General features: G+C 74.8%; 53 protein-coding genes and 1 tRNA gene. 34 read left to right on the top strand and 20 right to left on the bottom strand.

Annotation, left to right across the window (positions count from 1 at the left end):
- Window positions 1-132: 132 nt before the first annotated feature.
- Window positions 133-504 (bottom strand): DUF6401 family natural product biosynthesis protein, encoded by a 372-nt coding sequence (locus ACFWIC_RS17600; RefSeq protein WP_329951143.1) that lies wholly within the window; start codon window positions 502-504, stop codon window positions 133-135.
- A 264-nt stretch (window positions 505-768) separates the two neighbouring features.
- On the opposite strand from ACFWIC_RS17600, the gene ACFWIC_RS17605 reads away from it, so the two are divergent.
- The 5 genes from ACFWIC_RS17605 (at window position 769) to ACFWIC_RS17625 (ending at window position 5,735) form a co-directional block, all read left to right on the top strand.
- A complete protein-coding gene (locus ACFWIC_RS17605) occupies window positions 769-1,695 on the top strand; it encodes an LLM class F420-dependent oxidoreductase (protein ID WP_329881770.1) in 927 nt (308 codons plus the stop codon).
- 533 nt (window positions 1,696-2,228) lie between these two features.
- A complete protein-coding gene (locus ACFWIC_RS17610) occupies window positions 2,229-2,840 on the top strand; it encodes an AAA family ATPase (protein ID WP_380519271.1) in 612 nt (203 codons plus the stop codon).
- A gap of 264 nt (window positions 2,841-3,104) precedes the next feature.
- A complete protein-coding gene (locus ACFWIC_RS17615) occupies window positions 3,105-4,118 on the top strand; it encodes a zinc metalloprotease (RefSeq protein WP_380359578.1) in 1,014 nt (337 codons plus the stop codon).
- Between the two features lie 282 nt (window positions 4,119-4,400).
- The gene (locus tag ACFWIC_RS17620) at window positions 4,401-4,865 is read left to right on the top strand and encodes a universal stress protein (RefSeq protein WP_329951140.1); all 465 of its coding nucleotides are present in this window, start codon (window positions 4,401-4,403) and stop codon (window positions 4,863-4,865) included.
- Window positions 4,866-4,907: 42 nt separating this feature from the next.
- Complete coding sequence (locus ACFWIC_RS17625) at window positions 4,908-5,735, top strand: DNA-formamidopyrimidine glycosylase family protein (RefSeq protein ID WP_329881774.1); 828 nt, start codon at window positions 4,908-4,910, stop codon at window positions 5,733-5,735.
- Window positions 5,736-5,750: 15 nt separating this feature from the next.
- Here ACFWIC_RS17625 and ACFWIC_RS17630 read toward each other — a convergent pair whose 3' ends face one another.
- From ACFWIC_RS17630 to ACFWIC_RS17640, 3 genes are all read right to left on the bottom strand, one after another.
- Window positions 5,751-6,386: a uridine kinase gene (locus tag ACFWIC_RS17630; RefSeq protein ID WP_355404213.1), complete on the bottom strand. Its 636-nt coding sequence runs from the start codon at window positions 6,384-6,386 to the stop codon at window positions 5,751-5,753.
- Window positions 6,387-6,462: 76 nt separating this feature from the next.
- Window positions 6,463-7,773 (bottom strand): PQQ-binding-like beta-propeller repeat protein, encoded by a 1,311-nt coding sequence (locus ACFWIC_RS17635; RefSeq protein ID WP_380359582.1) that lies wholly within the window; start codon window positions 7,771-7,773, stop codon window positions 6,463-6,465.
- 100 nt (window positions 7,774-7,873) lie between these two features.
- The gene (locus ACFWIC_RS17640; protein ID WP_329881776.1) at window positions 7,874-8,215 is read right to left on the bottom strand and encodes a DUF4326 domain-containing protein; all 342 of its coding nucleotides are present in this window, start codon (window positions 8,213-8,215) and stop codon (window positions 7,874-7,876) included.
- A gap of 248 nt (window positions 8,216-8,463) precedes the next feature.
- Here ACFWIC_RS17640 and ACFWIC_RS17645 point away from each other — a divergent pair, with 248 nt between their 5' ends.
- The 6 genes from ACFWIC_RS17645 (at window position 8,464) to ACFWIC_RS17670 (ending at window position 17,039) form a co-directional block, all read left to right on the top strand.
- A complete protein-coding gene (locus ACFWIC_RS17645; protein ID WP_380519274.1) occupies window positions 8,464-10,917 on the top strand; it encodes a SpoIIE family protein phosphatase in 2,454 nt (817 codons plus the stop codon).
- Between the two features lie 104 nt (window positions 10,918-11,021).
- The gene (locus ACFWIC_RS17650) at window positions 11,022-12,734 is read left to right on the top strand and encodes a sensor histidine kinase (RefSeq protein WP_380519276.1); all 1,713 of its coding nucleotides are present in this window, start codon (window positions 11,022-11,024) and stop codon (window positions 12,732-12,734) included.
- A gap of 196 nt (window positions 12,735-12,930) precedes the next feature.
- Window positions 12,931-13,599 carry a response regulator transcription factor gene (locus tag ACFWIC_RS17655; RefSeq protein WP_329881779.1) on the top strand — a complete coding sequence of 223 codons (669 nt, stop codon included), beginning with the start codon at window positions 12,931-12,933 and terminating at the stop codon, window positions 13,597-13,599.
- 670 nt (window positions 13,600-14,269) lie between these two features.
- Window positions 14,270-15,034 (top strand): transglycosylase family protein, encoded by a 765-nt coding sequence (locus ACFWIC_RS17660; protein WP_380519278.1) that lies wholly within the window; start codon window positions 14,270-14,272, stop codon window positions 15,032-15,034.
- A gap of 498 nt (window positions 15,035-15,532) precedes the next feature.
- Complete coding sequence (locus ACFWIC_RS17665) at window positions 15,533-16,288, top strand: SDR family oxidoreductase (protein WP_329951135.1); 756 nt, start codon at window positions 15,533-15,535, stop codon at window positions 16,286-16,288.
- A gap of 151 nt (window positions 16,289-16,439) precedes the next feature.
- On the top strand, window positions 16,440-17,039 hold the full coding sequence (locus ACFWIC_RS17670) for a TIGR03086 family metal-binding protein (protein ID WP_355404196.1): 600 nt from the start codon (window positions 16,440-16,442) through the stop codon (window positions 17,037-17,039).
- 91 nt (window positions 17,040-17,130) lie between these two features.
- Here the strand turns inward: ACFWIC_RS17670 and ACFWIC_RS17675 are convergent, their stop codons facing one another.
- The 3 genes from ACFWIC_RS17675 to ACFWIC_RS17685 form a co-directional block, all read right to left on the bottom strand.
- Entirely contained in the window at window positions 17,131-18,321 is a 1,191-nt protein-coding gene (locus tag ACFWIC_RS17675; protein WP_380359589.1) for an alpha/beta hydrolase family protein, read from the bottom strand.
- A gap of 118 nt (window positions 18,322-18,439) precedes the next feature.
- Complete coding sequence (locus ACFWIC_RS17680; protein WP_380519281.1) at window positions 18,440-18,907, bottom strand: (2Fe-2S)-binding protein; 468 nt, start codon at window positions 18,905-18,907, stop codon at window positions 18,440-18,442.
- Window positions 18,908-19,020: 113 nt separating this feature from the next.
- A complete protein-coding gene (locus ACFWIC_RS17685; protein WP_380519283.1) occupies window positions 19,021-21,489 on the bottom strand; it encodes a molybdopterin cofactor-binding domain-containing protein in 2,469 nt (822 codons plus the stop codon).
- Between the two features lie 401 nt (window positions 21,490-21,890).
- Between ACFWIC_RS17685 and ACFWIC_RS17690 the strand changes: the two genes are divergently transcribed.
- From ACFWIC_RS17690 to ACFWIC_RS17715, 6 genes are all read left to right on the top strand, one after another.
- Window positions 21,891-23,180 (top strand): MFS transporter, encoded by a 1,290-nt coding sequence (locus tag ACFWIC_RS17690; protein WP_380519285.1) that lies wholly within the window; start codon window positions 21,891-21,893, stop codon window positions 23,178-23,180.
- 438 nt (window positions 23,181-23,618) lie between these two features.
- Window positions 23,619-23,747: a hypothetical protein gene (locus tag ACFWIC_RS17695; RefSeq protein WP_380519286.1), complete on the top strand. Its 129-nt coding sequence runs from the start codon at window positions 23,619-23,621 to the stop codon at window positions 23,745-23,747.
- Window positions 23,748-23,969: 222 nt separating this feature from the next.
- Window positions 23,970-25,583 carry an alpha/beta hydrolase gene (locus ACFWIC_RS17700; RefSeq protein ID WP_380519288.1) on the top strand — a complete coding sequence of 538 codons (1,614 nt, stop codon included), beginning with the start codon at window positions 23,970-23,972 and terminating at the stop codon, window positions 25,581-25,583.
- 154 nt (window positions 25,584-25,737) lie between these two features.
- A tRNA-Pro gene (locus tag ACFWIC_RS17705) sits at window positions 25,738-25,809 on the top strand.
- A gap of 33 nt (window positions 25,810-25,842) precedes the next feature.
- Window positions 25,843-26,067 (top strand): hypothetical protein, encoded by a 225-nt coding sequence (locus ACFWIC_RS17710; protein WP_380519290.1) that lies wholly within the window; start codon window positions 25,843-25,845, stop codon window positions 26,065-26,067.
- A gap of 61 nt (window positions 26,068-26,128) precedes the next feature.
- Window positions 26,129-26,329, top strand: coding sequence for a hypothetical protein (locus tag ACFWIC_RS17715; RefSeq protein ID WP_380519291.1), 201 nt, complete (start codon window positions 26,129-26,131; stop codon window positions 26,327-26,329).
- Between the two features lie 18 nt (window positions 26,330-26,347).
- Here the strand turns inward: ACFWIC_RS17715 and ACFWIC_RS17720 are convergent, their stop codons facing one another.
- Together ACFWIC_RS17720 and ACFWIC_RS17725 are read right to left on the bottom strand one after the other, a co-directional pair.
- On the bottom strand, window positions 26,348-27,082 hold the full coding sequence (locus ACFWIC_RS17720) for an XRE family transcriptional regulator (RefSeq protein WP_380519350.1): 735 nt from the start codon (window positions 27,080-27,082) through the stop codon (window positions 26,348-26,350).
- A gap of 227 nt (window positions 27,083-27,309) precedes the next feature.
- Window positions 27,310-28,284, bottom strand: a complete 975-nt coding sequence (locus tag ACFWIC_RS17725; RefSeq protein ID WP_380519293.1) for a hypothetical protein — start codon at window positions 28,282-28,284, stop codon at window positions 27,310-27,312.
- A 132-nt stretch (window positions 28,285-28,416) separates the two neighbouring features.
- On the opposite strand from ACFWIC_RS17725, the gene ACFWIC_RS17730 reads away from it, so the two are divergent.
- The 4 genes from ACFWIC_RS17730 to ACFWIC_RS17745 all read left to right on the top strand — a co-directional run bounded on the left by ACFWIC_RS17730 (window position 28,417) and on the right by ACFWIC_RS17745 (window position 29,487).
- Window positions 28,417-28,635, top strand: coding sequence for a hypothetical protein (locus tag ACFWIC_RS17730; RefSeq protein WP_380519294.1), 219 nt, complete (start codon window positions 28,417-28,419; stop codon window positions 28,633-28,635).
- Between the two features lie 158 nt (window positions 28,636-28,793).
- Window positions 28,794-29,030 (top strand): hypothetical protein, encoded by a 237-nt coding sequence (locus ACFWIC_RS17735; RefSeq protein WP_329881792.1) that lies wholly within the window; start codon window positions 28,794-28,796, stop codon window positions 29,028-29,030.
- On the top strand, window positions 29,027-29,182 hold the full coding sequence (locus ACFWIC_RS17740; protein WP_329881793.1) for a hypothetical protein: 156 nt from the start codon (window positions 29,027-29,029) through the stop codon (window positions 29,180-29,182). The genes ACFWIC_RS17735 and ACFWIC_RS17740 overlap by 4 nt, the downstream gene beginning before the upstream one ends.
- A 134-nt stretch (window positions 29,183-29,316) precedes the next feature.
- The gene (locus ACFWIC_RS17745) at window positions 29,317-29,487 is read left to right on the top strand and encodes a hypothetical protein (RefSeq protein WP_329951125.1); all 171 of its coding nucleotides are present in this window, start codon (window positions 29,317-29,319) and stop codon (window positions 29,485-29,487) included.
- Window positions 29,488-29,914: 427 nt separating this feature from the next.
- Here the strand turns inward: ACFWIC_RS17745 and ACFWIC_RS17750 are convergent, their stop codons facing one another.
- The 4 genes from ACFWIC_RS17750 to ACFWIC_RS17765 form a co-directional block, all read right to left on the bottom strand.
- The gene (locus ACFWIC_RS17750) at window positions 29,915-31,201 is read right to left on the bottom strand and encodes an FAD-dependent oxidoreductase (protein ID WP_329951124.1); all 1,287 of its coding nucleotides are present in this window, start codon (window positions 31,199-31,201) and stop codon (window positions 29,915-29,917) included.
- 188 nt (window positions 31,202-31,389) lie between these two features.
- Complete coding sequence (locus ACFWIC_RS17755) at window positions 31,390-31,821, bottom strand: nuclear transport factor 2 family protein (RefSeq protein ID WP_329951123.1); 432 nt, start codon at window positions 31,819-31,821, stop codon at window positions 31,390-31,392.
- Between the two features lie 6 nt (window positions 31,822-31,827).
- Entirely contained in the window at window positions 31,828-32,631 is an 804-nt protein-coding gene (locus ACFWIC_RS17760; RefSeq protein ID WP_380519297.1) for an MBL fold metallo-hydrolase, read from the bottom strand.
- A gap of 175 nt (window positions 32,632-32,806) precedes the next feature.
- Window positions 32,807-34,183, bottom strand: a complete 1,377-nt coding sequence (locus tag ACFWIC_RS17765; protein WP_380519299.1) for an MFS transporter — start codon at window positions 34,181-34,183, stop codon at window positions 32,807-32,809.
- Between the two features lie 100 nt (window positions 34,184-34,283).
- On the opposite strand from ACFWIC_RS17765, the gene ACFWIC_RS17770 reads away from it, so the two are divergent.
- Entirely contained in the window at window positions 34,284-35,381 is a 1,098-nt protein-coding gene (locus tag ACFWIC_RS17770) for a DUF5937 family protein (protein WP_329951120.1), read from the top strand.
- Window positions 35,382-35,548: 167 nt separating this feature from the next.
- Window positions 35,549-36,484, top strand: coding sequence for a PhzF family phenazine biosynthesis protein (locus ACFWIC_RS17775; protein ID WP_380519301.1), 936 nt, complete (start codon window positions 35,549-35,551; stop codon window positions 36,482-36,484).
- A 118-nt stretch (window positions 36,485-36,602) separates the two neighbouring features.
- Here ACFWIC_RS17775 and ACFWIC_RS17780 read toward each other — a convergent pair whose 3' ends face one another.
- Entirely contained in the window at window positions 36,603-37,163 is a 561-nt protein-coding gene (locus tag ACFWIC_RS17780; protein WP_355405252.1) for a hypothetical protein, read from the bottom strand.
- 132 nt (window positions 37,164-37,295) lie between these two features.
- Between ACFWIC_RS17780 and ACFWIC_RS17785 the strand changes: the two genes are divergently transcribed.
- Window positions 37,296-38,525, top strand: a complete 1,230-nt coding sequence (locus tag ACFWIC_RS17785; RefSeq protein WP_380519302.1) for a phosphotransferase family protein — start codon at window positions 37,296-37,298, stop codon at window positions 38,523-38,525.
- Window positions 38,526-38,613: 88 nt separating this feature from the next.
- On the opposite strand, the gene ACFWIC_RS17790 is transcribed toward ACFWIC_RS17785, so the two are convergent.
- Window positions 38,614-39,072, bottom strand: a complete 459-nt coding sequence (locus tag ACFWIC_RS17790; RefSeq protein WP_380519304.1) for a ferredoxin — start codon at window positions 39,070-39,072, stop codon at window positions 38,614-38,616.
- On the bottom strand, window positions 39,069-40,310 hold the full coding sequence (locus tag ACFWIC_RS17795; RefSeq protein ID WP_329951115.1) for a cytochrome P450: 1,242 nt from the start codon (window positions 40,308-40,310) through the stop codon (window positions 39,069-39,071). The genes ACFWIC_RS17790 and ACFWIC_RS17795 overlap by 4 nt, the downstream gene beginning before the upstream one ends.
- A gap of 446 nt (window positions 40,311-40,756) precedes the next feature.
- Here ACFWIC_RS17795 and ACFWIC_RS17800 point away from each other — a divergent pair, with 446 nt between their 5' ends.
- The 6 genes from ACFWIC_RS17800 to ACFWIC_RS17825 all read left to right on the top strand — a co-directional run bounded on the left by ACFWIC_RS17800 (window position 40,757) and on the right by ACFWIC_RS17825 (window position 45,006).
- The gene (locus ACFWIC_RS17800; protein ID WP_329881805.1) at window positions 40,757-41,842 is read left to right on the top strand and encodes an S-(hydroxymethyl)mycothiol dehydrogenase; all 1,086 of its coding nucleotides are present in this window, start codon (window positions 40,757-40,759) and stop codon (window positions 41,840-41,842) included.
- Complete coding sequence (locus ACFWIC_RS17805; RefSeq protein WP_329881806.1) at window positions 41,839-42,474, top strand: MBL fold metallo-hydrolase; 636 nt, start codon at window positions 41,839-41,841, stop codon at window positions 42,472-42,474. Before ACFWIC_RS17800 ends, ACFWIC_RS17805 begins: the two co-directional genes overlap by 4 nt.
- Before the next feature lie 206 nt (window positions 42,475-42,680).
- Complete coding sequence (locus tag ACFWIC_RS17810) at window positions 42,681-43,082, top strand: TIGR03618 family F420-dependent PPOX class oxidoreductase (protein ID WP_329951114.1); 402 nt, start codon at window positions 42,681-42,683, stop codon at window positions 43,080-43,082.
- Window positions 43,083-43,315: 233 nt separating this feature from the next.
- Entirely contained in the window at window positions 43,316-44,578 is a 1,263-nt protein-coding gene (locus tag ACFWIC_RS17815) for a cytochrome P450 (RefSeq protein WP_380519306.1), read from the top strand.
- 82 nt (window positions 44,579-44,660) lie between these two features.
- Window positions 44,661-44,825 carry a hypothetical protein gene (locus tag ACFWIC_RS17820; protein ID WP_329951112.1) on the top strand — a complete coding sequence of 55 codons (165 nt, stop codon included), beginning with the start codon at window positions 44,661-44,663 and terminating at the stop codon, window positions 44,823-44,825.
- Window positions 44,818-45,006: a hypothetical protein gene (locus ACFWIC_RS17825; protein ID WP_329951111.1), complete on the top strand. Its 189-nt coding sequence runs from the start codon at window positions 44,818-44,820 to the stop codon at window positions 45,004-45,006. The genes ACFWIC_RS17820 and ACFWIC_RS17825 overlap by 8 nt, the downstream gene beginning before the upstream one ends.
- Here the strand turns inward: ACFWIC_RS17825 and ACFWIC_RS17830 are convergent.
- Window positions 44,979-46,163 carry an alpha/beta hydrolase family protein gene (locus ACFWIC_RS17830; protein WP_380519308.1) on the bottom strand — a complete coding sequence of 395 codons (1,185 nt, stop codon included), beginning with the start codon at window positions 46,161-46,163 and terminating at the stop codon, window positions 44,979-44,981. The genes ACFWIC_RS17825 and ACFWIC_RS17830 overlap by 28 nt on opposite strands.
- 160 nt (window positions 46,164-46,323) lie before the next feature.
- Complete coding sequence (locus ACFWIC_RS17835) at window positions 46,324-47,616, bottom strand: DUF5685 family protein (protein ID WP_380519309.1); 1,293 nt, start codon at window positions 47,614-47,616, stop codon at window positions 46,324-46,326.
- 221 nt (window positions 47,617-47,837) lie between these two features.
- On the opposite strand from ACFWIC_RS17835, the gene ACFWIC_RS17840 reads away from it, so the two are divergent.
- Genes ACFWIC_RS17840 through ACFWIC_RS17850 form a run of 3 tightly spaced genes read left to right on the top strand, consistent with a single transcriptional unit; the run spans window position 47,838 to window position 50,751 of the window.
- Entirely contained in the window at window positions 47,838-48,401 is a 564-nt protein-coding gene (locus ACFWIC_RS17840) for an XRE family transcriptional regulator (protein WP_329881813.1), read from the top strand.
- Window positions 48,398-49,996 carry an MFS transporter gene (locus ACFWIC_RS17845; RefSeq protein WP_329951108.1) on the top strand — a complete coding sequence of 533 codons (1,599 nt, stop codon included), beginning with the start codon at window positions 48,398-48,400 and terminating at the stop codon, window positions 49,994-49,996. Before ACFWIC_RS17840 ends, ACFWIC_RS17845 begins: the two co-directional genes overlap by 4 nt.
- Window positions 49,997-50,055: 59 nt before the next feature.
- Window positions 50,056-50,751 (top strand): alpha/beta fold hydrolase, encoded by a 696-nt coding sequence (locus ACFWIC_RS17850; RefSeq protein WP_380519310.1) that lies wholly within the window; start codon window positions 50,056-50,058, stop codon window positions 50,749-50,751.
- Between the two features lie 77 nt (window positions 50,752-50,828).
- On the opposite strand, the gene ACFWIC_RS17855 is transcribed toward ACFWIC_RS17850, so the two are convergent.
- Window positions 50,829-52,283, bottom strand: a complete 1,455-nt coding sequence (locus ACFWIC_RS17855) for a DUF2252 domain-containing protein (RefSeq protein WP_380519312.1) — start codon at window positions 52,281-52,283, stop codon at window positions 50,829-50,831.
- Window positions 52,284-52,578: 295 nt separating this feature from the next.
- On the opposite strand from ACFWIC_RS17855, the gene ACFWIC_RS17860 reads away from it, so the two are divergent.
- The gene (locus ACFWIC_RS17860; RefSeq protein WP_380519313.1) at window positions 52,579-52,986 is read left to right on the top strand and encodes a DUF2809 domain-containing protein; all 408 of its coding nucleotides are present in this window, start codon (window positions 52,579-52,581) and stop codon (window positions 52,984-52,986) included.
- A 115-nt stretch (window positions 52,987-53,101) separates the two neighbouring features.
- Here ACFWIC_RS17860 and ACFWIC_RS17865 read toward each other — a convergent pair whose 3' ends face one another.
- Window positions 53,102-53,884, bottom strand: a complete 783-nt coding sequence (locus ACFWIC_RS17865; protein ID WP_329951105.1) for an SGNH/GDSL hydrolase family protein — start codon at window positions 53,882-53,884, stop codon at window positions 53,102-53,104.
- Window positions 53,885-54,350: the final 466 nt, after the last annotated feature.

Genomic DNA, 54,350 nt, shown 5'->3' on the forward strand with positions numbered 1-54,350 from the left:
CCCGCCCGCACCGCGGGCTCGGGCCACCGCCCCGGGCCGGCGGGGCGGGCCGGGGGGCTGCGCGCGGGCCGGCGGGGCCCGGGCGCCGCGCGGGGCCGGGGCCCGGCGGGCGGGTCACCGCGCGTGCCGGACTCAGGCGGGCAGCAGACCCTGCTCCCGGACCAGCCAGCAGATCGCGGTCAGCCGGTACACGGCGAAGTCGTACCCGACCGGTTCGCGCCAGCCGATCTCGGTGAGCGCGTCGAGGAAGCCCAGCGCGTAGTCCGACAGCTCCTCGCGGTCGAGGGGCCGGGGCGAAAGCTCCGGCCCCTGCGCGTACAGCAGCTCGCGCAGCTCGGCGGTGTGCTGGTCGACCGCCGCCACGAAGCCCGGCTCGAAGGCGAACTCGGCGAGCCGGGGGGTGAAGGCGGCGACGATCCCGGGCAGCGGACAGCCGGCCGGCCGGTGGGAGGGGTCGGAGTCGTCGGGGGAACCCCGGTGGGATCCGTCGGGCGTGGCGAACATCCGTCCACGGTAGGCGAGCGGGGCGGCGGGAACGGCCCCTCGTTGCGGTTCCGTGTTGAGACCTTGGCCACCCCGCGGCCCGGCCGTCCGAGCCCGTCGGGGCCCCGGCCGGTCACCGCGCCCGTCGGCGCCCGGTCCCCGGGCCGGACCCCCGCCGTCCCGGCCCCGGCGCCGCTCCGGTCGCCGGCCGTTCACCGGCCCGACCGCCGCCGGAATCGGTGAAACGGGTATGAGCACGGGGTGGTCTGTACCAGAATGGCCGGTATGGATCTTCGAATCTTCACCGAACCCCAGCAGGGCGCCGACTACGACACCCTGCTCCGGGTGGCCCGGACCGCCGAGGAGCTGGGTGCCTTCAGCGCCTTCTTCCGCTCCGACCACTACCTGAAGATGGGCGACGTCAGCGGCCTGCCCGGCCCGACCGACGCCTGGATCACCCTGGCCGGCCTGGCCCGGGACACCAGCACCATCCGCCTCGGCACCCTGATGACCGCCGCCACCTTCCGGCTGCCCGGCGTGCTCGCCATTCAGGTCGCCCAGGTCGACGCGATGAGCGGCGGCCGGGTCGAGTTCGGCCTCGGCGCCGGCTGGTACGAGGAGGAGCACAGCGCGTACGGCATCCCCTTCCCGAAGGAGAAGTTCGGGCGGCTGGAGGAGCAGCTGGCGATCGTCACCGGGCTGTGGAACACCAAGCTCGGGGAGACCTTCGACTTCGCCGGGGAGTACTACCGGCTGACCGACTCGCCCGCGCTGCCGAAGCCGGTCCAGCAGAAGATCCCGGTCCTGGTCGGCGGCAAGGGCCCGACCCGCACGCCGGCGCTGGCCGCCCGCTTCGCGGACGAGTTCAACCTGCCGTTCGTCTCGGTCGAGGAGAGCGCCGCCCAGTTCGGCCGGGTCCGCGCGGCCGTCGAGCGGGCCGGGCGGCAGGCCGACGACCTGGTGTACTCCAACGCCCTGGTCGCCTGCGTCGGGCGGGACGACGCCGAGGTGGCCCGCCGGGCCGCGGCGATCGGCCGTGACGTGGACGAGCTGAAGGCCAACGGCCTGGCCGGCACGCCCGACGAGGTGGTGGAGCGGCTCGGCCGGTTCGCCGCCGTCGGCAGCCGGCGGGTCTACCTGCAGATCCTGGACCTGGACGACCTGGACCACCTGGAGCTGATCGCCTCCCGGATCGCCCCGCAGCTGGGCTGAGTCCGGCCGCGGCCCGGCGGCTCCACCGGACGCGCGCCCCGGCGCCGGGGGAGCCGCCGCCACGCGTCCCGGGGGGTCGCCGAGCCTCCCCGGGCCTCCGGCCCAGCCGTGCCCGGCCGGGGCGCTGTGACGTGCCCGGTGCGCTTCTGTGACGTTCCTGGAGCGGTAAAGGACTCGGCCCGGACCGGGGCTGACCACTAGTCTTTACTTTCTCTTGAAGGGGGAAGGCTCTTCGGGAGACGGAGCCGGGCAGCGTTCGGGCCGGCGGGGAGTCAGGGGGAGAGCCGATGGCGGACGTCAGGGTCTTGGGGATGCCGGACCTGTCCGGACCGGCCGATTCCGGGCCCGCGGCCGGGCCCGGGGCGGAGCCGGTGAGTCGGTCGGGGAACGGGACCGGCGGCGAGCCCGGGCCCGGGGCACCGGCGGGCGCGACCGCGGGGGCACCGGCCGGGCCCGTCGCCGCGGTCGCGCCGCCCGAGGCCGGGGGCGAGTCCGGCGCCAGGGTGCCGGCGCCGCGGACGGCCTGTCGAGGGGTGTCGCCGGAGCCCGCCGGGACGGTGCTGCGCCCCCGCGGGCTGCAGGACCTCCGGCAGAGCCGGGCCCGGCCGGCCGTGCTGCACTACCCGGCGGGGGACCTGCTGGTGGTCTCCGGGCTGCCCGGCAGCGGGAAGAGCACGCTGATGCGCCGCTGCGTCCGCACCCTGCTGGTCGACTCGCAGCAGGTCCGCGAGGAGTACGCGGCCCGGGTGCCCGGCTGGCTGCCCTACGCGGTCTACCGGCCGGTGGTCCGGGTGGCCCACTACCGTCGGCTGCGGCGCGCGGTGCTGGCGGGCGGCCCGCTCGCGGTGCACGACTGCGGGGCGGTACCGCACGTCCGGCAGTGGCTGGTCCGGGAGGCCGCGCGGCAGGGGAGGCGGGTGCACCTGATCCTGCTGGACGCCAGCGCAGAGGAGGCCCGCGAGGGACAGCAGGCCCGGGGCCAGGCGGTCTCCGCGTACGCCTTCGCGCGGCACCGGGAGGCCGGCCGGCGGCTGCGCCGACGGTTGGCGGGGACGGGGGAGCCGCCGGCCGGCTGCGCCTCGGCGGTGGTACTCGACCGGGCCGGTGCGCGCGCCCTCCGGGAGATCGTCTTCGTGGCGTCGTAGTCTCGGCGAGGGCCGTCGCCGCTCCACGGAGCCGACGGGGCGTCAACTTTCGGACAGACCGGGGCCGGTACTGTGCGCATGCGCGCGACGGGAAATGCTCGATGTGCGGCCGGGTCGGACCGCTCAAACTTCCGGATTATGTCTGATATGTCGTCAGAAGTTCCAGGCCGGAACGAGTCTGACGCGTACACGCGACTCTGCGTAGCCTGAGCTCGGCGGCCCCCCTCAACCGCCGTCCCCCACAACTCCCCCTCAGGAGCGCAGATGCGTCGTTCTGCTCGCGTGCCCTCGCGTGCCGCCGCAAGGTTCCTCGGTGCGGCCGCCCTCACCGCGGCCCTCGGACTCACCCAGTTCGCCGCCCCCTCCACGTTCTCCACCGCCACCGCGGCCCCCGGGGCCCCGGTCGCCGCCGCCGAGTGCACCGGTGACGCGAGCCAGGACGCCGCCGCGCGCAAGCCCGCCGGCGGTTCCGCCGGCCAGGAGCCCAACGCCGTCAGCGACGCCCAGGCCAAGGCCATGGACGCCGAACTCCAGGCCCGGGTCACCCAGCTGGCGCTCTCCCCGGGGGGCAACGCCCTGCTCGCCCCCGGCACGCTGGCGGCCACCACGACCGTCCCGGTGTACGTGCACGTCGTCCACTCCGGGACCACCGGCAAGCTGTCGGCCGCCACGATCACCAAGCAGATCGCCGTCCTGAACGCCGCGTACGGCGGTCAGGGTGCGGGCAACGCCCCCAGCCAGTTCCAGTTCCAACTGGCCGGCACGGACTACACCGACAACGCCACCTGGTACAACGGCATCACCCCGGGCTCCTCGGCCGAGCGGTCGATGAAGAGCGCGCTGCGCAAGGGCAAGGCGGGAGCCCTCAACCTCTACACCGCCAAGCTCGGCCAGTCGCTGCTCGGCTGGGCGACCTTCCCCAGCTCCTACCAGTCCAACCCGACCGACGACGGCGTGGTCGTCCTGGACACCTCGTTCCCCGGCGGCTCGGCCACCAACTACAACGAGGGCGACACCGCCACCCACGAGGTCGGCCACTGGCTCGGGCTCTACCACACCTTCCAGGGCGGCTGCAGCGGCCAGGGCGACTACGTCTCGGACACCCCGGCCGAGAAGAGCGCCGCGTACCAGTGCCCGGCCGGCCGTGACACCTGCACCACCACCGGGGTCGACCCGATCCACAACTTCATGGACTACACGTACGACTCCTGCATGACGCAGTTCACCGCCGGTCAGGTCGCCAGGATGGCCAGCTCCTGGGCCGCCTACCGGACCTGACGGTCCGCGGCGACCGCCGCCCGGAACGCCGGCGGGTGCACGGCCATCGGGCCGCGCACCCGCCGGTGCCGTTTCGGCCCGGCCGGCCGGCAGCCCGACGGGCGGTCCGGCGGTCCGGCTGCCCGGTCGTCCTGGACTTCCTCGGCGCCGGGCCCGGATCGCACAGGGTTCGAAAGCATTCTGGGCTCCCGGCGTGGCAAATGGCGACTGTTTGTCCGCTTTGATCTATGTTCGAGGGGACAGCAGTGCAGTCGGGAGAGCAGTCGAGCAAGGAGCAGCGGTATGGCCAACAGCGCGAACCCCCGGATCGTCGTCGGCGTGGACGGCTCGCCCGCCTCGGAGCAGGCCCTGCGCTGGGGCGTCGACTACGCCCGGCTGGTCGGCGGCACCGTCCAGGCCATCGCGGCCTGGGAGTACCCGGCCTTCTACGGCTGGATCGGGGCGGGCGTGCCGGCCCCCGACTTCAACCCCGAGGAACTCGCCGGGAAGACGCTCGCGGAGAGCGTCACCCGCGTCGTCGGTGACGACCCCGGCGTCCGGATCGCCGAGTCGGTCATGCCCGGCAACGCCGCGCAGACACTGCTGGAGGCCGCCGCAGGAGCTGCGCTGCTCGTCGTCGGCAGCCGCGGCCTCGGCGGGTTCTCGGGAGCGCTGCTCGGCTCGGTGAGCCGCCACCTCACCGAGCACGCGCCCTGCCCGGTGGTCGTCGTCCGCGAAGGGGCCGCCGGCGCGGGCACCGCCGCGTAGCCGGGCGTGCGGCGGGCCGCCGTACGGAGGCAGGATGGAGGCATGCCAGAAGGTGACTCCGTCTACCGCGCGGCGGCCCGCCTGCACGAGGCCCTCGCCGGACAGCTGCTGACCACCGCGGACCTGCGGGTGCCCGCGCACGCCACCGCCGACCTGACCGGCCGCCGGGTGCTGGAGGTCGCCCCGCGGGGCAAGCACCTGCTGACCCGCCTGGCGGGCGGCCTCACCCTCCACACCCACCTGCGGATGGACGGCCGCTGGGAGGTCTACCGCCCCGGCCAACGCTGGGCCGGCGGACCGGCCTGGCAGATCCGGGCCGTTCTGGGGACCGAACGCGGCACCGCCGTCGGCTACCGGCTGCCCGTCGTCGAGCTGCTCCGCACCCGGGACGAGGAGCGGGCCGTCGGCCACCTCGGACCCGACCTGCTCGGCTCCGGCTGGGACCCGGCGGAGGCGGTCCGCCGTCTGCTCGCCCACCCCGTCCGGCCGCTCGCCGAGGCCCTCCTCGACCAGCGCAACCTGGCCGGCATCGGCAACGTGTACGCCAACGAGCTGTGCTACCTGGCCGGTGTCACGCCGTGGACGCCGGTCGGCGAACTGACCCGCCCCGAGCGGCTGGTGGACCGGGCCCGGCAGCTCCTCGACGCCAACAAGCTGCGCTCCGGCCACGTCACCACCGGGGACACCCGGCGCGGCCACCAGCACTGGGTCTACGGCCGGGCCGACCGGCCGTGCGTGCGCTGCGGGACGAAGGTCCTGACGGCGAGCCAGGGCGTCCCGCCGCAGGAACGGGTGGCGTTCTGGTGCCCGTACTGCCAGCGCGGGCCGGCCCCGGCGGCCCGGCCGGTGGGCGCACGGCGCGGCCGGTGAACGGGCCGTCCGGCGTCAGGGGCGCTCGACCAGGGCCGGGTGGCGGGGGTCGTCGACACGGACGGTGAGGTCGGCCGCCTCGGTGGGGACGGTCTCCGCCTCGTAGCGGGCGAAGGCCGGCAGCGTCCACCGCTCCTCGGGCGGGGTGCGGCGGGCCAGCGCCGCCGGGGAGAGCGACAGGTGGACGGTCAGCTCCAGCGGCAGCCACCGGCCGAGCAGCAGCGCACCGTCCAGCAGTAGGACGCCGCCGGGCGGCAGGGTGACGTACGGCGCGCGGGTGGAACGGTCGGTCGACGGGTCGCGCAGGCTCGGCAGCACCCGGCCGGTGCCGCCGGGCTCCAACGGGTCCAGCACCTCGCGCGCCAGGGCGCCGTCGTCGAGCCAGAGGTCGTGGAAGGCGTCGGCGTCCTGCTTGCCGTACTCCAGCCGGACCGAGGCCGGGCGGAGGAAGTCGGCCGCCGAGACCCGCAGGGCCGGGCGGCCGCGCAGCCGCAGCGGCTCCACCAGGGCGTCGGCGAGCGCGCCGGGCCGGGCCGCCGCCGCCCCGTCGACGGCCACCCGCTGCCGGCGCCCGTCGGCCCCGGGTGCGGCGGCGATCCGTTCGGCGAGCAGCTCGACGAGGCGGTCGAACGAGATCGGGCGAATCTTCACGGAGTCGTCCACGAGGTCATCCTGCCGTGGGGGTGGGCGGGCGCCGGGCCGGCCGCCGTTCGTCCTCGGCGAACAGTCACGGGACGGGCAGCGGGCCCATGGCGTACAGGACGCTGTCGTGGCCGCCGTAGAGGTTCGCGCCGTCCGTGAAGACCGACCAGACGTCGACGCCGGGGCCGGAGTCGGTGAAGCTCCGGGACTCCCGGCCGGACACGGTCTCCAGGTGGTGGAGGCCGTCGGCGGCCGGGCCGGGGACGATCAGCTCGGCGCCGGCCAGCACGGGGCGGGTGCGGCGGTCGAGGCGGAACGGCAGCTCGTGCCGCCAGAGCTGCTCGCCCGTGGCCACGGCATGCGCGGTGACCAGCCCGTTGTCCCGCAGGACGTAGACCTGGGTGCCGTCGCTCACCGGAGGCAGGGCGCGCCACTCCTCGCCCTGGCCGGGGGCGATCGACCAGCGCGGGACGCCGTCGGCGTGGCGCAGGGCCCGCACACCGGCCGCCCCGTCGGGGAGGTACAGGTTCTCCAGGTCGATCGCGGACCACGCCGCGCTCCCCGCCGCCCCCCAGAGCCGGCGGCCGGTGGCGCCGTCCAGCAGGGAGACCCCGGCGGTCGGGTCCGAGTCCCGGGCCAGGAGGCGACCGGACCAGTCGAGGGCGGCGACCAGACCTTCGCCGCGTTCGGCGGCCGGGCGGGACCAGACCACGGTGTGCGTGGTGGCGTTCACCGCGAACAGCCTGCCGCCCGGGCCGAGCGGGCGGCTCTCGGCCCGGCCGTAGAGCAGGCTTCCGTCGCAGCCGAGCAGGGTGACCCGGTCGCCCAGCTCCTCGGGCAACGGCATGCTCCAGTCGGCGAACGGGCCGATCAGCGTGCGGGCGTCGATGTGGCCGGGCGAGGTGGTGAAGACGCGACCGGCGCCGACGATCACCGGGCTGTCGGCCGGCGCGCCCTTGGACACCGGGAACTCCATCGTGCGGGTCACGGCGCCGGTGTCCCGGTCGAGCACCCGCAGGGCGTCCCCGGAGAGGTGGACCGGAGCGTTCGGCCGGCCGTCGAGCCGCAGCGGCGTCATGGGCGCGGGTCCCCGGTACGTCCAGAGCGGCTCCGGCCCGTTGACCCGGGTCGGCAGCGGCAGCGGCTTCGGCGGCGCCGGTTCCGGCCCGCCCGACGACCGCGACACCCCCCAGACCGCGGCGCCCGCGGCCAGCACCCCGGCACCCAGCAGCAGCCGCCGCCGGTTCGGCCCCGGTCCGCGCTCCCCGCCGCCCCCGCCACTGAGCACGTCCGCCCGCCCGCCGTCGGTGCCGCCGCCCTCACCGTCCCACTGCCAGGACGCCTCGCCGGGCTCGCGCCCGGCACTCTCGGAACGTTCGGACGGTACGGACGGCATGGCTCGGTACTCGTTCCCCCCGGGGCAGCACTGCGCTGCACTGTCCACGGAGGATATCCAAACCGCACGGCCGGCCCCGCGTGCGGCGGCGCCGGCCCGCTCAGGCGGGGACGCCGTGGTCGGCGAGGTCGGCGATGACCTGGGCGTGGCAGGGGAGCGGCGCGCACCAGCAGCCCAGGCGGTGGCCGCGGAGGCCGGGGACGAGGGCGAGCAGGGCGGGACGGGCGAGCAGGTAGGCGCGGTAGTCGGCGAGCATCTGCTCCCTGGGCAGGTCCGGCCCCGGCCGCCACGGGCAGTGCAGCGGCGACGCGGCCAGGTGCCAGCCGCCGCGGTGCATCGCCCGGCCGACGTAGACGACGTCGGCGTAGGCGGGGTCGTCGCGGTGGCCCTTGAGGTTGACCACGGTGGTCGGGGACGTCGGGCCGGAGGTGCTGCGGGTCATGGTGCCGATGGTGACGCGGACGGGGTGCACGGGCACCCCGGGGGCCGTGTGACCGGTGCGTCCGGTGGGTTCGCCTTGACAGCCCCTGGGGCCCGGCGTAGCAAGAGAAGATGCGCCAGGGTGTGCCGGCGGACCCGCCCGGTCCGCGACCGAGCGGCGGTGGTGCCCGGGACGCGCGATCCGACCCGCACCGCCCCCGGGAGCACGCTGCCCCCGTCCGGGCGGATCCGGCCGGACCCGCGGGCCCGGTGGCGACCGGGCCGGGCGGGGCGGACGGCGCGGCCCAGGAACGCGACGCCCTGCTGGCGGTCGCCGTCCGGAGGGTGCTGGGCACCACCGACGCGTACGGCGCGACCGTCCACCTCCGCTCGCGCGACCGGCGCTCGCTGGTGCTCTGCGCCATCGCCGGCGTGCCGCTGTCGATCATCAGTCCGTTCCGGCGGGTCGCCGCCGCCGGGCCGCTGCCGGCAGCGGTCTCCTACCGCACCGGGCGGACGGTCACGCTGTCCGACACCGAGGACATGATGCGGCGCTTCCCCCAGCTGGCCGTCGGCATGCCCTACGACTTCGCCTCGGCCTGCGTCCCGATCCGCACCGGCGACGACACGTACGGGGTGCTCAGCGTGCTCTGGCCGGCCTCCGACGACGGGGTGCCGGAGGGCGCGCGGCGCCACCTGCGGACGGTCGCCAACCGCCTCGCCAACGGCCTGGCCGGCCTGGAGGCGGCCGGCGGCGCGGTCGAGCCCAACGGCGACACCACCGTGGTGGAACTGACCCCGCCGTCCGCGCCCACCACCCGGGTCGGACTGTTCGACTGGAACGTGGTCACCGGCGAGGTCTCCGCCGACGACCAGTTCTGCGAGATCTTCGGCCTCGCCCCCGGCGACTTCGACGGCCGCGCCGAAACCCTGGCCGGCCGGATCGCCGCGGGAGACCTGCCGGAGTTCCGGACCGCCGTGCGCGGCGCCCTCGACCGGGGCCGCGTGCTCGCCGCCCGCCTGCGCGTCCTGGACCGGGACGGGCACCCGTACCCCGTCGAGCTGTGGGCCCGGGTGCCCGGCAGCGGTGCGGACGGCCGCAGCCGCCTGGTCGGCGCCGTCCTCGACACCCGGACCGGGACGGCCGCCGCCGCCGCCGTGGAACGGCTGCGCGACGGCGTCTTCTCGCTCGACCCGGACGGCCGGATCACCTTCGCCAACCACAGCGTCGAGCTGCTGCTCCAGACCCGCCGCGAGGACCTGCTCGGCCACCACCCCTGGCACGTGCTGCCCTGGCTGTCCGACCCGGTGTACGAGAACCGCTACCGGGCCTCGCTGCTCTCGCAGCAGCCCACCGCCTTCCTCGCCCGGCGTCCGCCGGACCACTGGCTCGCCTTCTCGCTCTACCCGGACGCCCACGGCGTCACCGGCCGGGTGGTCGCCGCGGTGCCCCCGCCCGGCGCGGCCGAACCGCCCGCCGAGCCCGCGCCCGGCACCTGGACCGGCCTCGGCGTCATGTACCACCTGCTGCAGCTGGCCAGCGCGCTCAGCGAGGCCGTCACCGTCCGCGAGGTCTGCCGGGCGGTCGCCGACGAGATCCTGCCGGCCCTCGGCGGCCAGGAGCTCGCCATCTACGCCGTCCGGGACCGGCGCCTGCACCTCGTCTCGCAGAGCGGCTACCCGGACGGCTTCCTCGACCACTTCGAGGGCACCCCGATCGGAGCCCGGGTGCCCGGCGCCGAGACGCTCAGCACCGGCACCCCGATCTTCTTCGAGTCGGTCGGGCAGCTCGCCGCCGCCTACCCCGGCATCGAACTGGACGAGATGGGCGCCTGGGCCTTCCTGCCGCTGATCGCCTCCGGCCACCCGGTCGGCAGCTGCATCCTCGGCTTCGACCGGGCCCGCTCGTTCACGCTGGAGGAACGCGGCCTGCTCACGGCCCTCGGCGGCTTCATCGCCCAGGCCCTGGAACGCGCCCGCCTCTACGACGCCGAGTTCGCCCTGGCCCGCGGCCTCCAGCAGGCGCTGCTCCCGCACCGGCTGCCGCGCCTGGACGAGGTCCGGATCGCCGCCCGCTACCTGCCCGGCACCCAGGGCATGGAGATCGGCGGCGACTGGTACGACGCCATCGTCACCGGGCGTGACCTCACCCTGGTCATCGGCGACGTCGAGGGCCACAGCGTCGGCGCGGCCGCCACCATGGGCCAGCTGCGCAGCGCCGTCCGGGCCTTCGCCACCGTCGGCCACCCGCCGGACGAGGTGCTCGCCCGGACCAACCAGCTGCTGCTCGACCTCGACCCCGGGCTGCTCGCCAGCTGCTGCCTGATCCGGCTCACACCGGGCGACGGCCACGCGCTGGTGGCCCGGGCGGGACACCTCCCGCCGGTGCTGCGCCACCCGGACGGGCGTACGGAGGCGCTGTACGTGGCGGGCGGGCCGCTGCTCGGCGTCGACCACCGGGCCGAGTACCCGGTCAGTGAACTGCGGCTGGCCCCCGGCTCACTGCTCGTGCTGTACACGGACGGGCTGGTGGAGGACCCGGCCGCGGCGATCGACGAGGGCGTGGAACGGCTGCGCGCCGCGGTCGCGGGCCACGGCGCGGCGGCGGGGTCGGCCGGCGACGGCGTCGAGGTCCTGGACCGGCTGGCGGAGCGGCTGCTGCACGAGGTGGGCTCGACGCACCGGGTCGACGACGTGGCGCTGCTGCTCACCGCCTACCGGTGAGGCGGGGGCCCCGCCGAGCGTCCGCCGGGTGCGCGACTTTCGTCGGACCGGCAGGCGACGAAGGGTGGCGGCGGTCACGCCGTCCGGTTCGTTAGCCTCACTGGGTGGACGTCATAGCAAGAGCCTGGTCGAAGGCGGTACGAACCGCGCTGCCCGGTCCGTGGCGGCTCGGGCTGGTGCTGCGCGAGGGGATCGGCGCGATCCTGCTCGGCGGGCTCGCCCTGATGATCGAGGTGCTCAGCAGGAGCGGCCTGGCCGTCCCGGTCGCTCCCCTCGTCGCCGTCCTCTTCCTGCTGCGCCGGGGCCTGCCCGCGACCGTCCTGGTGGCGACCGCGGCGGCCAGCGGCTGGTGCGGGGGGCCGCTGCCGCTGCTCGTCTGCGCAGGCTGGTCGGCCGGTGCCCGGGTGACCAGGGTCGGTGTCCTGGCCGGCTCCTTCACGGTGGGTTTCGTCCTCATCACCGCGTCCAGCGTGGTGAAGGACATGGACCAGGCGCCGGTCAAGCTGGTGGTCGGCCTGTCGCTGGGCGGCTTCCTGCTGCTCGCCGTGCTGCCCGCGCTCTGGGGCCGGTACCGGGCGCAGCGCCGGGCGCTGATGGACGCGCTGAGCGAGCGCAACGAGCAGCTGCTGCGCGAGCGGGCGATGGTCGCCCACCAGGCGAGGCTGCGCGAGCGGCACCGGATAGCCCAGGACATGCACGACAGCCTGGGCCACCAGCTCGCCCTGATCTCCGTCCACTCCGGGGCCCTGGAGGTCGACCGGACCCTCAGCGACCGGCAGCGCGAGGCGGTGGGCGTGCTCCGGCTGGCCGCGGTCGCCGCGATGCGGGAGCTGCGGGAGGTGGTCGGCGTGCTGCACGACGAGTCGACCGCCGCGCCGGCCGTCGCGGGAGCGGGCGCCGGGCCGGGCGTCGGGCCGGGCGTCGGCGGCGCCGGTGGGGTGGACGGGATCGAGCAGCTGGTCGAGTCCTCGCGGGCGGCCGGCACGGTGGTCGCCTTCGTCCGGGACGGCGAGCGGCGCCCGCTCGCCGCGTCCGCAGGGCACGCGGCCTACCGGATCGTTCAGGAGGCGCTCACCAACGCGCACAAGCACGCGCCGGGCGCGCCGATCAACATCGCGCTCCGGTACGAGCCGGACGCGCTGGTGGTGGAGGTGGTGAATCCGGGAGCGCCCGAGCCCGTGGGCGTGCGCGCCGGGCGCGCCACCACGGTCGTCAGCGGCGGGCAGGGGCTGACCGGACTGCGCGAGCGGGCCCGGCTGGTCGGCGGCATGGTGCACGCCGGGCCGACGCCGGAGGCCGGGTTCCGGCTGGCCGCCGTGCTGCCGTACGAGGGGGCGGAAGGGGCCGGGGGCGTCGCCGGCGGTCCCGTCGGCGGAGGCACGGGTGCACCCGGGGAGGTGCCGGACTGGGCGCTGGACGGCGTTCCGCCGGTCGAGGCCGCACCGCCTCGGCGGCGGAGCCCGGCGATCGGCTGCGCGATCGGCGGGGCCGTGGTGCTGCTCGCCGTGCTCGGGCTGGTGGTGTGGGGCGTCGTCGCCTTCATCCGGGCCACCGACGACTCGACCGTGCGGCGGCCGCTGTACGACTCGGTGGAGGTGGGCACGGCGGAGGCGGACGTGAGGCGGATGCTCCCGCCGGGCAACAGCTTCTTCACCAAGGACCTGGAACGGGGCGGACCCACCCCGCCGGCCGACTCCTCCTGCCGTTACTTCCTCTCCGACACCGACGGCGACGGCTGGGAGGGCGACAACGTCGTCCGGTTCTGCTTCAAGGACGGTGTGCTGGTGGAGAAGAAGCACTACAACGTGTCGCCTTGACACCGCCCGCCACGCGGAGCCTCCACGCGGAGCCGTCGTGCGGAGCCGTCGTGCGGAACCCGCCGGGCCGGGAGGTCCGGCCGGTCCCGCGTCGGCCGGTCCCGCGTCGGTGCGCGGAGGTGTGAGGATGGTCCCCGGCAGCACCGGGGGGATCCTGTGCCACGCCGTCAGGACCAGCCCAAGGGGATGACCAGCAGTGATCCGAGTCCTCGTCGCCGACGACGAGCCGCTCATCCGGGCCGGAATCAGGATGATCCTGTCCTCGGCCGACGACATCGACGTGGTGGCCGAGGCCTCCGACGGCCGGCAGGCCCTGGAACTCGCCCGCGCGCACCGGGTGGACGTCGTCCTGCTGGACATCCAGATGCCGGTGATGGACGGGCTGACGGCGCTCGCCGAGCTGCCGAGGAGCGCCCCCGGCGCGCGGGCGCTGATCCTCACCACCTTCGGGGAGCGTGACAACGTGCTGCGCGCCGTGAGCGACGGCGGTGCCGGCTTCCTTCTGAAGGACACCGCGCCGGCCGAGCTGATCCAGGCGGTCCGTGCGGCCGCCACCGGACACGCCTTCCTCTCGCCCGCCGCCACCCGCCACATCGTGGACTCGCTGGCCGCCGGGCGGTCCGGCCCGGCCGCCGCGCGCGGGGCGGACGCCCGGCGGCGGCTGGAGGTGCTGACCGGGCGTGAGCTGGAGGTGCTGGCGCTGTTGGGGGAGGGGCTGTCCAACGCGGACGCGGGCGCCCGGATCCACATGAGCGAGGCGACGGTGAAGACGTACGTCAGCAGGATCCTCGCCAAGCTGGGGTGCGAGAACCGCGTCCAGGCGGCGCTGCTGGCCCGGGACGCGGGCCTGGACGGCGCGCGGTAGCGGGTTCCTGACGGGGCGCCGGCCGCCCCCGAAGGGCGGTCAGAACGCCTTCGGCCGTCCGCCGCACGGGTTCTGACGGCGCATGTCGTCCTGGTACGGACCGATCGCGTGCGGTGATCTGAGTGGCTTTTTGATGACGCTGGGTAGTGGGCGTGGTGAACGCCACGTCGACGGCCCGCGGAACCGGGAACTCCGATCACCGCGGTGACGGAGCGTCGGGCGGCGGTGGCTCCCTGTGGACGATGTGGGAACCCTCACATCCCGTTCGGTGTGAGCGAGGGCACGGAAATCGATCGTTTGGGCCTGAATATGCGGTCGAATCCGGTCGAATCGGGGACGCTTTCATGATCAATACCGCCGGTAACAGTCAACTGACCTGCGGCGTCCAAGAACTGCTTGAAGCGGCCCGGTAGCGCCCGTAGCTTCATTGGCGGTGCAACGAGCACCACCCGGGTTCACCCCCGACGCACGGCCCGCCGACTGACCACCGGCGCGAGGGCCGTGTCCGCCGAACCGGCCGGCTCGAAGAGGCCGTCGGCGAGCGGGGGTGGCCGGGGCGGCGCGCCACGTCGGACACGTGTGCGACCGCCCATCGAGTGAGGGAGCGACAACCGGCCCCGGCAGGGGCCTGGTTCCGCATGCCTGCCCGGGGCTTGTCGAGAGGACTTCCATGGATCCCCGTCACGAGACCGCCGCTGCCACCGCTGCCGACAACACCACTTCGGGTACCGGCGCCACCAAGCGCAACCGTGTCCGGATGGCTGTCGTGGCCGGAGCCGCCGTCGCGGCCCTGCCGGTGGCCGGCCTCGTCACGGCCACCTCGGCCTCCGCCGCACCCGCCTCCGCCTGGGACTCCGTCGCCAAGTGCGAGAGCGGCGGAAACTGGAGCATCAGCACCGGCAACGGTTTCTACGGCGGACTGCAGTTCACCCCCTCGACCTGGAAGGCGTTCGGCGGCACCGCGTACGCGGCCCAGGCCAACCAGGCGTCCAGGGCGCAGCAGATCGCCGTCGCCGAGAAGGTCCTCTCCTCGCAGGGCCCGGGCGCCTGGCCCGTCTGCTCGGCCAAGGCGGGCCTCGCCAGGGGCGGCGCCCCGGCCGCCGTCGACACCGCCGCTCCGGCGCCCAAGGCGCAGCAGCCGGCGAAGGAGCAGCCGGCCAAGCCTGCCGCGAAGCCCGCCGCCAAGCCGCAGCAGGCGCAGGACCAGAAGCCGCAGTCCCGGAAGGCGCCGGCCCAGGAGGCCGCGAAGCCGGCCAGGCCCGCCGCGTCCGAGAAGAACACCGGCGGCGGCAGCTACACCGTCAGGAGCGGTGACACGCTGAGCGGGATCGCGGCCAAGTTCGGCACCGACGCCACGAGCCTGCACGCCAAGAACGCCCGGGCGATCGGCGGCAACCCGAACCTGATCTTCCCGGGCCAGACCCTGACGGTCTGAGCCGGGTCGAGCGGTGCAGCCCTGACGACCCGTGCGCCGGGAGCCCGTGCGCCCGGTGTCCGTGCCCCGGGGGTCCGTGCCCCGGAGGCCCGCGTGTTGAAGGCCGCCGCTGAAGGCCGGCGCTCCGGGAGGATCGCGCCCTGACGAACGGTGCACCGGTGGCGCCGCGCCCCCCCCGGATCGTGCTCGGCGCTCCGCTGCCGCAATCCGGGCCCGTCGCCCGGACCGCCCGGACCGCCCCCGGGCAGGCCCCCCGGGCCCGGCGGTCCGGGCGCGGACGCCCGCGAGACGTGGCTTCCGGAACCTCCGAACGGCCGTCCCCTGCCCGGGGGCGGCCGTTCGGCGTGTCCGCCGGTCGGGCCGGGCCGGACGTGGAGGCGGGGGGTCGTGTGCTGATTGTTGAACGTTGAACGCGACGTCCGAATACCGCCGGAGTCCCGGACGGCGAGGCCCGAGGATCGAGTCATGTCCACGAACGAGGCAAGGAGTTCCGACGATATGACGACGACTGTGCTGGCGAAGCTCGACGGCAAGGTGGCCCTGGTGACCGGTGGCAGCCGGGGCATCGGGGAGGCGGTGGCGCTCCGGCTGGCCGAGGACGGCGCGGACGTCGCACTGACCTACCTCGGCAGCGCGGAGCGGGCCGAGGCGGTGGCGGCGAAGATCACCGCGATGGGGCGCCGCGGGTGGGCGGTCAGGGCGGACAGTGCGGACCCGCAGGAGGTGCGGGCCGTGGTCGCGGCGGTCGCCGAGCGGTTCGGGCGGCTGGACATCCTGGTGAACAACGCCGGGGTGGGCGTGCTCGGGCCGATCGGTGAGATCGGTCTGGACGACGTGGACCGGGTGCTGGAGGTCAACGTCCGCGCGCCGTTCCTGTTCGCCCAGGCCGCCGCGGCCCACCTGACCGAGGGCGGTCGGATCGTGACCATCGGCAGCTGCATCGCCAAGCGCACTGCCTTCCCCGGCGGCAGCCTGTACGCGACCAGCAAGGCCGCGGTGATCGGACTCACCAAGGCGCTGGCCCGTGAGCTCGGCCCGCGCGGGATCACCGCCAACGTGGTCCACCCGGGCCCGATCGACACCGACATGAACCCGGCGGACGGGCCGTCGGCCGCCTTCCAGGCGGGGTTCACCGCGCTCGGCTCCTTCGGCCGGGCCGCCGACGTCGCCGCGACGGTGGCCCACCTGGCCGGGGAGGAGGGCCGCTACGTCACGGGTGCCGAGATAGCCGTCGACGGCGGCTTCGCCGTCTGACGCAACGGCACCCGGGCGACCGGCCCGGGGTGTTGTTCCGGGCCGGTTGTCAGTGGCCCCGTTTACGATCGCCCGGTCCGACCACGTATGCGGGGACCCGCACGCGGGCGCACGCCCGGGTGCGGGTCCCGAGTGATCCGAGAGGTGCGTCATGACCGGAGCGGAAGACCCGATCGAGCTGCTCGCCCGTGCGCTCGCCCAGACCGCCGGCCTGATCGACGGCGCCGGCGCCGAGCAGGCCGGTCACCCGACCGCCTGCCGGTCCTGGGACGTCGGACAGCTGATCAGCCATCTCCTGTTCGACCTGGAGCAGTTCACCGTCCGGGCCGAGGGCGGCACACCGGACTGGTCGGCGTCCTTCGAGCGGGTCGATGAGGACTGGCTGCACCGCTTCGAGGCCGGCGCGGAGCGGCTGGTGGCCGCCTGGCGACAGGCCGGGGACCTCGACGGGGTCATCCAGGTGCCCGGCGCGGGCGAGTTGCCCGCCCGCTTCCCCGTGGACCAGCAGATCGCCGAGTTCGCCGTCCACGCGTGGGACTTGGCGAAGGCCACCGGTCAGTCCACGGACGGCCTCGACCACGAGGTCGCCCGGGCGTCCCTGGCCTGGGGGCGCGGCGCGCTGCGGCCGGAGTACCGGGGGAGTGAGGAGGAGGGCCGCTCGTTCGGCGCGGAGGTGAAGGTCGACGAGGATGCGCCGGTGTACGACCGGCTCGTCGCGTTCTTCGGGCGCGACCCGGAGTCCGCCGGCTGACGCGCGGGGCGCCGGGGCCGGCGGGCCGTCCCGGACGGACGCGTCCTGTGCGGACGCGTCCCGGGCCGGTCCCGCGCCCCTCCCGGTCCGGTCAGCCCCGGCTCCAGACGAACGCGATCTCCGGATGGCGCCGCGAGGGCGCCTCCAGCAACGGGGACGGCCGACCGCGCAGGAAGCGGTCGAAGTGCGCCCGGACGTACGCGCGGGTCACCGCCGTGGCCCGCTCCGGTGCGACGGTGCCGAGCAGGTCGCTGTAGACGTCGGCCGGCAGGTGATCCGCGAGGTGGCCCGGGCCGGCTGCGTGCGGCAGGTCGGTGAAGCTCAGGTGCCCGGCACCGCGCAACTGCAACTGGCGCCCCCAGCCGCGCTGGTGCTGGCGCCAGCGCTGCCAGGTGTCGTGGTCGGCCAGCGACGTGAGCAACAGGAACGGCCGGTCCAGGCCCTCGTCGGCGACCGGTGAGCCGAAGAAGCCGCCGTCGAGGTTGAGCCCTGTCACGAACCGGCTGTCCTGACGGACCGCCTCGGCGGCGGCCGAACCGCCCATGGAGTGGCCGAAGGCGCCGATCCGGCGCCGGTCGGCGCGCGGCAGCCCGGCCCGTCGGGCGGTCCGCCCGGTGGTCAGCTCGGTCGCCACGAACCGCAGGTCGCCGACCCGGGCGGAGACCTCCTTGCGCTCGGCGGCGTCCCAGTCGGCCGGATCCGCCTCCAGGACGCTGCGCACCAGCCGTCCGTCCGGGAACTCCACGGCGGCCGCGTCGTAGGTGTGGTCGATCGCCGCGACCAGGTAGCCGTGGGCCGCCAACTCCTCGGCCAGCGCGGTGCAGTTGCTCCGCCCGCCCTGGCGGCCGTGGCCGAGCAGCAGCAGCGGGAGCCGGTCCGGTACGGCGGGCGCCCCGGTGCGGGCGGTCGGGCGCAGGGCCGCGATGGTGCCGGGATCCACCGGCAGCGACTCCTCGAAGGCCGCGCCCACCCGGGTCGTGGTGTACGCGGCGCGCGGTGCACCGCCGTTCCCGAGCGCCGGGTACCAGAGCTGCACCATCAGTTCGCGCGGTCCCGATACGAAGGGGTCCTGCCGGTCCTGGTCCACGAGGTGCAGCGACACCGTCCCGACCGTGCGCCGGACGGTCGGCTCGGGCAGGTCGATCGGCCGGGGTGTACCGGGCCGGGCCGCAGGAGCGGGTGCGGCGGCCGGTGCGGCCTGCGCCACGGCGGTGGGCAGGGCGAGCGCGGCGCCGCCCAGGCCCGCGACGGTCAGCAGGGAACGGCGCCGGAGCATCGTCATCCCACCCTTCGGTTCGGTGATCCTGACGGCAGCTCACCCTAGGTGGACTAGACCATCGATGGCTAGGGGTGTCTCCTGCGGGAACGGCGCGCGGCCGGAGCCCCCGGCCCGGGCCGGTTCAGGTGCCTGACGCGGTCCGGGCCGCCGCGCGCTTGATGGCCTCCCGGATGCGGGGGTAGGTGCCGCAGCGGCAGATGTTCTGGATCTGGTCGACGTCGGCGTCGGTGGGAGCCGGCGTGCGGCGGAGCAGGGCGACGGCGGTCATGATCTGCCCGGGCTGGCAGAAGCCGCACTGGGCGACGTCGCACTCCAGCCAGGCTTCCTGGACGGGGTGCAGGGTGTCGCCGTCGGCGAGCCCCTCGATGGTGGTGACACGCCGGCCGGCGCAGTCCTTCACCGCCACCGTGCAGGGCTGGAACTCGTCGCCGTCCAGGTGGCTGGTGCAGGCCCGGCAGACACCGACGCCGCAGCCGTACTTGGGACCGGTGACACCGAGCTTGTCGCGCAGGACCCAGAGCATGGGCATGTCGTCCGGGGCCTCGAGGGTGACCGGCTGCCCGTTGAGGACGAAGGTGTGGCTGGGCATGGGGGACGGGGTGTCCTTCGGGTTCGTGGGCCGGGGTTCGTGGGCCGGGTTCGTGGGCCGGGGTTCGTGGGCCGGGTTCGGGCGAAGAGGTGCGCGGGGCGGGAGGGCGCGGCTCAGAAGTTGACGGGGAAGGACCGCGGGCTGGTCCCGGTCGCCCGGGCGTAGGCGTTGGCGACCGCGGCCGACGCGGCCGGCACACCCAGCTCGCCCGCGCCGCCGGGCGGTCCGCTCGGCGGCAGGAGGTGGATCTCCACCACCGGCGGGGTGTGGCGCTGGCGGGCGTAGCGGAAGTCGCCGAAGCTGCCCTCGCGGACGGCGCCGTGGTCGATGTGGTTGCCCGCCCGGAGGATCACCGAGATGCCGTCCACCAGCGCGCCGGTCAGCTGCGCCTCCAGGCCGGTGGGGTTGATCACCGTGCCGACGTCGGCGGCGATCACGGCCTTGGTGACGCGCGGCTGCCGAGGGTCGGTGGCGTCGAGCTCGACCAGGTAGGCGGCGCGGCCGCCGTTCTCGTCGTGGTAGCCGATGCCCTGGGCGTGGCCGGCCGGCATGGGACGGCCCCAGCGGCCGGCCAGGGCGGCCTTGTCGAGGACGGCCCGGCCGCGGGCGTCGCGCAGCAGGGCCCGGCGGAAGGCGACCGGGTCCTGACCGAAGCGGCGGGCCAGCTCGTCCGTCATGATCTCGTCGGCGACCCGGACGGTGCCCGAGTAGACGGACCGCCAGCTGCCGGTGTGCATCTTCAGCGGCACCTCGGCGAGCAACTGCGTCGGGAGGCCCACGTTGTACGGGTTCTTCTCGCTCAGCAGGAAGAACGCCTGGGCGAGCGAGATTCCGGCGGCCGAGAGCTGGAAGCCGGCGGCGGTGAGGGCCTCGCCGAGTCCGTGGCCGAAGTCGGTCGTGACGGTGGCGGCCCGGTGTTCGTAGCTGAGCACCTGTCCGAGGCCGTAGGTGGCGCGGATCCGGTGGTGGCTGGCGGGGCGCATCCGGCCGTGCCGCATGTCGTCGTTGCGGGTCCACATCAGCTTGACCGGGCGGCCGGCGGCCCGGGAGATCAGGGCGGCCTCCAGCGCGGCGTCGAAGAAGAGCCGCCGGCCGAAGGAGCCGCCGCCGCGCACCACGTGCACGGTCACCGCGTCCTGCGGAAGGCCGAGTTCGGCGGCGATGGTCTGCTGGGCCACGATCGGGGTCTGCGAGGCGAACCAGATCTCCGCGCGGTGCGGGCGGACGTCGGCGACCGCCGTCAGCACCTCCATCGGCGCGTGGTTGACGAAGGCGAAGTCGAACTCGCCGTCCACGTACTGGGTGAGCAGGGGCGGGACGAGGAACGGTGCGTGGGCGGCGCGGAGGGCGGCCCGGATGTCGCTGTCGGAGAGCGCGGCGACGGGCCCGGGGTGCCAGGAGGTCCGGAGCGCGTCGCGGGCCTTGAGGGCCTGGTCGAAGGTTTCGGCGAGCACGGCGACGCCGCTGGGGATCGTCACCACGCCCAGCACGCCGGGCATGGTGCGGGCGGCGGAGGCGTCCAGGCTCGCGAGCGTGCCGTTGATGGTGGTGGGGCGGGCGACCACGGTGGGTACCGCGCCGGGGACGGCGAGGTCGCCGGCGTACCGGGCGCGGCCGGTGACGATGTCGCGGGCGTCGATCCGGCGGGTGGGGCGGCCCACCAGGCGTCGCTGTTCGGCGGGTTTGGGGGTGGGGGGCACCGCGGGGGCGGCGATGAGGGCGGCTGCGGCGGCGAGTTCGCCGTAGCCGGCGCGTCGGCCGTCCGGGGCGAGGACGGCGGAGTCGGCGGTGCGCAGCGTGCCGGCCGGCAGCGACCAGCGGCGGGCGGCGGCGGTGACCAACCGCGCGCGGGCGGCGGCGGCCACGGCGCGGACCGGGTCGTACAGGGTGCGGACCGAGTTGGAGGCACCGGTGAGCTGACCGAACAGCAGGTCGGGGCGGCCGTCGGAGAGCGGGATGTCGACGTCGCCGAGCCGGGCGTCGAGCTCCTCCGCGACCAGCATCGCGACCGTCGTGGTAAGGCCCTGGCCGACCTCCAGCCTGGGGAGGTGCAGCACGGCGCGGCCGGCGGCGGTGATCTCCAGGACCAGGAGGTGGGCGGTGGGCAGGCCCGCGACGAGCAGCGCGTCGCCGAGGTCGAGGATGTCCGGGACGCCGGGCAGGCCGAGCAACTGCGAGGGCGCGCCGGCGGGTCCGGCGGCGGGTCCGGCGGCGGGGGCCGCGACCTGCGCGGCGGCACGAACCGCGGCCCGGGCGGCGGTCGGTGCGGCGGCGTCCAGACCGGCCCGGGCGGCGACGGTGAGGGTGGGCGCGGCGAGCAGGTAGGTCAGGAAGCGGCGGCGTCCGGTGGACGAGGGAGGCTGCTCGGCGGTGCCGTCCGGGGGTGCGGTGGAGGTGCTGATGGCGGGAGCCCTTCGAGCCGGTGACGGCTCCGGCGGGGCGGGCCTTCGTGGGCCCCGGCCCCGGTGCCGGACGGTCTTCGGGTACGCGAACGGGAACGGTTTCGCGGACGCGAGCGTGAACGGTGTTCGTGTGCGCGGACAGGATTGGTCGTGTCCACGTTCGCGAACGCGGATGAGCATAGGAGCGCCTTACTGGCCGGTCAACACGGGCACTTTAGTCCGGATCGGACAACTGACCGGAGCTCGGATGGGGCGGGCACGGACGGTACGCGGCACGGCCGGAGTGTGCCCGGTACCGCCGTCCGGGTGATGCTCGGGCGGGGGCGCACGTGCGTTCCCGGGGCGGGCGCGGGTGCGGTCGGCGCCGGTCCCCGCGCACCGTCCGACACGCGTCGGCGGTCGGGCACGGGGGTCCGCCGCAGGGGTCCGGCGCGGGTGGTCGGGGCGTCGGCGGAGGTACAGCTCCCAGGTCCGCCGGTCGCCAAGTGGCCCAGGGAATCGCACGGTCATTGGCGCTGCCCGGTGGTCCGCCGGCGCCCTAGCCTGAGGTCGAACGACCGGGACCGCCTTCCAGGAGCATCGTGAAACCTCGCCCCCTTCCGGCCGTCGGACCCCGACGGATCCTCGCCGCAGCCCAGTTGGTCAGTGCGATCGGCGACGGCGCGTACTACACGAGCTCGGCGCTGTACTTCACCCGGATCGTCGGCCTCTCGCCGACCCGGCTCGGCCTCGGCCTCGCGGTGGCCTGGGGGATCGGGTCGCTGGCCGGCGTTCCGCTCGGCCACCTCGCCGACCGGCGCGGGCCGCGCGGCGTCGCGGTGACGCTCGCCTTCGCCACCGCGGCCGTCGTCGCCTCCTTCCTGGTCGTCCGCTCCTTCCTGCCGTTCCTCGGCGCGGCCTGCCTCTACGCGACGGCGCAGTCGGGACTCGCCGCCGCCCGTCAGGCACTGATCGGCGGGCTCGTCCCCGGGGAGGAGCGGACCGGGGTGCTCGCCCGGCTCCAGTCGACGCTCAACGCCGGGTTGGCGGTCGGTGCCGCACTCGGCGGCGTCGCGCTGACCGTCGGCACCAGGACGGCCTTCCTTGCCGCGTTCGCGCTCACCGCACTGGGCTTCCTGGTGGCGGGACTGGTGCTGCGCCGCCTGCCGGAGGTCGTGTCGGAGGTCGTTCCGCAGGCCGTGCCGGAGGCCGGCCGGGCGGGCCGCGACGGGCCCGGGCTCGCGGTGCTGGCCGACCGCCGGTACGCCGTGGTGACGCTGGTCAACACCGTGCTGCTGCTGCGGATGCCGCTGCTGAGCCTGGTGCTCCCGCTCTGGATCGCGGAGCGGGAGCCACGGCTCGGCTGGCTCGGGCCGGTGCTCTTCGCGCTCGACACCGTGGGCGTGACGCTCTTCCAGGTCCGTACGGCGCGGGCCGTGACCGGTCTCCGGTCGGCCGTCCGTGCCGTCCGCCGGTCGGGGGCGATCCTGCTCGCGTCCTGCGCGGTGTTCGCGGTGACGGCGGCCGGCGTTCCGGTCGGGGCGACGGCGGTGCTGCTGGTGGCGGCGACGGCGCTCCTGGTGCTCGGCGAGATGAAGCAGTCGGCCGGGTCCTGGCAGATCGGTTTCGACCTGGCGCCGGCCGACCGGCTCGGCCAGTACCAGGGCTTCTTCGGGACGGGCGTCGCGGTGGCGCGGACGGCCGGTCCGCTGCTGCTGACGACGCTGCTGCTGGACGGGGGCGCGCCGGGCTGGCTGCTGCTCGGCGGGATCTTCCTGGCGGCCGGCTGCGCGATGGGCCCGGCCGTGCGCCGGGCGGAGCGGGACCGCCCGTGGCGGACGGGCCCGGTACCGGCCGGCCCGGTGCCTGCTCCGGCCGCCGCCGGTCGGTGAGGCGTGAACCCGCTTCCTGGACCGGTGGGTTGACGGCGGGCGCGAGCGGGTGCGGTGTGCCGACCGCATTCAGCTCCACCGCGAGGCCCATCGCGCGGGTGCGCTCGACGAGTTCGGGCAGCCGGGCCGGTCCGGGCGCGGGGCCGTACGGCTCGCCCGGTACGTCGGGTGCGCCCAGGGTGGGCGGGCGCCCGGCGGGTGCGGCGCGGGCGACACCTCCGGCGGAGGCTCGGCGGTCCCCGGCCGTCGCTCGGGTCGGGGGCGATCCGCAGGACGTGCAACAGGCCCCGCATCTTCTCCGGGGTCTCCCGGCCGGTGCTGCCGATGGCGGACAACTGTCGTTTTCGGACGACGAGTTGTCCGGTCCGCTCGCCGAACGTCCGGACCACGCCCAGACAGATCGCGGTCTGCGCCAGGAAGAACCGGAGCGACACGGCGGTGAGCGCGCCGGCCGTCCGGACGGCCGCGACGATCGCCGCTCCGGCCGCCGCCCTGCCGGGCGGTCGCGGCACGACCAAGGTGTGGAAGGCGAGCAGCGGCGCCCGGACGTTGTCCGCCGACCGGTAGCCGAAGAGGGTGTACCCGGCCGGCGCGCCGGTGCAGAGCGGCAGGACCGGCCACGGCGCGGTGTGAGGGCAACACCGCGTGATGTCCCGTCAATCGGCCGATCCAAGAGGAGATTGACGCCGTGTCGACGGACAACCGGAAGAATCTTCTGCCGTTCGTGGTCTTCCCCTCTTGACCGAGGGCTGACAGGCTGTGCGGGTTTGTAGAACCTGAGGAGGTTTCGTGTCCCGTCTCACCAGCGCGGCCCTGGCGGTCGCCAGTGCCCTCGCCCTCGTCGCAGGCAGCGCCGCCGCAGCCGTGGCCGCGCCGGATCCCGGCCCGAATGCCGAGGCCAAGGTGGCATCGGTCGACTGGAAGCCCTGCAACCCCGACCCGACGCAGCCGGATCCCAAGATCTACGACTGCGCCGTCTACCCGGTGCCGATCGACTACGACCACCCCGACGGCGAGACGATCGGCATCGCCATGATGCGCCGCCGGGCGGGCGACCCGGCCAAGCGGATCGGCTCGCTGTTCCTCAACCCCGGCGGTCCGGGCGGCAGCGGCTACCTGTGGGCGACCACGCCCCGGTTCGGCAAGGACGTGCAGGACCGCTTCGACATGGTCGGGTTCGACCCGCGCGGGGTCGCGCGCAGCAACCCGCTCAAGTGCTTCACCACCGACGAGGAGGCCGCCGCCGTCAACGACCGGATGGTCGGCGTACCCGTCACCAGGGCCGAGATAAACGAGACCATCGACGCCACCGAGGACTACAGCGACGCCTGCTCCCGCAACGCGGGCCCGCTGATCGAGCACATGTCCACCATCAACGTCGTCCGGGACCTCGACCGGATGCGCCGGGCCGTCGGCGACGCCAAGCTGACCTTCGCCGGTTTCTCCTACGGCACCCTGATCGGCGCCACCTACGCGGGCATGTACCCGAACAAGGTGCGCGCGGTGATCGTCGACGGCAACGTCGACCCCAACCTGCGCATGCGCGACGGCGTCGAGTACGACAAGCAGCGTGCCGCCGGCTTCGAACTCGCCCTGGACCAGTTCCTCAAGCGCTGCGAGGCCGCGGGCGCGCCGCGCTGCGCCTTCGGTGCGGGCGACACCCGGGCCAGGTTCGACGCGATCCGCGACCACCTGCGCACCAGCCCGGTCACGCTGCCGAACGGCTCCCAGGTGACCCTCTCCAGCTTCACCAGCCAGGTGGCGAGCTCGCTCTACGCGCAGCGCCTCCAGGCGCCGCTCGCCCAGTCGATCCAGGCGCTGGACGACGTGCTCCGGGCGCCCGCCGTGAACGGCCTGGCGGCAGCCGCCGCCCCGACCGGCTCCGAGGCGGCCAACGTGCTCGCGGTGACCGCCCCGAACGCGCTGCGCGAGGCCCTGCCGGAGACCCCGTACTCGTCGGACGACTCGTACTACGGCGTCAACTGCCAGGACAAGCCGTACCCGTCCAACCCGCGGGTGTTCGTCGGTCTCGCCCGGGCCTGGGAGAAGGAGTCCCCGACCTTCGGCCGCTACCAGGCCTTCGACGGCCCCACCTGCTCCAGCTGGCCGGCCCCGGCACGTGACGCCGAGCGCTTCACCGGCCCGTGGAACCGCCGGACCGCCACCCCGGTCATGGTGATCGGCAACCTCTACGACCCGGCGACCAACTACCAGTTCTCGCAGCGGATGCAGCGGCAGCTCGGCAACGCCGTGCTGGTCTCCGTCGACGTGGTCGAGCACTGCGCGGTCGGCCGCAGCAAGGCGCTCAACGTGCTGGTCACCGACTACCTGGTGAACCAGAAGGCGCCCGCGCCCGGTCAGCTGCTCAAGCCCGACGCCGAGGCGTTCCCGCCCGTCGCCTGACACCGTGCCGGTCCTCGGCGCCCCGCACGGCGGTGCCGACGCGCCGAGGACCGACGGCCCGCCCCGGGATCCGATTCCCGGGGCGGGCCGCTTCGTGGGAGGAGGGAGCGGACGCGGGGCGTCAGACCTCGGTCAGCGGAACGTTCGGTGGCTACTGGTCGTATCTCAACGGTGGATTGCCTGCTCTGGGAGCGGGACGTCGCAGGTTCGAACCCTGCCGACCAGGCACTCTGAGAGCCGTGCGGGTACGCTGGCCGGCATGGCCGACGAACAGACCCCGGGCGACCGTCAAGCACTCCGGCGGCTCCGCATGGAACGGATGCGACGGCTGATGGACGCGGCGCGGAACGGTGAGTCTGTCGCCACCGAAGACGCCGACGGCGTGTCCCATGTAACGCAGCCGCCCGCCGTTGACGAGAGTCAGCAGCTCGCCGAGGTCCGGCGACGCCAGAAGCAGTCACCCGGAGACGGCCGAACGGACTGACTCCTGCTGCCTCCATGATGCGCCTGGAAGTACCGGGCAACGCGGCACAACCGACGTCACGATGTCTGATGAGGTCGGCTTCACGCTGCTGGCGGTGACCATCGGCGACCCGACGAACGGCCACGCTGCGGGCGACGACGGCCAGGTGCTGCGTGTGGAGAACACCGGCTACCTGGGTGGCGCGCGGCATCGGCTCCGTTCTCCTGGATCAGGTGCCTGCCTCCGCGAACGGGGTGGATGTCGAACCCGGATCGGCGGCTGATCTCACTTCACCCCCGGTTCAGACGGGGTCGGGCAGCGTCGGGGCGACGCTGAACCGACGAATGGCGTCATCAGCGGTCGACCGATCCAGCAAAGTGAGTTCCCACGGGCCGGTGTTGACGTCGAACTCCTTCCCGAAGCCGATCCACTTGCCGGTCATGCGCCGCCCCGTGGGGTCCACGAGCAGTTGAATCGCGCCGTGGTAGCGGGCCCCCCGGTAGTAGCCGTTGTCGGCAGTCTGCTCGGTCCAGGTGCCCGTGACCACGTTGCGGTCGACGGTCAGGTCGAGGTGAAGTGGCGAATCGGCGTTCGACGAGGCGCCCGGTAGCGACGACGCCGCAAGCCGGTTGCCCCGTTGGGTGAGCACCACGTGGTGCAGCCCCGAGTACGTGTTCTCACGGCTACTGCTGAAGTACTCGTAGTGACTGAGCCAGACCCCGCTGTAGTCGTCCCCGGTGGGGGCGGGCAACGGCTGAGGAGTCGGGAACGAGCGGTCGGAGGTCATGTCGTGTCCTCCAGTCCCGTCGTCCGTGACTCGCGGGGGTAGCTGAGCCGACGTGAAGCCAAGGCGGTCGGCAGACACGTTGGTCACGGCCTCCAGCGCTCGAAGGTACACGGGTCGAGGCGCGCGAACCTCCCCGGACTCCCAGCGTTGCACAAGCCGCTTGCTGGCGTCGTTGGGTTCGCCCAACTGCTCGCCGACGTCGCACAGCTGGCGGGCAGGTTCGTCCTGACTGAGGTCATACCTCTGAATCTAAACTCCAAAGGGAGCTCTGGGAAACCTAAATGACGGCCTGTCAAGGCAGTGGTAGTGACGCCCGGTCGGCGTCGAAACGGCCGTGCCGAACGCGCCATGATCAACCTTGTCCACCCCGTGACGTTATGGACTGTAAGGGGTGTCTCATGTCAGGGGTGGGAGAGGTAGTGCGGGAGGCCGGTGTCGGTGGCAGGCAAGCTGTGCCCCGGCTGCCGCACAGTGACCTAACACTGCGTGACGCGAATCCCCTTCGACCGCCATGGTTCCGGCGCTTCCTCAGCGTCGGCGAGTCGCTGGATCCATGCCAACTGGCTCTCGAAATAGTGCCAGTACGGCGTGGGACCGGTCGCAGTATCTCCCTTCCCGAAGACGAGAATCGGCCCGTCCGTGCCGCGCTTTCCGTGCCCGTAGATCATGACCCGCATCGTGTCATCGATCATTTCCATGGCAAATGAGCAAGGAAAGTTGAAAAGGTAGATCTTGAAGTCGCCGCCGCGCCGGGCAGCCTCGGTCAAGGGGGTTAGCACCTCGCGCATGTACCGTGCGGGATCCTCCATGGCTGCCTCCGCCGGCTCCAGTCGATACCGGTCCTTCCTGGAGGCGCAGAAAGGATCCATGATGAAGACCCTGATCGGAACCTCGTGCGACTTGGAGACAAAGAGGTTCAGAAGTTCTTCACTGCCATAGAAATTGCGCGTCAGACCGAACATCGTGATCCGCAACCGAGCCTCACGGATGCGCTGGATCAGATCGGCCTTCGAGTCGGCATTGGTGATCGGAAAGAGGTCATGGAGTCCAGCCGACTCCAGATGTCCCAACATGCGTCCACTGTAGTCCCGGCCGAAGCCCAACCGGTCGGGGCGGGTGCCGTATACGCGACACAGGTAGTCGATCCGGTCGTCGGACGGTCGACGCTGGCCGTGCTCGTATCGGCACAGCTCAGCGTCCGACATGGCAGGCGGGATCAGCGAGTCAGCCTCGTACTCCCGGTCCAGCCGTGCGGACAGCTCCGGCCGGCTCCAGCCGTATGCCCAACGATGTGCTTCGAGGGGATGGACCTGCGGGTGAGCGGCAAGGATGCGGTCTACGGTCTCGTCCGTTGTGGCGCCTTCGCGGAGGCAGGCGAGGCGGATCTCCCGAGCGGCTCGTTCTGTCTGGCGCCTCACGGCTCGATCCATACGCAGCATTGACGTCGTCATACGCCTCATATTGACGGACGGCGTCAATGCGTTTGCCGCGTTTGCGCATATTGATCTTAAGTCAGGCTCGTGATGATTGAGCCCTCAGTTCATCTGAGCAGCAGTGATGCAACGAACCTGAAAGGGTGATCCATGACGCGCCGTGCGTTGACGCCGAAGGCCGAGTGGGCGAAGAGGGATCCGGCGCAGCCATTCCCCAAGCGGCGGAGAGCGAGCAGTGGATCCCCCCTGACCGACTACCTGGAGGCCAAGCGCTCGCCCACCCCCGTCGCGCCGGGCGAAGCCCTCCAGCGGGACGCGATCCTCGCGCACTGCGAGTGCGTCACCTGTGTCAGCCGGCGGTCGGTATGACGGCCCGCAGGCTGGAGCCCGTCGACCCGTGGACCCACCTCCTCCGAATCCCACGGAACGGGCTGGCGAGGGTCATCCAAGCGGGCGCGGAGGCGGAGAGCAGCACGCTGGCATCGTCGTCCGACGTTCCCCGCCCGGTTCGCGGCCGGTGGCGGTTCATGGACTGGGTGCTGCGGATCGACGTGGAACCCGACCGGCCCCCGGTCCTGCACCGCTACCGGTGCGAAGGGGAGTCCGAGGACGGCCGGCCGTGCGCGGCGCAGAGCCCGGTCACGGAGTCGTTCGAGGTCGCACAGCAGTGGCCCGGGAAGCACTTGCGGGACCACCAGGATCACCGGAGCTACGCGCACGTCGTGACGACGCCGTGGGTCATGGTGCCGAAGGACGAGCTGTGATCACGGAGACCGGGCCCGAGGTCGTCAACTGCCTGGTGTGTGCCGCGTGGGCAGCGCTGGAGCAGGTTTCCGAGGAGGCCGAAGACCACTCCCGGGCTGTCGACGCCCGGATCCACGCCGCACGACACCGTGAGGCCGAGCACGGTGGATGACGACGGCATGGAGGACTACCGAGGCCCGTCACCGGGCCCGTTGGCGGTCGCCGTCTCGCTGGCCGGCATCGCGCTCTTCGCCGTGCTGCTTCTGACGGCGTTCAACCCCCGACTCGGATAGGAGACACCGGACCATGGCTCGCGATCCCGACCCGCCCTTGAGCGATCAGCACCGCCAGGCCGCCAAGGCCCACACGAACGACGCGCGGGAGAAGAGCGACAACGGCAAGGCCGCCGGGAAGTCGATCACCCACGCCAACAACGCCAACACCACGGCTGCCCGCTTGGGGCGCAAAGGGCGTTGAGCTCCCGTCCCGGCAGCCGGATCGTGGCAGAGCAGCCACCGGGACGGGTTCCGCACCACAGAACGGCTCCGGCGTCGCCGACGTCGGACACCCCACCGTGTGAGGAGACACCAGTATGACCACACACCCCGGTCCGATCGGTCCCGGACCCACGCCTCCGGAGGCCCCCGCCCGGCTGCTGACGGACCACCCGGACACGGCGCCCGCACCCGAGCCGGAAGTGGTTCCAGCGTAGCCCGGGACCCATCGGACCGGTCCGGCCGTCGAACGTCCCCCACGGGGCGGCCGGACCACCTTCTCCCGACGACCCCGGTGACGAAGGGTGGAGCAGAGCCCCCGGACAGCGGGCGCTGTCCGGGGGCTCCGTGCCGAACCGGCGTGAGGATCACGGACGGTCGGCTGATCGAGCCGGAGTGCCGGACGTGTCTCAGACGTCGCCGAGCGGAACGTCCGGATCCGTCAGCCGGTCCACGTCCACCGTCCGCTGTGACCGGATCAGGTTGCGGATCGGATCGACGACGTCCCAGATGTTCACGTTCATGCCCGCCAGCACCCGGCCGTCCTTCAGCCAGAAGGCGATGAACTCCTTCGCCTTCACGTCGCCCCGGAACACCACCTTGTCGTAGCCGCCCGGCTCCACGTAGCCGACGTACTCCATCCCCAGGTCGTACTGGTCCGAGAAGAAGTACGGCACCCGGTCGTAGGCGGCGTCCTCGCCGAGCATCGCCCGGGCCGCCGTCTGCGGCTGGTTGACCGCGTTGGCCCAGTGCTCGACCCGGATGTGCCGGCCGAGCTGGGGGTGGAAGGCGTTGGCGACGTCACCGGCCGCGTAGACGTCCGGGTCCGACGTCCGGAGGTGCTCGTCGGTCTTGACGCCGTTCTCGATCTCCAGCCCGGCCGCCTCGGCGAGTCCGGTGTCCGGGGCGATGCCGATGCCGACCACGACGGCGTCCGCCGCCACCGACGAGCCGTCGGCCAGCCGGACACCCGTCACCTGCCCGTCCTCGCCGGTCAGTTCCGCGACCTTCGCGCCGAACCGCAGGTCCACCCCGTGGTCGCGGTGCAGGTCGGCGAAGACCTGGGCGACCTCGCGGCCCAGCACCCGGAGCAGCGGGAGTTCGGCCGCCTCCAGCACGGTCACCTCGGCGCCCGCCGCCCGGGCCGCCGCCGCCGTCTCCAGGCCGATCCAGCCGGCCCCGATCACCACGATCCGCCCGCCGGACCGGAACGCCGCCCGGATCCGGTCGCTGTCCTCGACCCGGCGCAGGTACAGCACACCGTCCTGGTCGGCGCCGGGCACCGGCAGCCGGCGCGGCACCGAACCGGTGGTCAGCAGCAGCTTGGCGTACTCCACCCGGCTGTGGTCGGCCAGCGTGACGGTGTGCGCCGCCAGGTCGATCGCGGTCACCGCCGTGCCCAGGCGCAGGGTCACGTCGTGCTCCGCGTACCACTGCGGGGGATGGACGTAGATCTTCTCCCGCGCGGACTTGCCGAGCAGGTAGCCCTTGGAGAGCGGCGGCCGCTCGTACGGGCGCTCGTGCTCGTCGCCGATCAGGACGATGCCGCCCCGGTAGCCGGCCTCGCGCAGTGCCTGGGCGGCCTTGGCGCCCCCGAGGGAGGCGCCGACGATGACGTACGGGTGCTCCGTCCCGCCGTCGCCCGTGCCGCCGGTACCGCCGGTGGTGCCCGTGCTGTCCGTGCTGTCCGTGCTCATGGTGAACTCCTCGCTCTCCGGCCGGAATCACGGACAGCCTGCCGTCGCCCGGCGGGGCTGTCGAGACCGCACTCGGGCGCGCCGCGCGGGCTCCCCCGAACGGGTGACGAGGACCGGGCGGCGGCCCCACCGCGTACGGACGGTCCGGAACGGTGGGGACGGAGCGGGGTGGGGGCGGAGTCAGGGCGTCACGGTGACATCGCGTCGCGGACCAGGGCGGTGTCGGTGAACTGCTCGAACCGGACGATCCGGCCGCCCCGCACCGTGAAGTGGTGCGCCACCCGGATCGCCAGCGACCGGCGGGTCACCCGGTGGACGGCCGTGTAGCGGGCCAGCACGACCACGTTCTCGCCGTCCACCACGTAGCGGTCGTCGTGCGCGGTCCAGCCCTCCCAGTCGGCGGCCAGCCGCTCCATCACCCCGCTGGTGACGCCCTTGGGCGTCCGGTACGTGCCGGCCAGGGGGAAGCCCGCCATCTCGGTCCACTCGACGTCTTCGGCGAGGGTGGCCCGCAGCGCGGCGAGATCGCCGCGCGCCGAGGCCAGGTACTGGCGGCGGACCACGTCGGCCGGCGCGTCGGACTCGGCGAACGCGGCGGTGGACCTCGGGATCTCGATCATCGCGTCTCAGCCCCAGGTCATCTCGCCCTTGGCGACCTTGGTCCCGAGGTCGACCGCCAAGGTCATGCCCAGCTCCGGGAACCTCCGCTCCAGCGCCTCCTTGGCGGACGCCGCGTCCGGCGCCCGGCCGACCTCCGTCTCGAAGGCCCGCAGGTAGTCCCGGGTGTGGTCGATCGGACCGGTGTCGGTGGGCGAGCCCGCCGACCGGTGGCCGGCCGCCACGAACTCCGGTTCGAGCACCGCCATGTCGTCGAGCAGGCCGATCCAGGCCGCGCGCTGCTCCGGGGTCGGGGTGTCCGCCGTCCACACGTGCAGGCCCTGGAAGAGCAGGACCCCGCCCAGGACGGCGCGGTGGTGGTGCTGCCACAGGTAGTGCCGGTCGGGCAGGTGGAAGTCGGCGCCGCGCAGTTCGAACCGGTGTCCCTCGAAGACCAGCTCGTCGTTGTGCAGCACCTCGGGGCGGACCAGCCGGGTGGGCAGCTCGGGGCCCAGGTGCTCCCAGGCCGCGAGCTTGGTGTCGAAGGTCTCGTCGATGTGCTCGACGGTCAGGGCGGAGGCCAGGAACCGGGCCTCCGGGAAGACGTCCTGCACCTCCTGGGCGCCGAAGTAGAAGTCCGGGTCCCCGTGGCTGACGAACACCGTGGTGAGGCGCTTGCCGGTGGCCCTCACCCGCTCGGCCAGCCGGCGCCCGTCGGACCGGGTGAACCCCGCGTCCACCAGCAGGGCGTCACTCGGGCCGGTCACCAGCACGGAGGTCTTGTTCAGGGAGCTGTCGGGGCTGTCGATGATCTCGAAGTCGAGGGCGCTCATGCGGGGTGTCCTTCCTCGCGGCCGGGCGCGTCGTCCCGCGCGGAGTGCGTCCACGCGTCGCCGCCCAGCATCGGCGACCGCGCGCCCGCCCGCACCCCGGGGCGGGCCGGCGGGTGGACGGCCCGGGGGCTGAGGGGCGGGAGGCCGAACGGTCGAACGGCCGGGCGGTCGGGGGTCACCCGGTCGGGGCGAGGCGGGTGACGGCCGCGGCGGCGAGCAGGGTGGTGGCGGCGAGGACCCCCCAGAGGAAGCCCGGGCCGACGGCCAGCAGGGCCGTCAGGGCCGCCGGAGCCAGCGCGCGGCCGACGCCCATCGACAGCTCCCAGCGGGCCAGCGCCCGGCCGAGCTGCTCCGGCGGTGCGGTGGCGGCGACCAGGGCCGTCCCGGAGCCGGAGTAGAGGATCTCGCCGAGGGTGAAGAGCACCGAGACGGCCGCCACGGTCGCGGCGCCTGCCGTGCCGCCGAGCGTTCCGGCCGCCCAGAACCCCAGGTACGAGAGCGCGAGGGCGGCGCCGCCGGCCGCCAGCACCGCGCGTCGGGACCGGTCGGCGAGGCGGAGCACCAGAGCCAGCTGGAGCGTGATCACCAGCACCGTGTTGCCCACGAACACCCCGGACGACCAGGCGGGGGAGGCGTGCAGGTGCAGCACCAGCAGGGCGGGCAGCGCCACCTCCAGCACGTCGAAGGAGAACGAGTAGGGAAGGTTGGCGAGGCTGAGCAGGGTGATCCGCCGCAGCTCGGGGCCCGTCGCGGCCGGGCCGGAGGGAGCGCCGCCGGCCTTCCCGGTGGCCACGGTGCCGCCGGTGCCCGGGGCGTCGGCCGCGCCGGGCGGCCGGCTCGTGTCGACCCGCAGGGAGTGGACGAGGACCGCCGCGACCAGGCAGGCGACGGCGGTCACCCCGGCGAGCAGCCGGATCGTGCCCGAGCCGCCGGCCACCGCCAGGGTGGCGAGCAGCGCGCCCGCGCCCAGACCGGCGTTGCGCAGCGTCCGGCCGGCCGCCAGCGCGGCGTCCCGGGTGCGGCCCTCGGTGAGCGTCGAGACCACGGCGGCGTGGGTGGTCGGCCAGGACTGGCTGCCGACGCCGAGCAGCACGGCGGCCGCGGTGAAGCCGGCCACCCCGTCGGACAGCAGCAGCGTCAGCGCGCCGGCCGCCCGGACCAGCAGGGTGGCCGCCGCCGGGAGGCTGCGGGCGCCCCGGTCGATCCAGCGGCCGGTGAGCGGGAGGACCAGCAGGCCGACGACCATGCCGGCCGACATGGCCAGGCCGGCCGTCCCGGCGTCCAGGGCCAGCACGCCGATGCCGTAGAGCAGGAGGAACGGCCGGAGCAGGCCGGTGCCGAGGGCGTCGACGACGAGGGCGGCGGCGTAGCGGCGACCGCCGGCGGCGGTGAGCAGGGAGATCAGGGCGGCCGGGCCCGCGGGGCCTTTCGGGCCCGGCCGACCGGCCGGAGGCTCTGCCGGAGCCGGATCCGGAACGGTGCGGGGGTCGGGGACGACGGTCGGGACGGGTGGCGCGGGCTGCTGCCGGGCCGGGCTCTGGAACGGGGTCATGGCCGGTACCGTCCGCCCGGACCCCGCGCGCGGGCACGTCGATTGACGAGTACCGTCAATCGACGCGGGTCCGCCGGCGGGCGGGTGGCAGGATCAGGGCGTGAGCCTGACCATCGACATCACCTCCCTGCCCGACGAGCGCCTGATCTTCACCCCCTCGCCGCTGGCCGAGATGAGCGCGATGCTGCACGTCCTCGGCGAGCCGGCGCACCATCCCGAGCGGCACGGGTGGGCGGCGAGCACCACGGCGTCCATCCCGCCCGCACTCGCCGAGCGGCTCGCCGAGGCGGACTTCCTCTGGCGCTCCTCGCGCGCCGACTTCCTCGTCCCCGGAATCCCCGGCGCCACCCTCGCCGACGAACTGGACGCCGTCGACCGGATCGACGACGAGCAGTACGTCCGGGCCGCGCTGGTGCTGACCTGCGGGGCCTCCCGCCTCGCCCACCGGATCACCTCGCCGCTCACCGACCCGGTGGCGCAGGAGCGGGCCCGCGAACTCGCGCTGGCGCGCGGCCCCCGGCAGGCCGACTTCGCGGACCGGCTGCTCACCGACCCGACGGCGGTCCGCGCCCTGGTCCGGCGGATGCTGGAGGACTGCGCGGAGGCGTTCTTCGCCGACGCCTGGCGGCGGGTGCTGCCCGACCTCGCGGCCGACGCCCGGCGGAAGACCGACCTGCTGGTGCGGCGCGGCGCCGCCGAGGCGCTGGCGGCGGTCTCCTCCTCGGTGGCGCTGGAGGACGCCGGCGGGGGACGGCGCCGGATCGTCGTCGACAAGTTGCAGGACAACGCCACCAACGGGGCCGGCGCCGGCGGCGTCACCTTCATCCCGACGGCGTTCGGCCGGCCGCACCTGGTGGTGGTGCACACGGCCGGGTGGCGGCCGGTGGTGCAGTACCCCCTGGCCGAGGACGGCGTGCCCGAGCCCGTCTCGCTGGCCGTCGTCCAGCAGCGGCTGGAGGCGCTCGCCCACCCCGTCCGGCTGCGGCTGGCCCGGACCATCGCGCGCGGGCCGCACACCACCGGCGAGCTGGCGGCGGCCTGGCAGCTCAGCGCGCCCGAGGTGTCCCGGCACCTGGCGGTGCTCCGCAAGGCCGGGCTGCTGGTCACCCACCGGCGCGGGCGGTACATGCTCTACCGGCTCGACCTGGCGGGCAGTGCCCGGCTCGGGACCGACCTGCTGGAGGCGGTGCTGCGCTGACGGCGGGCCGTGGTGACGGCACGGCGTCATGACGGCGCCGCGTTGACGGTGCGGCGTTGACGGTGCGGCGTGCGGAACACCGGGGCCGGCGGGCCGCGTGAGGGGTCGGCCGCCGGACGGGGACGGCGATCGGGAACAGCGGCGTGACCTGCCACGTTCTTGCGGACATGACCAGTGACGCCGTGTCGGCGACCCCCCTGACTCCCGAGACCTCCGCATCCGCCGGGGCCGCCGGGCCCGAGATCCTCCGCTACGCCGCGTTCGCCACCGACCCGGGCGGCGGCAACCCGGCGGGCGTGGTGCTGGACGCCTCCGGGCTCTCCGCCGAGCGGATGCTCGCCCTCGCCGCCGAGGTCGGCTACTCGGAGACGGCCTTCCTGGTCCCCGCCGGGGCGGGCGGGGCCGAGGTCGAGGCCGGGGCCGAGGGGCGTTACACCGTGCGGTACTTCAGCCCGCTGACGGAGGTGCCCTTCTGCGGCCACGCCACCGTCGCCTCCGCCGTCGCCCTCGCCGAGCAGGTCGGTCCCGGACGGTACGTCTTCGTCACCGCGGCGGGCGAGGTCCCGGTCGAGGTCGACAAGGGCGCGGACGGCACGCTGCGCGCCACCCTCACCAGCGTCGAGCCGTACGTCGAGGAGGTGGGCGGGGCGGACGTCGCCGAGGCGCTCGCGCTGCTCGGCTGGGCGCCCGGGGACCTGGACGCCGCGCTGCCGCCCCGGATCGCCTACGCGGGCGCCCGGCACCTGGTGCTGGCCGCCGCCACCCGCGACCGGCTGGCCCGACTGGCCTACGACTTCGACGGCCTGGCCGCCTTCATGACCGCGCGTGACCTGGTCACCGTCCAACTGGTCTGGCGCGCCGGCCCCGAGGTCTTCCACGTCCGGGACCCGTTCCCGGTCGGCGGTGTGGTCGAGGACCCGGCGACGGGCGCGGCGGCCGCGGCCTTCGGCGCCTACCTGCGCGAACTCGGCGCCGTCGCGGACCCGGTGGTCCTCACCCTGCACCAGGGCGAGGACCTGGGCCGCCCGGGCGTGCTGCGGGTGGAGCTGCGCGAGGAGGACACCCGCGTGCGGGTGTCCGGCGCGGCGGTGGCGATCCGGTAGGCGGTGCGGCGGCCGGCCCGGCCGGTGGCGGTCCCCGTTCGCCCCCCCGCGGGGGGGCGAAACGGGGAACGAGTAGGGACGAACAAGGACAAGTGGGGTGCGAGCGCGCGGTGGGGTGTTACACCGTGGGCGGGCACACCAGCGTGCTGGTGACGGCGGGGGTGGGGACCTCCGCGCCGTCGTGGGACAGCGTGCCCAGTGCGTACTCGTAGTGGAAGTAGTGCGGGGCGAAGTCGACGACCGGGTGGACGGTGCAGTCGGAGGTCGCGGGGTAGCGGAAGGACAGCGTGATGGTCCGGCTGGTCCCCGGATCGATCGGCACCTGGGGCGAGGTCAGGTTGAGGATCACCCGGCTGCTCTGGTAGTCGCACAGGCTCACGTCGCCGGTACATCCGACGAACTCCGCGCGCGCACCGGTTGCGGGCTGCGGGCCGACCTCGACCATCGGCAGCCACAGGTAGAGGAACTGCACGGCAGTGGTCTGCGGATTGGTGAACGTCACGGTCAGGTTGGCGACCTGGCCGGGTGTCACCGTGGCGTGGTCCACACTCAGGGCGAAGTGCGGCGCCAGGACGGCGGGCGCGGCGGTGGCCTGCCCACCGAAGCCCATCAGGCTGAGGAACAGGACGAGTGCGGCGACGAGCCCCGTGCGCTTCGTCGCCGAAGTGGTTGTCTGCATGGCTGGGTAGCGTAGGCAGCCGCGCCCGCCGCGTCTGCCCCGCACCCGGAGAACCGGCCATGATCCGCACCGGCCCCGGACGGGGCGGTAAATCGCTCGCGCGGATGGGATGAGCTGGGGGAACATGCCCGGATGCGAGCGAACGGTCGGACGGTCAGCGTCCACCTCACCCACGGGGACGACTACCTGGGCCCGGTGGGCCCCTTCGAGCTGGCGGAGGCGTGGTGGTCGTCGGCCGGGCCGGTGGCCGAACGCGTCGCGGCGGAGGTCGGGGTGCCCGTGGTGGTGGTCCGGCTCACCGGGGTGACGGGCGGTGAGGGGGGCGGCGGCGGACACACCGTCTACCACGTGGAGACGTGGGAGCGCCCGGCCGCGGCGGCGCCGCGGCCTGCGGAGCCCGACGTCGCCGCACTCCTCGGACCCGCCGAGCGGCGGGCGGGCTGGGCCACGCCGTCCGGGCTGCGCGAGGCGCTCGCCTGGGCGGAACGGGAGCTGGCCGCGGCCGGCCGCCCGGCCACCGGTCGGGCCGAGCAGGTCCGGACGTGGAACCTGTCGGGGCTGTTCCGCTTCCCGACCGCCGCCGGACCGGCCTGGCTGAAGGTGATCAACCCGGCGTTCAACGCCCGGGAGGCGGACGTGATCGCGCTGTTCGGGGCCGTGGACCCGGCGCTGGTGCCGTCGGTGATCGCCGCCGACCCCGGCGCCGGCCGGCTGCTCATGGACGAGGTCGCCGGAGAGGACTGCTGGGGCCCCTCGGAGGCGGAGGTGGCCGGCGCCGTGTCGCGGCTGGTCACCGCCCAGGCGGTGCTCGCGGCCGACGGCCGGGCCGCCGCGGCCGGTCTGCGCGACCGGACCCCGCGCGCGCTCGCCGCCGGGGTCGACGGCCTGTTGGACCGGTTGGAGGCCGAGTCGGACCTGACGGCCGACGAGCTCGCCGCCGCCCGGGTGCTCGCCGCCCGGCTGCCCGCCCTGGTCGAGGAGCTGGCCGCCTGCGGGCTGCCGGAGACCCTCGTCCACGGTGACTTCCACCCCGGCAACTGGCGCTCCGACGGCGGGGATCCGGTGGTCATCGACTACGCGGACTCCTGCCTCGGCCACCCGGCCATGGACGGGATGCGGCCGCGCGCGTTCGTGAGCGAGGAGGGGTGGGCGCAGGTGGTCCGGGAGTGGGCGGGCGCGTGGCGGGCGCAGCTCCCCGGCTGCGAGCCGGAGCGGGCCCTGGACCTGGTCGGCCCGCTCTACCACCTCGCGTACGCGCTCCGGTACCAGGAGTTCCTGGACCACATCGAGGTGAGCGAGCGTCCGTACCACGAGGGCGACCCGGCCTCGGAGGTCCGGCAGGCACTGCGGGCGGCGGGCTGACGCCCGACGGGTGCGGTGTCCGCCGTGCGGCCGTCGGCGCTCCGGGCCGGGGGCTCCGACGGCCGTGGGCGTTCAGGCCGGCCCGGGATCAGTCGGTCGGGCTGATCGGGCGGCCGTCGTGCGCGGCGTACAGGGCGAGTGCCTCCACCGGACAGAAGTCGACCGCGTCGGTCAGCTCCGGTGTCAGGTGTTCTCCGGCGAGACCTTCGGGGAGGTGGCCGGAGAACTCCCCGGAGAACTCCGCGGCGAGGTCGTCGTCGGCGTCCGCGAACGGGCCGTTCAACGGCCGGGCGAGCCCGTCGGCGCCGAGGGTCAGGGAGCCGGGTGCGGTGTTCGCGCACATGGCCGAGCCGATGCACCGGTCCCGGTTCACCCGGACGACCACCACCGGCTCGGCCGCGTGCGTGGCGACCTGGGCGGCAGTGGCAGTGGTGGCAGTGGTGGCCGAAGCAGCAGTGGCGGGGCCGTGAGCCGGTCCCGGCCCCGAGCCCGTCCGAAGGTCCGGCTCGGTGCCCGGCTCGGTGGCCGGACGGCCGGCGGCCGTCACCAGGCGACCTGGAGGCTCTGCGGGCTGCGGGTCAGCAGACCGCGCCGCCAGTCGATGGCGTCCGCCGGTTCGGCGAGCCGCAGCGAGGGGAGCCGGCGGGCCAGCCGGTGCAGCGCGAGCTCCAGCTCCATCCGGGCCAGCCAGGCGCCCAGGCAGTGGTGCGGACCGGCGCCGAAGGTGAGCATCGGCCCGGCGAGCGGGGAGAACAGCTCGGTGAGCAGGTCCCCGGTGAACACCGACGGGTCGGTGTTGGCGGCGTCGGTGCTGGCGGCGACCACGCTGCCGGCGGGGATCAGCACGCCGCCGATCTCCACGTCCTCGACGGCCCGCCGCAGCAGGCCGGGCAGGACGTCGGCGTCCCCGAGCGGGACGGCGCGCAGCAGCTGCTCGGTCGCGGCGGCGGCGCTCCGCTCGTCCGAGGCGAGCTGCCCCCAGGCGTCCCGGCCGTCGCCGAGCAGGTAGACGACGGCGTTGCCGAGCGAGGTCATGGTGGTCTCGTGCCCGGCCACCACGAGGCCGATCACCAGCGAGACCAGTTGCTGCTCGGTGATCCCCGGGGTCTCGGCGGCGGCCGCGAGCAGGCCGCTCACCAGGTCGTCGCCGGGGGCGGCGCGGCGTTCGGCGATGAGGTCGGCGCCGAAGGCGGCGAACTCGTCCATGGCGGTCCGGATCGCCTCCGCCGAGTAGGCGGAGGTGGAGAGGGCGTGGTCGCTCCAGTGCGCGAGGCGCTTGCCGTCGAGGCCGTCCAGGCCCATCAGGCGGCTGATGACGGCGACCGGCAGCGGGCGGGTGTAGCCGGCGACGACGTCGGCGGGGGAGCCCTGGTCGATCAGCTCGTTGAGCAGACTCTCGATCACCGAGGCCACCCACGGGCGCCAGCGGGCCGTTGCCCGGGGGGTGAAGGCGCGCTGGACGGTGCGGCGCAGCCGCTGGTGTTCGGCGCCGTCTATGTTGAGCATGCTGGACGGGTCGTCGAGCAGGTTCGGGGTGCGGGAGACCGGCGGGGCGCCGGGCGCGTAGAGCGTGGACCGGCCCAGGCGCTGGTCGGTGAGCACCTTGCGGACGTCGGCGTGTCGGCTGACCAGCCAGACCGGGGTGCCGGTGGGCAGCGCGGCCAGCCGGGGCGGGCCGGGTGCGAGCAGGCGCAGGCAGTGCAGGGGCGGCAGCACGGCGGACGCGGTTCCGGGGTTCGGGTCGGTGCCGGTTCCGGCACCGGTGGCACTGTTCTCGGCGGACATCCGTACTCCAGACTCCAGGGCGGTGGCCGCGGGGCGGCGGCCGTGCGGGGGGTGGATCCGGGCGGTGCGCGGGGACGGCAGGGCGGTTGGCGATGTGCCGGTCGGCCAGGTTCGGTTCGACCGTACGTGGGCGACGGGCCACAGTCAGCTACGATTCCAGCCAACGCCGGGGCGCCGAGAGCACGTTGACGGGCGCTCGGCAGCGCTCGCGCGCCCCTGCGGGCGGCCGGTTCCGCCCGCCGCACGGACCGGTTCCGCCGTCCTCCCGGCCCCCGCGCCGAACCCGGCCCCGGGTGCCTCCGATCCCGTGGTGAGCCGGATCACCGGAGCCGTTCCACGGAAGGCCGCCGGGCCGGACGCTAGGCTTCGTGGGCGAGTCGTCGGACTCGCGTCGACGCAGGTCAAGCCGGTTGCAGAGTCGCGCCGGCCGACGGAGGTGGAATCGGATGGCCCAGCAGGTCAAGGCAGTCATCGCGCGTGCCAAGGGCGCGCCCGTAGAGGTGACGACGATCGTCGTCCCCGATCCCGGGCCGGGTGAGGCGGTGGTGCGGATCCAGGCCTGCGGTGTCTGCCACACGGACCTGCACTACCGCGAGGGCGGCATCAACGACGAGTTCCCGTTCCTGCTGGGCCACGAGGCCGCAGGCATCGTCGAGTCGGTCGGCGAGGGCGTCTCCGAGGTCGCTCCCGGTGACTTCGTGATCCTCAACTGGCGCGCCGTCTGCGGCCAGTGCCGCGCCTGTCGGCGCGGGCGGTCCCAGTACTGTTTCAACACCCACAACGCCAAGCAGCGGATGACCCTGCTGGACGGCACCGAGCTGTCCCCGGCCCTGGGCATCGGTGCGTTCGCGGAGAAGACGCTGGTCGCCGCCGGCCAGTGCACCAAGGTGGACCCGGCCGCCGAGCCGGCCGTCGCCGGCCTGCTCGGCTGCGGCGTGATGGCGGGCATCGGCGCCGCCATCAACACCGGCAACGTCGGCCGGGGCGACACGGTCGCCGTGATCGGCTGCGGCGGCGTGGGAAGCGCGGCCGTGCTCGGCTCGCGGCTCGCCGGCGCGGCGAAGATCATCGCGGTGGACATCGACGACCGCAAGCTCGCCACCGCCGAGAAGCTCGGCGCCACCCACACCGTCAACTCGAAGGACACCGACCCGGTCGAGGCGATCCGTGAGCTGACCGGAGGCCACGGCGCCGACGTGGTCGTCGAGGCCGTCGGCCGGCCGGAGACCTACCGGCAGGCCTTCTACGCCCGCGACCTGGCGGGCACGGTCGTCCTGGTCGGCGTGCCGACGCCCGAGATGCAGCTGGAGCTGCCGCTGCTGGACGTGTTCGGGCGCGGCGGCGCGCTGAAGTCCTCCTGGTACGGGGACTGCCTGCCCTCGCGGGACTTCCCGATGCTGATCGACCTCTACCTCCAGGGCCGCCTCGACCTGGGCGCGTTCGTCACCGAGACCATCGAACTCGACGCGGTGGAGCAGGCGTTCGAGCGCATGCACCACGGCGACGTGCTCCGTTCGGTGGTGGTCCTGTGAGCGGCGCGGCCCGGATCGACCGGCTGGTCACCGCCGGCACCTTCGAACTCGACGGCGGCAGCTGGGAGGTGGAGAACAACGTCTGGATCGTCGGCGACGACGCCGAGGCCGTGGTGATCGACGCGGCCCACGACGCCGAGGCGATCGAGGCGGCGCTCGGCGGGCGACGGCTGGTCGCCATCGTCTCCACCCACGCGCACAACGACCACATCGACGCCGCTCCCGCGCTCGCCGAGCGCACCGGCGCGCCGGTCCTGCTGCACCCGGACGACCTCCCGCTGTGGAAGCTGACCCACCCCGACCGCCTCCCGGACGGCGAGCTCGCCGACGGCGGGCGCATCGAGGTGGCCGGCACCACGCTGACCGTCCTCCACACGCCCGGCCACGCCCCGGGGGCGGTCTGCCTCTACGCCCCCGACCTGGGCACGGTGTTCACCGGCGACACCCTCTTCCACGGCGGGCCCGGTGCCACCGGCCGCTCGTTCTCGCACTTCCCGACCATCATCGACTCGATCCGGGACCGGCTGCTGACGCTGCCCGGGGAGACCGTCGTCCGGACCGGCCACGGCGACCCGACGACCATCGGCGCCGAGGCACCCGCCCTCGCGGAGTGGATCGCCCGCGGGCACTGACCCGGGGGAGCCGCCGCAGGGGTGACCGTGCGGCGGCGTGGACGCGGCCCGGTGCGCCCCGCACCGGGCCGCGCGCGTGCCCGGCTGCGGCGGTGCGGGCCGGACCCGCACGGGCCGGTCCCGCCGGGCGGCCGGGACCGACGGCGCCGGAGGAAGCCGGTGCCCGGTGGGCGGGGCGCCCGGTCCGGCGACGTACGATCGCGGGCATGGCCCATGATCCACGCGAGCTCGACGAAGCCTTCCTCGCCTTCTGGCAGGAGCGGCACATCTCCACGCTGACCACCCGGCGGCCCGACGGGACGCCGCACGTGGTGCCGGTGGGGGTGACGTACGAGCCGGAGGCGGGGATCGCCCGGGTGATCAGCAGTCGGACCAGCCGGAAGGTGCAGAACGTGCTGGCGGCCGGGGCGGAGGGCATGCGGGTGGCGGTCTGCCAGGTGGACCGGGCCCGCTGGTCGACGCTGGAGGGCGTGGCCGTGGTCCGGGACGAGCCGGCGGAGGTCGCCGAGGCGGTGCGGCGCTACACCGAGCGCTACCGCGAACCGCGGGTGAACCCGGACCGGGTGGTCATCGAGATCGCCGTCGACCGGGTGCTCGGCCGGGCCTGAGACCGCCTCGACCGCCGGACGTGCCTCCGGGGTCCCCCGGCGAGCCCGTCCCCCGGCCCGTCCCCCGGCGCCGGCGTGTCCCTCACCGCCTCCGGCGGTGGGGAGGCGTGCTTGTCGGGTCCACCGTCCGCTGGCAAGCTGTGGCGGGATCGCCCCGGAGTGCACCCGGGGCCCCGGGGCACGGTTCCGGCCGCACCCCCCGCAGCGCCTGACGACGCCTCAGGAGGCCCTCCGTGGAACGCGACCGCTGCCCCGTCCGGCTCGACCCGGGCGGCCGTGACATCCACGGCGAGGCCCGCCGGGTCCATCAGGACGGTCCGGTGGCCCAGGTGGAACTCCCCGGCGGCGTGGTCGCCTGGTCGGTGGGCAGCCAGCGGCTCGTCAAGCAGCTGCTGGCCGACCCGAACGTGTCCAAGAACGCCCGGCAGCACTGGACCGCCTTCGCCGCCGGCGAGATACCCGCCGACTGGCCGCTGATGCTCTGGGTCGCGGTCGAGAGCATGTTCACCGCGTACGGCGCCGACCACCGACGGCTGCGCCGCCTGGTGGCCGGCGCCTTCACCGCCCGGCGCACCGAGGCGCTGCGCCCGCGCGTCGAGGGGATCGTCACCGGGTTGCTCGACGGCCTGGCCGCCGTCGCCGAGCCCGGCCGGGCCGTCGACCTGCGCGAGGGCTACGCCTATCCGGTGCCGATCCAGGTGATCTGCGAGCTCTTCGGGGTGCCAGACCACCTGCACGAGGGTCTGCGGAGGTGCGTGGACGGCTTCTTCGACACCACCATCACCCCCGAGGACGCCCACGCCAACGGCGAGCGGGTGTACGTGCTCCTCTCCGAGCTGGTCGCGATCAAGCGCGAGACGCCCGGCGACGACCTGACCAGCGGGCTGATCGACGCGCGCGACGCGGACGGCGACGGCGGCTCGCTCACCGAGAAGGAGCTGCTGGACACCCTGCTGCTGGTGCTCAGCGCCGGGCACGAGACCACGGTCAACCTGCTGGACAACGCCATCCACCTGCTGCTCACCCACCCCGAGCAGCTGGACCTGGTCCTGAGCGGGAAGGCGGGGTGGAGCGACGTGATCGAGGAGACCCTGCGGGTGCAGTCCCCCGTCGCCAACCTGCCGCTGCGCTACGCCGTGGAGGACATCCGGGCGGGCGGGGTGCTGATCGGCCGGGGCGAGCCGATCCTGGCCGCGTTCGCCGCCGCCGGGCGGGACCCCGAGGTGCACGGCGCCGACGCGGACGTCTTCGATCTGCGGCGCCCCACCAAGGACCACCTGGCGTTCGGCCACGGTGCGCACTTCTGCCTGGGCGCTCCGCTGGCCCGGATGGAGGCGCAGATCGCGCTGCCGGCCCTCTTCGAGCGGTTCCCGGACCTGGCGCTGGCGGCGGGGGCCGGCCTGGCGCCGGTGGAGTCCTTCATCTCCAACGGGCACCGGCACCTGCCGGTGGTCCTGGTCCCGTCCGCCCCGGGCGCGGGCCGGGCCGACGGCTGACACCCCGGGGCCCCGGGGGCGGGAGGCGGCGGGAGTGACGGGTGTTTATCGCGCGTTGATCGCCGTCGCCTAACGTCGGGGCATGAACGAGGGAACGACGGGGGACCAGGGCGTGCGGGCCCTGGCGGAGGGCCGGATGACGGCCGAGGACACCGACCGGTTCCGGGTGCTGCTGGCCCGGCTGGAGGATTCGCTGGCGGCCGACCGGCGGTCGGCGGGGGCGAGATCGGTGGCCCGGGATGTCTGAGGCCGGTGGCGGCCGTACCCGGGGAGCCGAGGTGCTGCCGCTCTGGGTGCGCGGTCCGGAGCACGCCGGGGGCGAGTTGCGGGAGGCGGTGCCGGCCGGCGCCGCCGGGCCCGTCGCGGGCGCGGCGCCGGCCGGACCGGCCGGTGAGGCGGGCTACTTCACGAAGCGGACGTCGGGGTAGGCGCGGGACGGCCGGTCGAGCAGCGGGCCCGGGCGGTCGCGCAGGTGCCGGTCGAGGAACGCGCCGAGGTAGGCGCGGGTGGCGGCCAGCGCGCGGGTGCCGCGGATCGTGCCGAAGCTCTCGTCGGCGAGCTCCGGCGGCAGCTGGTCGCGGACGCCGAACGCGTCGACCTGCCAGTGCACGTCCGAGAAGGAGAGGTGTCCTGCCTCGGGCAGGTCCAGCCAGCGGCGCCAGCCGCCGAGCCGGTTCCAGGTGTCCTCCCAGTTGGCCGTGGATTCGGCCGAGCCGCCGAGCCGGGCGCTCAGCAGCAGGACCGGCCGGGAGAGGCCCTCGGCGGGCGGGACGAAGACGGTGCCGTCCAGGTCGGCGGCGGCCCGGATCCGGCCGTCCTCGCGCATCGCCTCCAGGGAGCCGGCCCCGCCGAGCGAGTGGCCGGCGGCGCCGATCCGCGCCGGGTCGATCGAGAGGCCGCGCACCGGGCCCCTGCCCGGGGCGGTGAAGCGGTCGATCACGAACCGGAGGTCGCGGGCCCGGCTGCGGGAGACGTCCACCCCGAAGGCCCACGGGTCCTCCGGCTCCCCGCAGATCAGGCAGGGCTCGATCCGGCCGTCGGGGAACTGCACGGAGGTCTCGTAGGTGTGGTCGACGACGGCGACCGCGTAGCCGCGGGAGGCGAGGTCCTCGGACAGGGCGGTCAGCGAGGTGCGGCTGTTGCCGAAGCCGGGGGAGAGCACGACGAGGGGGAGGCGCCCGCGGGCGGGCGGCGCGTCGGCCAGGGCGTTGGTCCGCACGGTGCTCGCGTCGAAGAGGCCCCGGTACAGGGCGTGGGACAACTCCGGTGACACGTAGGCCGGGTGGCTGCCGCGGGTGGTGCCGGCCGGGTACCGGACGGTGACCATCAGTTCGCGGGACGGCGTGCCGGCCCGCCACGGATCGGGCCGGCTGTCGTCCACCAGACGGACGTCGGTGACGCCGACCGGCTGATGTCCGGTCGGGGCGGGGACCCGGGGCGCGCCGCCGGCCGGGGGGCGGTGGCCGGCGGCGCCGGGGGTCGGGGCGGGGGGTGCCGCGGCGGCGGCCGGACCGGCGAGGGTCAGCAGCAGGGCGACGGGCAGGCCGAGCAGGGCGGCGGAACGCCACCGAGTGGTCTTGGACATGACGCCACGTTAGGTCGGGTCCTCCGGGCGGCACGTCGGCCCGCCGGTGGACGGCGGCTACGCCGGGAGGCGGACCCGGCGCGGCCGCCCGTACGCCGGAGGTCCGGGGCCGGGTCCGCCCGTGGTGGGGGGCGGCGGGCCGGTGGCGGCCGGCCGGGGCTCAGCAGTCGCAGCCGCACCCGTCGCAGCCGCACCCGCAGTCCGAGCAGCAGCTGCTGTTCTCCCCGCAGCACTGGCAGCAGTCGCAGCAGTCCGAGCAGTTGGAGCAGTCGCACTGGTGGCACCAGCCCTCGCGGCGTTCGCGGGAGAACGGGTCCTCGTGCTCGCAGCAGCACAGTTGGCACGTGCAGGCCATCAGGGCCCACATGGCGCAGCCGGCCAGCAGGTTGCGGCGGTCCGGCGGTGGGGCGCCGGGCGGGGTGAAGCCGGGGCCCTGCGGGATCCAGGGCGGGACGGGCGCGCCCGGGCCCTGCGGCGGGGCCTGGTCCGGGTCGTGCCGGGGCGGTGCTTGGTACGGGTTGGAGCCGGCGGGCGCGGTGCCGGGTGCGCCGGTCGCCCCGGAGCCGGTCCTGGTGCGGCAGGCGGCGGTGTGCGCGGCGGGGCCGAAGACCCGCTCGACGGCGCGTTCGGTCTCGTGGGCGAGCAGGACGTGCACCAGGGTGCGGTCGGTCAGGTCGACCTCGGCCAGTGCGAGGCGGATGCCGTGCACGGCGTCGCGGCAGAGGCGTTCGGCCTCGGCGCGGTCGGTCCCGGTCGCGGTGAGCGGGTTCCACGCGCCGCTCGCGGCGTCGGCGGCCTCGTCCTCGGCGGCGTCCAGCAGGTGCGCGAGGCGGCCGAACAGCCGCCCGGCCTCGGTCAGCGGTGCGGCGTTGCCCGGCCGGCCGGCCAGGACGGCGGTGTGCGCGAAGGCCGCGGCGGTGGCGCTCTCGGTGGGCTCGGTGACCAGCAGGACGGACCCGCCGACCTGCAGTCCGCGCTCCAGTTCGCCCTGGCGGGCCGCCGCGTCGAGCAGGACGGCGGTGTCGAAGCCGACCACCGACGCGCTGCCCGCGCTCCGCCGGTCCCACCGCCGGGTCACCGCGCGCGCCCCGGCGGCGACCGGGCGGCGGGCGAAGACGCCGTCCCGGTCCTCGACGTGGTCGCGGATCTTCACCGAGGCGAGGGTCAGCGAGACGGCGGCGGCGAGCCGGGCGCCCTCGCCCCGCGCGACGGAGGCGGTCCGCATGCCGCGCAGCGGGCAGGGCCCGGCGGTCCGCCGCCCGCCGGGGGCGTCGGCGGCGGCCTGGGCCTCGACCAGGACCGAGATGATCAGACCGTCGTAGTTGGTGGCGGTTCGGGCCAGCTGCCCGTGGTCGTCCCGTAGGGCGAGGCAGAGCCCGCAGAGGTGGGCCATCCACGTGGCCTGCAACCGTTCGGAGAGCCGGTGCCGACACGGTCTGATGATGCCGAACATGTGATCCCCCGTGATGCGCGTGGGCCGTCCGGCCCATGGTCGCGGACATCATATGATCGGCGGCCGGTGTCGCAGAAGCCCAGGTCGGCCACCGTGAAGCCCGGGTCGGCCACCGTGCCGTCCCCCGGCGCCGGCGGGAGTGCACGGCTCCGCCACCCCGCCGTGGGACGGCCGGCGGGAAGCCCCGAAGCGGATCCCATATCCGGGATAGCATCGCGGATATGGGAATCGAGACGGCCGCCGACGAGCGGCTGGCAGGGCGGTTGGCCGAGTTGCGGGTCGAACGCGGGTGGACGCTGGAGGAGTTGGCACGGCAGGCGGACGTCAGCCGGTCGACACTGTCCCGGGTCGAGCGGGCGGAGGTGAGCCCGACGGCGGCGCTGCTCGGACGGCTCTGCGCCGTCTACGGGCGGACCATGTCGCGGCTGCTCGCCGAGGTGGAGTCGGCGCCCGCGCGGCTGGTGCGGGCCGACGAGCAGTGGGTCTGGCGGGACGAGGCGACCGGGTTCGTCCGGCGGTCGGTCTCACCGCCGCACGGGTCGCTGCGCGCCGAGATCGTGGAGGGGCGGCTGCCGGCCGGCGCCGACATCGCCTACGACCGGCCCTGCGCGCTCGGCGTGGAGCACCACCTCTGGCTGCTGGAGGGCCGGTTGGACCTGACCGTCGACGGGGAGGCGCAGCCGCTGGCGGCCGGCGACTGCCTGCGGTTCGTCGCCGAGACCACCCGCTTCCGTTGCCCCGGCCCGGAGGACGCCCGGTACGCGCTGGTGGTGGTCGTGCCGTGACGGCCACCACCGACCGCGCGGCGTCCACCCCGCCGGTCAAGGAGCGCTTCGACGCCGCCGGGCGGCGCGTGCTGCTGGTCTGCGTCGCGGGCGGCTTCACCACCCTGCTCGACCAGTCGGTGCTCAACACCTCGATCCCCGCGCTGCGCGAGTCGCTGCACGCCCAGCCCGCCCACCTCCAATGGATCGTCGCGGGCTACTCGCTGGCCTTCGGACTGGCCCTGATACCCGGGGGGCGGCTCGGCGACGTCAAGGGCCGCAAGTGGTTCTTCGTTTCCGGGCTCGCCCTGTTCACCGTCGTCAGCCTGCTCTCGGCGTCCGCCACCGAACCGTGGGTGCTGGTGACCGCCCGGCTGCTCCAGGGTGCCGGTGCCGGACTCGTGAACTCGCAGATGATCGGGACCCTCCAGGACGTCTTCGGCGGCCAGCTGCGGGCCCGTGCGCTCGGCCTCTACGCCGTCACCGGCGGGCTGGCCTTCGCACTCGGCCCGCCCGTCGGCGGCGCGGTGCTGGCGGTCGTCGGACCGGAGTACGGCTGGCGGATCACCTTCCTGCTCAACGTCCCGTTCGGGCTGGCCACCGTGCTGCTGGCCGCCCGCTACCTGCCGCGCCCGCGCCCCAGCGCGCGGCACGCCGACCTCGACCTGGTCGGCCTGCTGCTGGTCGCCGCGCTGACTCTCGCGCTGATGCTGCCGTTCGTCCAGCCGCCCGGCTGGACCGGCTGGCTCGGCTTCGCCGCCGGGGCGGTGCTGCTGCTCGGCGCGCTGGCCTGGTGGCAGCGGCGCTACGCCCGGGCCGGCGGCCACCCACTGATCCACCCGGCGCTGATCCGCTCGGCGCCGTACGCGCTGGGCACGGCGGTGGCGATGGCCCAGTTCGGCTCCTCGCTGGCGGCCGGGCTGGTGCTGACGATGTTCCTGCAGGACGGCCTCGGCCTCTCGCCGATGGGGGCGGCCCTGGTCTCGCTGCCCTCGGCGGTGGCCATGGGATTCGCCTCGGCGGTCGCCTGGCGGGTGGTCCAGCGGTTCGGCCGGCGGACCGTCACCGCCGGCATGACCGGTTCGGCGCTGGTGATGCTGGCCGGCGGCCTGGTCGCGCACTGGGCTCCGGCCGGGCCGCTGCCGTGGCTCCTCGCGCTGCTGCAGCTGCTGGGCGGCGCGGCGGTCGGACTGATGACGGCGACCAACCAGGCGTACGTACTGCGCCACGCGCCGTCCGAGGCGGCCGGAGTGAGCGGGGCGATCCTGCAGATGGCGCAGCGGATCGCGGCGGCGGTCAGCATCTCCGCACTCTCCGGCGTCTACCTGCGGGCGACGGGCGACGGCGGCGGACACCGGGCCGCGTACGCGTGGGCGACCGCGGTCTGTGCGGCGGTGGCCGGCCTGGCGGTGGTGGCGTCGATGCTCGCCGGCCGGGCCGCGGGACGGGACGGCGGGACGCGGACCGGTGAGGCTCCGGAGCGGCCGGCGGAGGAGACGCGGGAGGGGGGACCCGGATCGGGGGCGGGGGCGTCGGCCTCGGCGCCCGGAGCGGCGCAGGCTCCGGCCTCCGGCGCGCCGTCCGGATCCGCCTCCGGTGCGGGACCGGGGAATTGAGCGGCGGGCGAACGGCCGCTCCGTGCCCGGGCCGGCCGGGGCGCCGTACGGTGAGCGGCATGACTGCTCATCGCACGGTCGACCTTCCCGAGCTGTCCCTCGCCTACCGGGAGAGCGGACCGGCCGACGGCCCGCCGCTGGTGCTGCTGCACGCGCTCGGCGAGCGGGCCACCGACTGGGACGACGTCCTGCCCGCCCTGGCCCCGCACCACCGCGTCTACGCGCTCGACCTGCGCGGCCACGGTGACAGCGGCCGACCCGGCCGGTACGCCGTCGAGCTGATGCGCGACGACGTGCTCGGCTTCCTGGACGCCCTCGGGCTGGAGCGGGTCGACCTGCTCGGGCACTCGATGGGCGGCGTGGTCGCCTACCTGGTCGCCCAGGAGCGGCCCGAGCGGGTCGCCCGGCTGGTGCTGGAGGACGTCCCCGCCCCCCAACCGCGCCCGGCGAGCCCCGTGCCCGACCGGCCCGCCGGTCCGATCGACTTCGACTGGGCCGTGGTGAAGGCGGTCAAGGGACGGATGGACCGGCCGGACCCGCGCTGGCTGGAGCGGATGACGGCGATCACCGCGCCCACCCTGGTGGTGGCCGGCGGCCCGGCGAGCCACGTGCCGCAGGACCGGATCGCCGAGCTGACCGGGCTGCTCCCGGACGGGAGGGTGGTCACCGTCGAGGCCGGGCACCTGGTGCACCGGACCCGGCCCGCGGAGTTCGTGGCGGCGGTCGCGCCGTTCCTGGAGCCGGCGGGGTCCTGAGGCCCCGGCCGGCCGCTCCCGCGGGTCCGGCCCGGACCGGCGGGAACGGCCGGACCGGGGCCGGGCCCCGGGGGGCGTCAGACCCCGTGCTCGGCCGGGAGCCGGCCCGCACGGATCGCCGCGACCAGCTCGGCGTGGTCCGCCTCGGTGCGGTCCGCGTACGCCACCGCGAACCCGGCGACCGCTTCGTCCAACGCCTCGTTCTTGCCGCAGTAGCCGCTGATCAGGCCGGGGTCCGCGGTGTGTGCATGGGCCCGGGCCAGCAGGGCGCCGGTGATCCGGGCGTAGTCGTCCAGCTGCGCGGGCAGCAGCGCGGCCGGGTCGACGCTGCCCTTGCGGTTGCGGAACTGCCGTACCTGGTAGGGGAGTTCGTCCACCGTGGTCCAGCCGAGCAGGGTGTCGCTGACCACCTGCATGCGCTTCTGGCCGAGCACCACCCGGCGGCCCTCGTGGACCTCCGGCGTCGTCACGGGGTAGCCCGCGCGGGCCAGGTGGGGCAGCAGCACGGACGGCCGCGCCTCCTTCACCTGGAGCACGAGCGGCTGCTCGCGGTGGTCGGTGAGCAGCACCACGTACGAACGGGTGCCGACGCTGCCGGTGCCCACCACCCGGAACGCCACGTCCTGCACCCGGTAGCGGGAGAGCAGCGGGTGCAGTTCGGCCGGGACCGTCCGCACGTACGCGCCGAGCGCGGTGGCGACGGCGGAGGCCGTGTCGTCCGGCACCTCGCTGAGCACCGGGGGCGCCGCCGTGAAGCGGTGGCCGCCGTCCTCCGCCCGCACGGTCGACCTGGCGGCGAAGCGTGCGCTGGTGTTGCCGAGCGCCTTGGCGCCGACCCTCTCCAGGACCTCGGTGAGGTCGTGCGCCTGGGCGAAGGAGACCAACTGCTCGTCGGCGACGGCGTTCCAGGCGTCCAGCGCCGGCAGCTTGGCGAGCGTGCGCATGGTCCGGCGGTACGCGCCCGCCGCGTCGAACGCGGCCCGGCGGGCGGTGGTCTCGTCCGCGCCGACCGCCCGGCCGGCCAGCACCAGGCTGGTCGCGAGCCGCTTGAGGTCCCATTCCCACGGGCCCGGGACGGTCTCGTCGAAGTCGTTGATGTCCATCACCAGGTGGCCGCGGGCGTCGCCGTACAGGCCGAAGTTGGCCGCGTGCGCGTCGCCGCACAGCTGGGCGGTTATCCCGCTGGTGGGGGTGACCGCGAGGTCGGCGGCCATCAGACCGGCCGAGCCGCGGAGGAAGGCGAACGGGGTGGCGGCCATCCGGCCCAGCCTGATCGGCACCAGATCGCTGAGGCGGCCGGCGTTGGACGCCTCGATCGCCGCCACGGCGGACGGGCGGTCGTCGGACGGGGCGAACTCGGCGTGCCGCTCGCGCGGGGTGCGGGTGCGCAGGTCCTTGCCGCGGTCGCGGGACCGGCCGTCCTGGCGCGGCGCGAAGCCCTCGACGGCGAACCGCCGCCCCCGGCCCTGCCCGGCCTCCGTCGTGTCCGCCGCCACCCCGGACCCGTTCACCGCATCGGTCAGCTGCGTCACTGTGCCCCGCCCTGTTCTGTCGTTCCCGCCCGCGACCCGCACGGACCCGGTCCCACACGGACCGGCCAGCAGGTTACCGGGCCGCAGGCGCGGCCCGCCGGGAGGGAGGGACGTCGGGCGGGGCGGCGGCGGTTCCGTACGGTCCGCGGGAGGCGGGGGCGGGGGCGCAGAAGGCGCCGCGGGGAGGCCGTGGCGACACGCCCGGCTCGCGGTCGCCGCCGCGGTCGAGTCCCCGACGTCGGCGGAGCGGCGCCGGCCGTCGGTGCCGGGTCCGGCGGCTGGTTAGGGTACCGGAATGGATGATCTTCGAGGGCGCGGCGCCGTGCGTGCGGTGGCCGTGGTGGCGGCGGTGCTGGCGGTGGCGGCCGGGCTCGGGGTGCGCGCCGCGGTCGGCGGGGAGGTCGCCAAGTACGCCGGGGACGCGCTGTACACGGTGCTGGTGTACGCGCTGGCCGTGACCGCGGCGCCGGGCCTGCGGCCGGTCGCGGCCGGGGCGTGGGCGGCCGGGCTGAGCTGGGCCGTCGAGCTGTTCCAGCTCACCGGGGTCCCGGAGGAGCTGGCCCACCGCAGTGCGCTCGCCCGGCTGGTGCTCGGCTCCACCTTCAACCCGCCCGACCTGCTCTGGTACCTGGTCGGTGCGGTCCTGGCCGCGCTCGCGCACGCGGGTGCGGGGCGGGCCGGCCCGGCCGGCCGCCGGGTCTGAGGCAGCCGCGGGCCGGGTGCCACCGCCGGTCGGGGCGCGGCGGTGGCGCGGCGGTGGCTCCGGACGGATCCGGGGGCCGGTGGTCCGGTGGTCCGGCCGAGTCTCCGACGGGGCGTCAGAGCGGCATGAGCTCCGGCCGCTTGGCCTCGACGTGGTCGCCCGAGGACTCGCCGCGCAGGCGGCGGCCGACCCAGGGGATCAGGTACTCGCGGGCCCACTGCAGGTTCTCGCGGCGCTGCTCGGCGGGGGACGCCACCGGCAGGACCGGCCAGGGCGCCTCCGGGTCCTGCGCGGTGCGCAGGCCCAGCGAGCGGGCGGCCAGCAGGGCGACCCGCTGGTGGCCCTCCGGGGAGAGGTGCAGGCGGTCCTCGCTCCAGGCCCGGCGGTCCTGGACGGCGCGGAGCGACCAGAGGTCGGCCACCTTGCAGCCGTGCCGGTCGGCGACGGCCCGCATGTGGCTGTTGTAGGTGGCGATCTTGCCGCGGAGGTGCTTCAGCAGCGGCACGCCGCGGGTGTCGAAGCCGGTGCAGATGAGTACCGTCCCTGCCGCCTCGACGAGTTGGACGACGGCGGCCTCGAACCGCTCGGCCACCTCGTCCGGGTCGCTGCCGGGTCGCAGGATGTCGTTGCCGCCGGCGCAGAAGGTCACCAGGTCGGGCCGGATGCGCCGGGCCTGCGGCACCTGCTCGGCCATGACCTGGTCGAGCAGCCGGCCGCGCACCGCGAGGTTGGCGTAGCGGAAGTCGCCCGGGGGCTGCCCGTCGGCGAGCAGCCCGGCGAGCCGGTCGGCCCAGCCGGCGAAGGCACCGCCGACGCCGGGGTCGTTCAGGCCCTCGGTGAAGCTGTCCCCGATGGCGACGTACGAACTGAGGTCAAGGGTCTCCTGGAGATTCGGCATGAAGGAGATAGTTCACTGTCTCAAGTAACCTACGCCACCGTAGGTGGCCGGTGGCGGTACGTGAGATCGGCCACGTACCGTTCGGGGAGCCCTCCGGCGGTGGGCGGGGGTGGTCCGGGAGGTCGGCGACGGGGCGGGCCGTACGACCGGGCGGGGCGTCAGGAGGTCTACGGCGGAGACCGGTTGCCGGTCTCGCGGGGCGGCGGCCCTTCCGCTTCCGCGGCCCGGTGACCGGCGGGCCGCCCGCCCTTCGGGCCGGTCGGAGTCGGGCGGGTGGGTGCGCTCCCCGTGCGCCGGGGGACGCGCCGGCGGATGCGCCGGGTGCGCGGGGGACTGCGTCGTCCGGTGTTCCCGCGCGGGTGTACGAACGGCGCCGTCCGGGCAGCGGCCCTCTGGACTGCGCGGCACGGTCCCGGCGCCCGACCGGACACCTCGCCCGGCGGCCACCGCCCCGCAGCCGTCACCG

It is taken from the genome of Kitasatospora sp. NPDC127035 (genome assembly GCF_042726075.1).
Taxonomy (GTDB): domain Bacteria; phylum Actinomycetota; class Actinomycetes; order Streptomycetales; family Streptomycetaceae; genus Kitasatospora.

What these genes read in the sequence shown, in the direction of transcription:
- ACFWIC_RS17600 (WP_329951143.1), bottom strand. Translation starts at nt 504, where the DNA reads ATGTTCGCCACGCCCGACGGATCCCACCGGGGTTCCCCCGACGACTCC.
- ACFWIC_RS17605 (WP_329881770.1), top strand. Translation starts at nt 769, where the DNA reads ATGGATCTTCGAATCTTCACCGAACCCCAGCAGGGCGCCGACTACGAC.
- ACFWIC_RS17615 (WP_380359578.1), top strand. Translation starts at nt 3,105, where the DNA reads ATGCGTCGTTCTGCTCGCGTGCCCTCGCGTGCCGCCGCAAGGTTCCTC.
- ACFWIC_RS17620 (WP_329951140.1), top strand. Translation starts at nt 4,401, where the DNA reads ATGGCCAACAGCGCGAACCCCCGGATCGTCGTCGGCGTGGACGGCTCG.
- ACFWIC_RS17625 (WP_329881774.1), top strand. Translation starts at nt 4,908, where the DNA reads ATGCCAGAAGGTGACTCCGTCTACCGCGCGGCGGCCCGCCTGCACGAG.
- ACFWIC_RS17635 (WP_380359582.1), bottom strand. Translation starts at nt 7,773, where the DNA reads ATGCCGTCCGTACCGTCCGAACGTTCCGAGAGTGCCGGGCGCGAGCCC.
- ACFWIC_RS17640 (WP_329881776.1), bottom strand. Translation starts at nt 8,215, where the DNA reads ATGACCCGCAGCACCTCCGGCCCGACGTCCCCGACCACCGTGGTCAAC.
- ACFWIC_RS17660 (WP_380519278.1), top strand. Translation starts at nt 14,270, where the DNA reads ATGGATCCCCGTCACGAGACCGCCGCTGCCACCGCTGCCGACAACACC.
- ACFWIC_RS17665 (WP_329951135.1), top strand. Translation starts at nt 15,533, where the DNA reads ATGACGACGACTGTGCTGGCGAAGCTCGACGGCAAGGTGGCCCTGGTG.
- ACFWIC_RS17670 (WP_355404196.1), top strand. Translation starts at nt 16,440, where the DNA reads ATGACCGGAGCGGAAGACCCGATCGAGCTGCTCGCCCGTGCGCTCGCC.
- ACFWIC_RS17675 (WP_380359589.1), bottom strand. Translation starts at nt 18,321, where the DNA reads ATGACGATGCTCCGGCGCCGTTCCCTGCTGACCGTCGCGGGCCTGGGC.
- ACFWIC_RS17680 (WP_380519281.1), bottom strand. Translation starts at nt 18,907, where the DNA reads ATGCCCAGCCACACCTTCGTCCTCAACGGGCAGCCGGTCACCCTCGAG.
- ACFWIC_RS17685 (WP_380519283.1), bottom strand. Translation starts at nt 21,489, where the DNA reads ATGCTCATCCGCGTTCGCGAACGTGGACACGACCAATCCTGTCCGCGC.
- ACFWIC_RS17710 (WP_380519290.1), top strand. Translation starts at nt 25,843, where the DNA reads ATGGCCGACGAACAGACCCCGGGCGACCGTCAAGCACTCCGGCGGCTC.
- ACFWIC_RS17715 (WP_380519291.1), top strand. Translation starts at nt 26,129, where the DNA reads ATGTCTGATGAGGTCGGCTTCACGCTGCTGGCGGTGACCATCGGCGAC.
- ACFWIC_RS17725 (WP_380519293.1), bottom strand. Translation starts at nt 28,284, where the DNA reads ATGACGACGTCAATGCTGCGTATGGATCGAGCCGTGAGGCGCCAGACA.
- ACFWIC_RS17730 (WP_380519294.1), top strand. Translation starts at nt 28,417, where the DNA reads ATGACGCGCCGTGCGTTGACGCCGAAGGCCGAGTGGGCGAAGAGGGAT.
- ACFWIC_RS17735 (WP_329881792.1), top strand. Translation starts at nt 28,794, where the DNA reads ATGGACTGGGTGCTGCGGATCGACGTGGAACCCGACCGGCCCCCGGTC.
- ACFWIC_RS17745 (WP_329951125.1), top strand. Translation starts at nt 29,317, where the DNA reads ATGGCTCGCGATCCCGACCCGCCCTTGAGCGATCAGCACCGCCAGGCC.
- ACFWIC_RS17750 (WP_329951124.1), bottom strand. Translation starts at nt 31,201, where the DNA reads ATGAGCACGGACAGCACGGACAGCACGGGCACCACCGGCGGTACCGGC.
- ACFWIC_RS17755 (WP_329951123.1), bottom strand. Translation starts at nt 31,821, where the DNA reads ATGATCGAGATCCCGAGGTCCACCGCCGCGTTCGCCGAGTCCGACGCG.
- ACFWIC_RS17760 (WP_380519297.1), bottom strand. Translation starts at nt 32,631, where the DNA reads ATGAGCGCCCTCGACTTCGAGATCATCGACAGCCCCGACAGCTCCCTG.
- ACFWIC_RS17765 (WP_380519299.1), bottom strand. Translation starts at nt 34,183, where the DNA reads ATGACCCCGTTCCAGAGCCCGGCCCGGCAGCAGCCCGCGCCACCCGTC.
- ACFWIC_RS17775 (WP_380519301.1), top strand. Translation starts at nt 35,549, where the DNA reads ATGACCAGTGACGCCGTGTCGGCGACCCCCCTGACTCCCGAGACCTCC.
- ACFWIC_RS17780 (WP_355405252.1), bottom strand. Translation starts at nt 37,163, where the DNA reads ATGCAGACAACCACTTCGGCGACGAAGCGCACGGGGCTCGTCGCCGCA.
- ACFWIC_RS17785 (WP_380519302.1), top strand. Translation starts at nt 37,296, where the DNA reads ATGCGAGCGAACGGTCGGACGGTCAGCGTCCACCTCACCCACGGGGAC.
- ACFWIC_RS17795 (WP_329951115.1), bottom strand. Translation starts at nt 40,310, where the DNA reads ATGTCCGCCGAGAACAGTGCCACCGGTGCCGGAACCGGCACCGACCCG.
- ACFWIC_RS17800 (WP_329881805.1), top strand. Translation starts at nt 40,757, where the DNA reads ATGGCCCAGCAGGTCAAGGCAGTCATCGCGCGTGCCAAGGGCGCGCCC.
- ACFWIC_RS17810 (WP_329951114.1), top strand. Translation starts at nt 42,681, where the DNA reads ATGGCCCATGATCCACGCGAGCTCGACGAAGCCTTCCTCGCCTTCTGG.
- ACFWIC_RS17820 (WP_329951112.1), top strand. Translation starts at nt 44,661, where the DNA reads ATGAACGAGGGAACGACGGGGGACCAGGGCGTGCGGGCCCTGGCGGAG.
- ACFWIC_RS17825 (WP_329951111.1), top strand. Translation starts at nt 44,818, where the DNA reads ATGTCTGAGGCCGGTGGCGGCCGTACCCGGGGAGCCGAGGTGCTGCCG.
- ACFWIC_RS17830 (WP_380519308.1), bottom strand. Translation starts at nt 46,163, where the DNA reads ATGTCCAAGACCACTCGGTGGCGTTCCGCCGCCCTGCTCGGCCTGCCC.
- ACFWIC_RS17835 (WP_380519309.1), bottom strand. Translation starts at nt 47,616, where the DNA reads ATGTTCGGCATCATCAGACCGTGTCGGCACCGGCTCTCCGAACGGTTG.
- ACFWIC_RS17840 (WP_329881813.1), top strand. Translation starts at nt 47,838, where the DNA reads ATGGGAATCGAGACGGCCGCCGACGAGCGGCTGGCAGGGCGGTTGGCC.
- ACFWIC_RS17850 (WP_380519310.1), top strand. Translation starts at nt 50,056, where the DNA reads ATGACTGCTCATCGCACGGTCGACCTTCCCGAGCTGTCCCTCGCCTAC.
- ACFWIC_RS17860 (WP_380519313.1), top strand. Translation starts at nt 52,579, where the DNA reads ATGGATGATCTTCGAGGGCGCGGCGCCGTGCGTGCGGTGGCCGTGGTG.
- ACFWIC_RS17865 (WP_329951105.1), bottom strand. Translation starts at nt 53,884, where the DNA reads ATGCCGAATCTCCAGGAGACCCTTGACCTCAGTTCGTACGTCGCCATC.